Source organism: Microcoleus sp. A006_D1, from assembly GCF_036702805.1.
In the GTDB taxonomy this organism is placed as follows: domain Bacteria; phylum Cyanobacteriota; class Cyanobacteriia; order Cyanobacteriales; family Microcoleaceae; genus Microcoleus.
On record NZ_JAUBVZ010000003.1, the window covers coordinates 523961 to 581631 of the forward strand.

A 57671-nucleotide genomic window follows, 5' to 3' on the forward strand; every position below is an offset into this window, starting at 1 on the left:
GTGCCGCCAACGGTTGCGGGAACTATCATACCTGTGCCGCCGATGCAGCGGGTTGTACCGGCACGCGCGCCTACTTGGAGGTGCGTTCATACTCTGGTAGGGCATTCCCAGGCTGTCACGTCGGTAGCTTTCAGTCCTGATGGCGCGACTTTAGCTAGCGGGAGTGAGGATAAGACGATTGAGATGTGGAAGTTGGACGCGGGTAAGCGGTGGTACACTCTCACGGGTCATTCTGACTGGGTGACTTGTGTGGCGTTTAGTCCTGATGGCGCGACTTTGGCTAGCGGTGGCCGGGATAAAACGATTCAAATTTGGGATTTGAATAAGGGTAAGTGGTGGTATGCTTTGCGCGGTCATGAGGATCGGGTTTATGCTGTGGCTTTTAGCCCCGATGGTCAGGTTTTGGCGACGGGGAGTCGGGACAAGACTGTGCAGTTGTGGAATTTGAATAAGGGTAGGCCGATGTCGGCTTTGACTGGTCACGCTGGCGGGGTGGAGGCGGTGGCTTTTAGTCCTGGTGGGGAGTTTTTGGCGACGGGGAGTCGGGATAAGACTGTGCAGTTGTGGGATTGGCGCAATGGTCGATCGATTTGTACTTTAGCAGAGCATGGGGATTGGGTGCGGGCGATCGTGTTTGCTGGAACCCCCCCCAGCCCCCCCTTGCTAAGGGGGGGAGATGGAGAAGGATCGGTTTTGGCGACGGGGAGTCGGGATGGTACGGCGAAGTTGTGGCAGGTGGATGCACAGGGGCGAGGTACGCTACTGCGGAGTATGAGGGACAATTCTGGGGATGTTTTGTGTCTGGCGTTCAGCCCGGATGGTGGGGTTTTGGCGACGGGGAGTCGGGATGGTTCGATTTATTTGTGGGATGCTGCTACGGGGGGTTTGCTGGAACTTCTGACGGGGCACGGGGGGGAGGTTTTGTCGGTGGCGTTTGGTGCTGATGGGTGTTTGGCTAGTGGTTCGGGCGATCGAACTGTGAAGATTTGGCGCGCGATTCGGGATTAGGGGAAATTTAATATTTATGCTTGACAGGCGATCGAATGTTGTGCTATGTTATTAACTCGTGAGGACACATAGCTCAGTTGGTTAGAGCACTACGTTGACATCGTAGGGGTCACTGGTTCGAGTCCAGTTGCGTCCATCTTATAAAGCCCGCTCTGTGTAGCGGGTTTTGTTGTTTTTGGTGTTGGATTGTGTGGTAAGGGCGATCGACGTTTAGCAAGAGGGTTTGCCTATTGTACCTGTGTTGTTAGATGTGATTCACCAGCGGTTAAAGGGCTGGGGAAAATTGTCTGAAGTCTTCAGCAAACTGAATTAATTTGACTTGTTCACTCATTGCTACCCCTGATTAAAGAAATTACATCTAATTCAGGCATTGAAAAGTGTCGGCACTCGGCAACGCTGATGGTGTAGCGAACATCGCCAACGCCATTTCGGATATCCGCTTCAATAATTCTGGGAAAATCTCCCTCGACTTTGAAATAGTTAACTTCTCGTGGGGTATAACCAATTTGTTCATAGTGGGAAGTATGTATATCCAGATACCCAACTTCAAAAAGGAGTATTTCTAATTGTTCCTTGGCTATAGGGTCGTTTTCGACAAGTGACCTAAGACTGGCGACAATATCCGGTAGAGATTCACCCCGGTTTTGTCTAGCATCAAGAGATAAGTGCAGTAAAATTAGTGTGTCAGTGCCAGTATCATCTAGTTGCCGTTCACTGGCGATCGCTAGTTTCTGATGCTGTTTAGCTGTAGTAGTTTTGACTTCAACAGCACAGTGTTGAAACTGGAAATCTTGTTGAGTTCCTTTTGCACCCGTCCAGCATTTGACTCCTTGGGGAGAGCCAATTTGAGGAATAACAACCTGTCGCAAAAACCAGAGTTCACCATATAATCCTTGCTGTTCCGCTTGGCTAAGTCCTTCAGGGTTATGTTTTTCTAAGAATGCTTGCCATCGCCGCAGACGGGTAAAGAATGCCCCTACAGCGTTTTGCTCATCCGCAATCGGGGCAATTGCATCAACAATATCCTGTACTAATGTTGTAAAGATATCGCTGTAACGCGAGTTAATAAGTACCAGTTGTAGGGTGACATGGGTATCATCATCACCAGGCATAGCTACACGCCTAACCTCAAAGCAGTTGGAATTAGGAAAAACAGCGGATTTGCCGATAGATTTGTGCTTCAATCGCAGCATCAGCAAACGTGCATTAGAAGGTCTTTCAATAGCGAGATAAACATCGTATGCAACCTCTGGCAATAGGCGGCGGATGATATAGCCAGAAAGTACACTTGTAGTATCATCCTCCAATCGTTTCCAAGTATTTTGCACCGTCATGGCTGATCAAATTCCTCTTTCCAGTACACATTGTTAACCTTATATTCGACCATCTGGGCTGTCTTGCTATCGGGGAAACTCATCACAAAACCGATGACAGGAATTTCAGAATTGATTACTTCCGGCTCTAGTGGATAGAGCAAGAGTAAGCCGTTTTTTGGTGAACGCTTGGAACGCAAAATTTTTCCGTTAGGTGTATTGCCAGCCCCCGGTGGTTTACCAGCCTCTTCTCGCTGAATCCTAGTGAGATCGAGAATCTCTTGACGAGTTGCCTCTGACAGATCGAGCCATTCATCGGTTGGACTCAGGAGGCGAGACTTGCTCAGGCGATATTCCTGAGAAGATTCAGGGGAGGCATCCTTACGCAAAGTTGTACCCACTTCATGTCCAGCAATACACCTTTTTTTGCCTCGACTATTTGATATCAGAACAATAGTCCATAATACGAGTTCATTTTGGGGAAGCTGAGCCTTAATGTAATCTACGAGGTGTGTGGTGTTCGCAGTTTTAACTTTAGGATGTGATTGATAGCCTGAAATAAAATTGGTGATTTTTTTAGCGGGGACATCCTGCCAAATATAGTTGTTGCTTATTTTGTTGGAGTATTCGCCAAGTGTTTTCAGCATTTCTTCAGTAACTTCAAGGTTTTGTTGGTTTTTATTTTCGTCCTTATAGAAGATGGTAGTTTCACTAAGGCTTCTGGTGTATGAGAGTTGCATGACGGTGCCTGTCTTCATCTTATTAGCCCCGGTGATGACTAGCCCCTGTGGGTGCGTGCGAACTTTTAGGCCGAATTCATCAGGTGTCGCTCCCGCATCAGCCATATAGTCAAACTCCTGCCGGAGTTCCTCACAGGCAACAGTGATGTGTTCATACCATTCAACCAGGTCATTAGTTGTGTACAATCGGCAAAGGTCTAAATATCCAGGTCTGTACCCAAACCATCGCCCCATCTGCATCAGAGTATCGTACATCTTTGATGCTCGGAGATAATAGCTGACGCTTAGACCTTCCAAGGTTAGACCACGAGACAATTTATCGCCGCCGATCGCAATAACACTCAGCCCATTCTTGTGTTCCCAGTAGTCTAGTACATCTTTGGCTGTGCCGTTGATTTTCTTAACCTGAATCTTAGAGACCGCCCGGTGCAATAAATATTTGACTTCTTCCCAAGAAACTGACTTTAGTTTTGGATCGGGTATGGATGAGAGTATTGATGAAGTAGTGGGCACAAAATCATCTTTCCATAGCTGCTCAAATTCTTCCTCTAGCTTGCCTGTTACTTTGCCATCGCCGGATCGCAGTCGTTGTTTTAGGGAAGTCAACTCGTCTTTGACTTGCTTTGTTACCTCAGATTGGACAGCCGTAAAACGGGCAACATGAACTAGCATTGAGTTGTGTTCGTTCTCCTGTCCTCGCACAATTCTGACAGCGCAACAAAGAACAAACGCCCTAATTGCCTCCTTGAGAGACCCTGGAAGTTCACCCGGAACGTGACCTTTTTTGTATTTGTCCGGCATCCATTCTTTTTGGTCTTCCACTGGTCGGATGATAGGCAAAGCTTCTGATGCTTCAAGACCAATGGCTGGGTCGGTGTCGAGTCCAAATACTTGGACTGGGCCGATGTAGTTTGATGGTGTAGGTAGGTTGATAATAAAACTACGTGGAAAGAGATCGTCTCCAAATTCTGGATTTTTTTTATCTGGGTCTGGATAAATGAAGATGTTAGCAAATGGTGTAGCTGTATAACCTACATAAGCACTTTTTTCAAAACTGTGAAGCAGTTTTCTGATTAATCCATTGATTGCTGAAACATCATACTCTTCCTGAATTTTACCATTTTCATCAAATAACGGGGGATTTGTGTTGATAGAGGCGTTATCTGCCTCGTCATCAATGACGAGTAATGGAACTCCTCTGACAATTCTTTTCCCTGATTTTTCATCTTTGTCTCCATGACGCAAAGCCCAATGTAGGAGATTTTTGAGTACAGTTGTATTCTTTTTGACAACAAACAATAATGGATTTCCAGCCCCTGCTGATACCCCAAACTGACCGGCTATTTTTTTACTAAAATCACCATTATTAGCACTGTTTGTAGCTGAATCAGCAATCAGCCTCTTTCCAACAGGAATTAGCCCCGCTCCAATGGAGGAATTCTCTTGAGTCGAAGCTCTGTGTACTTGTGAGTCATATCCGAGAAAACCTTCGTCTAGACGCAGTTGTGTCTGGCTCCGCAAGCTGTTCTGCATACCAGCAAACACAATAATCAGTTTGTATCCTGCATCAACCGCCTTGCAGATCAGACCAGTATAATTCGCTGTTTTTCCAGACTGGACCTGTCCAACAACCATTCCTCTCCGATCCCAAGTTCCTGAACGTAAAGGGTTCTCTAGGAGTTGAAGAATAGATTCTGTCAATTGGTCTAAACCATTCATCGTCGCTGGTGCCCAGCCCTTTTCTTCCTCCAAATAACGTACATAACGGTTCCAAAAATCCCAATTGATTTCACTGTTGCGGTCAGCCAACCAAGGGATGTGACCCTGTTTATTTTCTAGTACATGACCTAAACCCATCCAGATGTTGAAAAGACTTTCAAGTTCCCGGACGAGCTTTTCCTCATCTACCTCAACGGCACAGCCTTGTTGGCTAGTTCTGGTAGAATCAACGGCGATTTTGACTTTTTCCTGAATGATTTGTCGTGTGGGTGTCTGTTCACCCTTCAAAAGAGCTTGAGCTACCAGACGAGCCCTATCGTAGTCGTTCATTCTAGATATTCTCCATGTATCTGATCGATCAGGCTGGCTACCAGTTCTTCAAAGTGCTGGAAAAATTACATAGCAAGTAAGTGTTTATGAGGTTTACTCTATTGCTCGGAGTGTTCTGAGGACTCTGGCAATAACTTTCCCATGTCAGTAGATGTATGCAACTTTGACTCATCTTAGTTGTACAATGCACTACAGGTCAACCTGAAGTTAAGTTAACCCCTTTCGGACTGAACCTCGTAGTAGGCTTGTACTTGTTTTACAATTGGTCTGGCGATCGCTTCAGCCAAAAGAGGTGGTACTGAATTACCAACTAATTCAAACATCCTAGTCATAGGTGCGTCAAATACAAAATGATCTGGGAAACTTTGAAGCCTAGCAGCCTCTCTTACAGAGATACTTCTGGTTTGTGTTGGATGGATATAGGCTAAACAATCTTTTTGCATATGTGCCGTTAGTGTCCATGAGGGTTTATCCCAATGTAAGCGTTTATACTTATCCTCAAAACTCTGATCGCTGTAACGTTTTAACTCATTAGGTATATTTTTATACTTGCCGCCTTGAGGCATGATGCTAAAAATGTGCAAGTCTTTATCATTATGCGATCGACACATATGATTCATTACCATATCGTCAGATTTAATTCTCATTAGCTCTTGATACTCGGATTTAGGCGAAAAATTGTAAGCTTTAGGAAAGTCAATTTGCTTTGGTGCAGTGCTTTTCCTCTTCAAAGGTATACTTACAGGCTCTAATTCTGGTAAATCTCCAATTGCTTCCCCTACAGAGACAGGAGAACTTGTATTCGCATCTGGAAACTCGAAAGTTAGATTCGTATCTTTACGCCTACCAACAATAAATAAGCGTTTTCGGATTTGAGGAACACCGTAATCAGAAGCGGTTAGAATTTGATAACTAAGATCGTAGCCTGGATAATCATGCTTTTTTCTAGTTAATCCATTTTCTAAATCTTTTACCAAAGTAGGAAATATCCAGTGATTGAGGAGATAATTGACATTTTCGATTACAAAAAATAGAGGTTTATAATATTTGACAACCCTAATAAATTCTTTATATAAGAAATTTCTAAGATCGCTTTCGATATGTTTTCCTAAAGACTTCATTTTACCCTTGCCTACTACTGAAAATACCTGGCAGGGTGGGCCGCCAATTAAAATATCAATTTCTCCCGGCTCCAACTCCAGTTTACTCAAATCAGTAATAGATTCGATAGACTGAGCATCACGCATCAGTTTACAGTTAGGAAAATTTCTATGATGAGTTCTTATAGCATGAGGATTTTTATCAATTCCTCCTAATATTTCACAGCCAGCATTCTGAAAGCCTAAGCTCATCCCACCTGCACCGCAAAAAATATCTAGTACAGTCGGTGATTTTATATTTTTTATTACTGGTCTATCTTCTAGCATGATCGATCTATAAAAAAAAGCCGCTGTTTTTAATAATTATATCTTCATTGGTAGTCAATTAATAATAAGTGTTAAAAAATATATTTTGGATTGAATTACGATCTAAATTCGGAAATCTCAAGATTTTACGGTAATCCAGCCTACCACTCATAACCGTGTTCTTTTCCCCATTGTATCCACACTTGAGTCATAAGCTTCATTCGACCGCGCTGTTCAGGTTTTACCGGATTATCACCGGTAATTGCCCTCAAGGCCCAGAACCAATGATCGGGTTTTTGTTCAAGATCGCGCAGAATCAACGGGACAACAGCCGGGCCCATACCAATAATTCTCTGGTAAGCTGCGTGCATTGACTTCTGTGTAACGAATGATAGCATCCTCGTTTCTGCACGCCATTCTGCGGCGAGGCTATTAAACTCCGCTTCTAGTTCGAGCTTACTTTTAGTGGGGTATTTATAAGCAGTAATAACGAATTCTCTCCCTAAAACGTGGGAACTTTAAATCTCGCCCCACAGTTGGGGCATTCCGATCGCAATCCTAACTAATCTCGATACCAATCCCGATCGCCCCCACCATCCCCAAACCATACCAAATCCCATCACCCAGTAGGGACACGACACAGCGCCGTGTCCTTAAGCGTAACCTATCGGCGACAGCCTTCGGCGATCGCCATTAATACCGCTTTCCGCACTTCAGGATGCGATTTTTCCAGCCCGTTAGCCCGAAAAATCCAGTGTCCGCTGCCCGCGTGCTCGATCGCAATCTTCTGTCCATCAGGCAAAACTATTTGCCACCAATTCAACACAGTGGCTTTAATCAGTTGGCACTGAATCTCGCTCAATTGAGCCTCCATCAGTTTCAGTTGACGCATGATTGGATTTTGGGCTGATGACTTCATGATTTTTTTCCTTAAATAAATGGGACAGTTTCTCTGTTGGGATTTCAGTTTGCTTAGTTTTCAACTTAATTTCACTTTCTGAGCCTTTAGCCTTAACTTTACCTTCCGAACTTTTAGCCCTCACCTCCCTTGTACCACCTTTAGGCTCAATTTTTACTCCAAAACCTTTAGATTTAACTTTGTCTTGAAGGGAAATTGAAGTCTGTTCCGCTGCCGGCTTCTTAAACTCCGCGTCTAATTGGTCTAAAATCTCCTCTTGTTCGGGAGTGTGTTCCGCTGGCTGCTCTAAATTTCTGGGGTTGTATTCGTCAACCAGCCGCCCTAAAAATTCCGAAATTGACATTCCTGCTGCGGCTGCTTTTTTGGTTAACAGGGCGTAGGTGTCGGTTTTGATGCGAATTTGTTTGAGCCGAAGGTTGGGGTTATTGTCAACAGTTTCGGCAATAGTGACTGCGGTAATCCTTTCTTTTGGTATGACATCAACAACTTCTTGCCATTTTTCCTGTAAAGCACAGTCGCCGTATTGGTCGGTTACTGCGTGTTTAAACAAAGGGACAACTTGAGCCACGCAGCTAGGCAAAATCTCAAATCCGGCTTTAATTAAGCGCAGGCAAATGCCAGCAGATTTGATGATTTGCGTGCAGTAAAAATACTGCCTGCCTAATGCTTGTTCGCAGTAACTTTTAAAGGTTTTGAACTTGCCTTTGTACAATCTCAGTTTTCGGATCGCGTCCAGCATGATTCCTTGCCGCACGTAGTCTAGGAATCCCCTTTTAATTTCGCCTGTGAGGTAGTCTAAATCGTGAAAGGGAGATTGGTTCTGGATTTCTTCTTCAAAGTCTAGCAGCGGGCCTGCAAAGTGAAAGTTGGAGGCGACATCGCCCAGGTATAAGTTGTCGGTAGATGTGGTCATGATCGGGAAGGGGTCGAGAAAGGGAACGATAGCACGGAAGTTGTGCGATCGCAAAGTTGAAGTTTTGGTCAGGATCTTTGATACAATTTTGAGTTGGGCTGTGCTGTAGGGTCGATCAACCTTTTACATCGCCTCACCTCCGGGCGTGGTTATTCAAACCTGCACGTTTTGGCTGTTCGGCCTAACCGACAGGCTTGTGTTATGTCGCTTTGTCTCATTATGAGATGTCGATTTAATTTTGTCAAGTATGACATCTCAGTTTGAGATTTTATGTTACAATGTCATCAAGAAAAGAACGAAGACAGGAGGGCAATTCACCATTGGAAGCCCTAAGAATCCACAAAACAGACTTATCACAAGATGAGTTCGCTTTTAGATGCGGGATTCCCCGGGCCACGTATCATAGATGGATATCTGGAGTAACAGAACCAAAATTTTCTCTCTTTCAGTTGAAAGCTATTTGCCGAGAACTAAAAATAGAAAAAATAGATGAACTTCCAGAGAGCTTTGGCCCGAATTAGCAATTAAATTAAACCAACAGATACAATTTTGAGTTGGGTTGTGCTGTAAGGCTTGCCCGGGCGCTTGCTATATTATCTATTCGTAGTTTAGTCAGGTTTCCTGTATTTGTCAAGGGTAAACTACAAAATATTCTGCACAATGAATCAAGAAGTACGGGATTTATACGAAATGAGCCTTGCGGAAATTAGAGAATACAGGGGCTTTAGTCGCCGTGAGCTTAGCCTGCAACTGACGGGGAAAGTCTCTGAAGATACTTTGTATTCTATAGAAAAAAGAAAACAAAAACCCAGAGTTGATACTGCAATAGCCATCTGTACAGCCCTAAATATTAGCTTGAAACAGTTCTGTCACTCGATCGGGCTAGATGTTTCAGGACTTGTTGATGATTACGTGCCGCCGAGGGACAGCTAACAAACAGAGCGAATTTTTGGTCGGGATATTTGATACAATCTTGAGTTGGGCTGTGCTTTAAGGTCGATCGACCTTTTAAATAACACCACCTCCTCGGCGTTGAGGGAAAGGAGCTTGAGGTATGCACTCAAGCCCCAAAAATACTAAGGGTATGCAGGTGCACAATTGATAGACACTACAAATAAGGCGGTTATTCAAACCTGCATTTTGACTGTTTGGCTTGCCCAGCCGGCTTTGTTTTGTGTGTCTACTAGCATTTTAGTGCCAGATGCCAACTTTGTCAAGCACTAAAATGCTAGCAATTAAATGCTATAATTAATGGAAGCTGAAGATCGAGAAACGATAACCTTGAAAAACCTGAGAGAAAGTGCAAATTTGACCCAACCCGAACTTAGTCGTCGAATGGGGGTAGGAATTCGCATTATTGGCGATTGGGAACGAGGAGAAGCCATTCCTCGCTTCGATCGCGTCATTGCTCTGGCGCGCGAGCTAGGCGTACCTCTAAAAACACTTGCTAGATGTATGGGATTAGACGTAGCCAAAATTCCCGATGACCTACAAGCATTAAGTGTACTTCATCTTTCGACAGAGGTCAAGAAGATAGATATCGAGAAACAAGCTTCATGTATTGGGAAAGAAAATTCGCAAGAAAAGGAGAAGTCTCCATTAAGGCTTCTCAGAGAACAAGCTGGGCTAACCCGCCCTCAAGTCAAACAACATATCGGCGTTTCTGAGCGGATGCAAGCTGACTGGGAATCAGGAAAGTCCATGCCAACTGTTGAAAACGTGGCTGCACTGGCTAACCTGTACCAAGTTTCTCTAAAAACTATGTTTGAGCTTTTAGGATTAGACGTAACTAAAATTCCCGATGACTTACCAAGTCGATAGCCCTCGATCCAGGAGAAGTAACAGCTACATATAGGTTGTCTGCGATAGGGGATGCGAGGGAGATCGCTCAATCCGTGATTTTTCCTCTCAGAGCTTTAATCTGCCCTCGCTTAGTTTTGCTGTCAAGACGCTTGCGCTGGGAACTACGAGTGGCTTTGCTGGGTTTGCGCCTTTTGGGTATGACGATCGCACTTTTAATCAATTCTTGCAGCCGTCTCAAAGCCTCCTCCCGGTTTTGTTCCTGGCTGCGGTGTTCCTGAGACTTAATCACAATCACCCCTTCGGAGGTGATTCGTTGGTCACTGATTTGCAATAAACGCTGCTTGTAGCGATCGGGCAATGAGGAAGCTGGGATATCAAAGCGCAAGTGAATAGCGGTTGCTACCTTATTGACATTTTGTCCGCCCGCGCCTTGAGAGCGAATGGCACTAATCTCGATTTCGCGATCGGTAATGAACACTGTATTAGAAATTTGTAGCATGATTTATTTACAATTCTTAGCTGTGAGTATAAATTTGATTAGTATTTTTCGATCCCATAACTCTACGTCGTTAGATTCAGCAAGGTTGTAAGCGTTTTCTGTAAATCTGTTGTTGGTGATTACTCTGGCTTTATTTCCGTTGTAATGTCTGACGGCTCCTACTACTTCTTGAACAGCTTTAATCCCAACGGGGTTTTTGCTTTTTTTGGCTTGAACCACGGTTCTCAATCCATCTTTATCCAAAATTAAATCAGCCCCATAATCTTGACTATCTTGACTTAAAACAACACTATAACCAAGTTTTCTAAAATGGATATCTAGAAATCTTTCAAACTCTTTGCCAGTCATGGCATCCACTTCCAGAATACCACTATCTAATAAACTACTTTCACGTTCTAACCATTCCGCCAACTTACTTATATCTAACATTAAATTACATTGATTTTAAAGAATTAGTTATGATTGTACCAGATTTGCTCAGTATAGTTATAGCAATCCTCGCATCATTTGTGAATTTCTTACTCCCTCAGAGCGGGTTCGGGGAGGGTTGGGGTGGGGTAAAAAATTTATGACTCCTGCAAGGATTGCTATAAGTTATTTACAATTCTTAGCTGTCAGTATAAATTCGATTAGTTTTTTTCGATCCCATAACTCTACGTCGTTAGATTCAGCAAGGTTGTAAGCGTTATCTGTAAATCTGTTATTAGTGATTACTCTGGCTTTATTTCCTTTGTAATGTCTGACGGCTCCTGCTACTTCTTGAACTGCTTTAATCCCAACGGGATTTTTGCTTCTTTTGGCTTGAACCACCGTTTTGGAGCCATCTTTATCCAAAATTAAATCAGCCCCATAATCTTGACTATCTTGAGTTAAAATAACACTATAACCCAATTTTCTAAAATGGACATCTAGAAATCTTTCAAACTCTTTGCCAGTCATAGCGTCCACTTCCACAATACCGCTCTCTGATAAACGTTTTCTTGACTCTTCTTCTTTAAGTGTATCAAATACCAAGGCTGCAATATCACCTACAAGGGCAGCGGCTCTCACTATAAAAGGCTTCATAAAATTACACTTATTTTAAAGAGATGTCTATAGTTTATACTACAAAGTGGCGAGATTGTTCGTGTAGACGAGGTTGAATACTATGACGAAACCGCATGATATCATTCGAGAACAAGACCGCAGATTAGGAGAATTAATGGCGATCCTCTTCGAGGGCTTCGCTAACGCACGTCAGCGATTCCTCGATGCAGGTGGCGATCCTCGACACCCGCCATCAGGTTTAAAAGGCGATGACTACATGACAGATGCAGAAAGACAAGAAGCACTCACGATCGCCCGATCGCTCTTTAACGACGAATATATTAAAACCTATCTCAAAAACAAACGTCAAAACAATTTGCAACCGCAGATCAATTCGTAAGGTGCGCCGAAACGCACCCTACAAAAATTAATTAATCAGAAGTACCCGTTTGCAGCGACTCTTTCGCAGCCTGAGTCCACTCAGAGTGGAAGAATTCACCGCGCGGTTTGTCGGTGCGCTCGTAGGTGTGAGCCCCGAAATAATCGCGCTGAGCTTGCGTCAGGTTTTGCGGCAGTCGATCGCGCCGATAGCTGTCGAAGTAGTCCAGCGACGCGCTGAAGGCCGGTACAGCAATCCCCAGTTGGCTAGCCGTAGACAACACCTCGCGCCAAGCTGTTTGGCGATCGAGAATGCTCTGTTTAAACTCCGGCGCTAACAGCAAATTTGGCAGCTCGGGATCGTCCTTGAAAGCTGTTTTAATCTTGTCCAAAAATCCAGCCCGAATAATACAGCCGCCCTTCCAAATTCGAGAAATTTCGCTCAAACTCAAGTCATAACCGTAAGACTTCGAGGCCGCGCTCAACAGCGCCATACCTTGGGCGTAGGAGCAAATCTTCGAGCAGTAAAGCGCATCCCGAACTTTGTTCACAAACTCTTTAGGATCGCCTTCAAACTTGGCGGTAGGCCCCGTCAGTTCTTGGGAAGCTTTGACGCGCTCGTCTTTGTAAGAAGACATGATTCTGGCATTCACAGCAGCGATAATTGTCGGAATGCTCACGCCCAATTCCAAAGCACTCATTACAGTCCAGCGGCCAGTACCTTTCTGACCGGCAGCGTCCATAATCACCTCAACTAAGGGTTGCTTAGTTTCCGGGTCAATGTACTTGAAAATATTAGCCGTAATTTCAATCAAAAACGAGTTGAGTTCGTCGGTGGTATTCCATTCGGCAAACACTTCCTGCAACTCTTGGCCGCTGAGTCCAGCCACGTTTTTCAGCAAATCGTAGGCTTCAGCAATTAATTGCATATCACCGTACTCAATGCCGTTGTGCACCATCTTCACGTAGTGACCAGCGCCACCTGGGCCGATGAATGTGACGCAGGCGCCGTCATCTACTTGAGCCGCAATTTTGATGAGAATTGGCTCTAGTATGCCGTAAGCACCGCGCGTGCCACCGGGCATGAGGCTAGCACCGTTGAGGGCGCCTTCTTCGCCGCCGCTGATGCCCATACCGACAAATCCCAGTCCCGCTGCTTCTAAGTCTTTGGTGCGGCGTTCGGTGTCGTCGTAGAGGGAGTTACCGCCGTCAATAATCATGTCGCCCGGTGACAGCATGGGTTTGAGCTGGTCGATGACTGCATCTACTGGTTTGCCAGCTTGCACCATGACTAAGATGCGGCGCGGGGTTTCTAGGGCATCGACGAATTCTGTGAGAGTCTTGGCGGCGACAATGTTTTTGCCGGGGGCGCGTTTTGCCATGAAGTCGTCGGTTTTAGCTGCTGTGCGGTTGTACACAGCCACGGAGAAGCCTCTGCTTTCGACGTTGAGGGCTAGGTTCTCGCCCATCACTGCTAGACCGATTAAACCAAAATTTTGCTTTGTCATGCTAATAACCCGCTAGTTCCGCTTGAGGATTGATTTGGGAGAGAGGAAAGCGAGGCGGGGTGTACCGCTTTCCGGTGGACTAAAAGTATTGGACAATAAACCTAGGAGGTTTGAGTTTATTTTTATATTGTAAGAATTGCTGTTTGCTAAATCAGTAGGGTTTTTTTAAGATTTAAGAGATATTAATGACAAGGACAGGTGATGATAAGGCAGGTATTATGTCGATCGCAGTAACGATAGATACAAACAAGCGGACATTTTGAGGAAAATTTAGGAGACTGTTGTAATTATGGAAGATTTGCAGTATCTCGCGGCCTGGGTGAAGGAGCAACACGCTCGCGAGTATATTTTGACTTGGCTGCTGAGTCAACAGGGGCTGTGGTGGTCTGATGGGGACATTTATCAGGCGGTTTTGCAAAAGTCGGGAAAGCTTTTGAAGGCTTATGTTCAAAAAAGGCAAGCTGGAGAGTTATTTGAGGGGATTTCTGAGAAGTTGGTGGGAGATGATAATTGGGATGATTTGGTGGTGAGTTTGGGGCGAATTGTTGCTGTGTATCAAGAAGAATTGCTGAAGTTGCAAGAGCGCGATCGGCGGGGAGACGGGTTAAAAAAAAAATTGATTAGCTCACCGTTGGTTGGAGATTCTTTGTCGCTTTTGGAGGTGCAGCAAGCTTTGCCAGATCCTTATGCGGATACGCTGACGGGGAGATAATTGCCGATCGATTTTCCTGACGCACCCTAATCTCAGAAACCGGGTTTCTGACTAGATTTTTCGTACTCAACCTAAATTATTCGTAGAAACCCGGTTTCTTGCCGCGCAGCGATTGAAATACGCGCGGCGTAGCTATCCCGATCGGGCGATCGCACATTTCGCCAATTTGTGCGATCGCGCGATCGCAAATTCCGCAGGGGCGGGTTCAGCAACAATCTTTCATTCACATTCCGAATATCTATAAACCCGCCCTCACTCACCGGGGGACAGAATTCAATCGACTTGCAACTGGTTATAAACTAGCTGGTTCCGGGGATAGTTCTGATTCCGCAAAATCCGTTGATTCCGACTCAGCGCGCAACTCAATCTCTGCGACAGTAACTTCTAGTCTAAATCCTAACGCTTCGAGCAATTCTACCAAACTGTAAATTTCCGAACCGCCGCTTTCTGTCAGCATCTTGTCAACTTTTTCGTGATGCTCTTTTGCTGACTCCGAAAGAGCATTCATCCTGATTCGAGCCTCAATCACCTTTCTGATGGCATTTCTCAGCAGTGCGGGTTCAGGATCTTTTTCTTCCAAAATAGCCCCGATATAGCCACCAGCGTGTTCGGCATCTTTGAGAGATTCAATTAGCGACTCGTAATAGCTATCGCTGGTAGGCATTTTCATTTCTTTCATAGTCGGTTGAATACTCCTTCGCTTTGAGAATATCTTGTTCTTGGGTGCTTTTATCCCCACTACAGAGCAGAAGTACAATTGTCTCTCCTACTTGTCTAAAATAAATCCGGTAGCCCGGGCCGTAGTTAATCCTGAGTTCAAAAACTCCTTGTCCTACTGACTTATAATCGCCCAAATTGCCGAGAATAACTCGCTCAAGCCTTGCATCAATCTTAACTTGGGCTTTGCCATCTCGTAGGGAATAGTACCACTCTAAGAACGGAATCCTGCCATCGGGTCGGATGTAACGTCGAATCTCCCTGGGTTGTACTTCCATAATTTTATCGCAGTCGAGCGCCAATTTCTATAATAAGCACGCGCGGCGTAGCTATCCCGTAGGGAATCGCCCTCGCATTCAAAAAACAAATCATACTTCAGATCGACCTGCAACTTGTTATAAATTAGCAGGTTCCGGGCATAATTCTGATTCCACAAAATCCGTTGATTCCGACTCAGCGCGCAACTCAATCTCTGCGACAGTAACTTCTAGTCTAAATCCTAATGCTTCGAGCAATTCTACCAAACTGTAAATTTCCGCACCGCCACTTGCAGTCAGCATTTTATCAAGTTTTTCGTGATGTTCTTTTGCTGACTCCGAAAAAGCATTCATCCTGATTCGAGCCTCAATCACCTTTCTGATGGCATTTCTCAGGAGTGCGGGTTCAGGATCTTTTTCTTCCAAAATAGCCCCGATGTAACCAGCAGCTTCTTCCGGCTCTTTGAGAGATTCAATTAGGTACTCGCGGTAGCTATCACTTCTCGGTGCTTTCACATCTTTCATAATCTTTCCAGTATCCTATAGCTTGTCGAATGTCTTGTTCTTGAGTGCTTTTATCTCCGGCTACTAGGATGACGACAATTGTCAACCCAACTTGTCCGAAGTAGATGCGGTAGCCCGGGCCATAATTAATTCTGAGTTCAAAAACTCCTTGTCCCACTGACTTGATATCTCCGAGATTACCTTCTTCAACTCGGTCAAGCCTAGATTTGATTCTAACTCTAACATTCCGATCGCGGGCGGAATCAAGCCACTCCCCGAATGGAACTTTGCCGTCTGGTGTCTTGTAACGTCGAATTTCCCTGGGTTGTACTTCCACAATTTTATCCTAATTATTTGCCAATTTCTATAATAAGGCTGTGAAGCGTAGCTATCCCGTAGGGAATCGCCCCCGCATTCAAAAAGTAAATAATACTTCAGGTAGAGGCATTCGATCGCCTTTCAGGTAAACTTTGTACAGGAAACTTTGATGAAAACAGGGAATTGTGAATGAATTTAAAATCGATCGCAAAAACCAATCTACTACTCAGCAGCCTCATAATTAGCCTCGGATTGCAAACACTTCCAGCCGCCGCGGCAGTCACCGACGCGCAAGTTTCCGCCCTCGTAGAAGCGCTGCGACAAGCCGCGCCGCCACAAACCGCAAATGACGGAATGTACAGTCAGTGGCAAGTTTTACCGGGCAATATTTCCCGCTGGGCAAAATTCTGTACCAAACAAGATTTAACACCCCAACAATTTGAAGCCGACGCGACAAAAGCCAAATCAATTGTTACCTGTATCGTGGGCGATTTGCTGCGCGACGAATACAAAGCTAGCGGTAACAATGAAACAGCCGCTGTACGCCGCGCTGCTTGCTGGTGGATGACAGGAGAATCCGCAGCTTGCAAAAGTGGCGCAACTGCTACTTTTGCGGATAAGGTTGTCAGCGTTTACCAGCAGCAGCGGGCTAAAAAGTAAGGTTTGTGCTGCGGGATGAGTGATTTTTTTGACCGCTGATTAAGGCAGATAATTTTGTGCTGATAGACAGATAAGAGCGATTTGATATCAAATTCAATTAGCCTATAAGCGCCAAAGATTCTTGAGAACATTAATCAGCTCTTTCTGTCGTCGAGCGATTACTTCTGGCGTCCATTCCTGTTCCCGCAGCACTTGAGTAGTAAGTACAAAGGGTGAAACACCTGTGTTAGTGGTGAAATACTTCTGCTTTTTCACATCAAAATCATAATTGTGTGCCTGACTGTTTTTCGCACGAGATAGCAAAACTAAGTTACCAAGACGATGCACATATTGATCGCGCTCTTGCTGACTAGGAAACGATTTCATCCACTCACTATTAGCGCCGGGATTTTGCGGAAGTACGTGCTCGACAGTAATATTGGAGAAGTTGTAAGATGCTTCACCTTCTGAGAGAGCAGCATCTAAGCGCACCAGGACATAAAGACGAATTCTTTTAATTAGGTAAAGGTCACTATCGAGGACTTTAACGATGTTGTTGGACTCTTCAGGAGTAAACTGAAGCGGTGAATTGGAATTGAATAAATCTTCCTCTTGTTCAATAGCATTTAGCAATCGGCTGTAACGTTCAATGCGCTTATTGATATTAGATCCAACAATCATTAAACCTACTGCTAGGCGGTCTAAATCAGTAAAAAAACGCGCTAAATTATCGGGGTTATTACGATTGCGCGATAGGTAAAAAATGGCCGGCGGTACCCAGTCGAAATTATCAATATTGCCTAAAAATTTAAACAGTTGATTTATTTCTTCTGCACGCCAAACACTTTCATACCTTAAGCTCACAATTTCTGAAAAAGCATTAGCATAAGGAGCTAAAATCTCATCAATAAATTGCTGAGGCGCCGCCGCAGGATTGATGTTTTCCTGAAAATCTTTAAGGACGCTCTTGTTGAGTTTTTTCTTGTCCTTAATCATGCGAATATGAGAAAACAGGCCTTTGAATAGCTCGCGTCCCAGATCCTCCTCGGTATCTTCCCACTTTTTAGTATATTTTTGTTTTTGCTGTTGGGGTATTTTTCCAATAATGTCAGCTTTCAAGATATCAGTTAGGGAGAGATCTAATCCCCTATTGTTCAACACAGAAAATATACGATATGCAGAGTCAAAGTCAGGCGTAGAAACCACTACCAAGAAGCACTGAGTAATGATGAACTGGGCAAGGCGTATACAGCACTGTTCGCCGATCGCATGGAAACGTTGCAAGAATAAATCTGCATTTTCTTTAATCAGCTTCTGACTCTCCATCAGCTCAGCACTGTTCAATTCTTTGAGCTTGTTAATACCACCTTCATTTTGAATATATGCCTTAAAAAAATCTGCATCTCGCTCGCGCAAAGTCAGACGGTAACGATTAGGAGTACCCGCAATTAAACTGCCTTTTTGGTATAGAAAAGTGGTCAAGTCATTGGCGTGTTCTGTTGGCAATGATGCCCTGAGAGCAGCTAGTAGTATGGTGAGCGTGGTTAGACGTTGCTGACCATCTACAATTTCAGCGGCTGGTTGCTCCGATTTGATCAAAACAATGCTGCCTAGAAAGTAGGGGTTGAGTTCATCAATCGTCTCGTTACCATCTCCCAAAAATGTTAGCAGGTCTTCCAGCAGTTCCCCAGCTTCCTCCTTTGTCCAAGCATAGGGACGCTGGTAGAGGGGAATGATAAACACAAAGTCATCGCTAAAAATTTTCCTAATGGGATGTTCCTCACCCTTGATCCTGACACGATTCATGCTGGGTTCCTGTGTTAGATGTGGTTTGTAATTGCTTGTTTAAATTCAATTTTCCCTGTTACTAGGATACCATACTCAAGCTTGGAAACGCTAACTCTCAATTTAGCCTGTGCAGCCTAGTTTAATCCGTCCCGCCGCAAGTTTCAATAATCTGTGGCTAAATTACCCATTTTCCGCCTGACTTCTGATCAACTTCTGCACACTCCCCAACGCCCGATTTAATTCGTAACTCTTTCTTTCCGAATTGTGCAAAAAAGCCTGCTGTTCTTCTTCAATCATTAACACATCCTGCCGCACCAAACCATCTAATAACTTTTGAGCAGCACCGAAACAACTATCTTTGATAAACTTGCGAAACCAAACAGGCAATTTGTGGAGCCGCCAAAACGCATTTAATGAGGTAAAATGAATTAAATAAGCACGAGTTGCTGTCTCGCTTACCGGACAAACCAAACAGTAAATCTTAAAGTCGCTTCCCAAAGTTGAAACCCAGTGTGGATAAACATAACTTACCTCTAGGGGTTCCGGGTGCAGCTTGCGGAGAGATTTAAAAAATAACTGGGAAATTGACCAAATCCGATCTATTTTGTAATAACTTTGTGCCTGATAGCGGGCAGTTACTTGATGCTCGTCTTCTACTAAAGTATCTAATACCGGATTTGCCCAAGCTTGCAAGTCTTCGTGCAAGTGTCCGTGGTACATATCCATCAAGTTTTCAATTAAAAATGAATAGTGTGCCTGACAGTCGATGACTGAAACAGTGGCGATATAATTGAGATGTTCCCATTCTTGCAAATCCAATAAATTAGTTTTTTCGGCTTGGGTTGCGTCGCCGGGAAATAGCCAGATAAAACCGTTTTTTTCCTTGACTGGATAGGAGCGAATTTGACAGTTAGGTAGTTTTTGATTTTCTGCTAAATAATCGACTTCGGCACATTCTCCGCTGGCATTTAACCGCCATCCGTGGTACGCGCATTCGATTAAATCGCCTTTAATTTTGCCGTGGCTGAGTTTAACTTGTCGGTGCGGACATCTGTCTTCTAAAGCGTTGATTTTGCCTGCACTGTCGCGGAAAAGCACGATCGCCCGATGCCACAATATCACAGCTCGCGGCTGACTCTCTACCTCAATGCTGCGGGCGACTGCGTACCACCGATCGAGATTAATGCCCAACTCGCGGATGTGAGTTTTTTCTCCCTTTGCAGATACCGATTTTATCACGTTGTTTTGCATTACAAATGTTCCCAAATTACGCCCATAAAACAACCCAATTTTACAAAATAACAGCCCGGAAAGCAACGACCGTAAATTTTTCTAAATTGCCGTTCTGACAAATACCTGTCGCTAGCTAAATGTTTCAACCAGCTTGGCGACACTCTAAATCTTAATAATCTTGAAGCATTGCGAAATCCGTATTGGGAACAGTCGGGAATAAAATCTCTCGCTGCACCTACTATGTAGCCTATTGTAGCAGGTGTTTCGACTTCCGAAATATTATCTAAAAAGACGATTTTTCCGTGGGGATTTAACATTTTTTTAATTGCATCGAGGGCGGCGGGGAGGTTGGGCAGGTGGTGAAAAGTAGCAGCACTAACTATTAAATCAAATTGGCGATCGAGCGCTAATTGACTGGCATCCATTTGGATGTATTCGATATTGGGGGCTGAGCGTTTTTGACGGGCGAGATCCAGCATTTTTGCTGACAAATCGACCGCGATTACACGCTCGTAATACTTGGCTAATTCAAAAGCAAGAATTCCCGTACCGCATCCAATATCTAATGCTATACCTTTCCTAGAAGACAGGTTTTTAGTAAAGAAATCGTTCTGGCTTTGCAAGGTGGCGGCGAAATCATATTCTGTTGCAAAAGCATCAAACGTTACAGATTTATTGCGAATTTTCCAGTTACTCTTCAGCATTTATTCTTGCTTTATACTCATTCAACATTTTAACCGCAGATGCACCAAAATCGACGCCCCTAATTTTTTTCGTTCCCAAGCTCTGCCTTTTCTCCTCAGCGAAACCACAAACCGTAACTCATCTGAATTGTTACTAATATTACCAAGAAACTCAGCAGAGCGATCGCTCCTAATCCTCCGATAAGAATCTTTGATCCTTGGGAATGCAAGTCCGCATAAAATCTGAGGACTTGCATTCCCAAGGATCGAACCAGTTTGATTGTCGCTGCAAAGCTTAGATTTTCAGTACGCCTTCGGGATTAACCGTCAAGAGCGATCGCCTTTGCAAACCCTCCTGGTATAAAATAGCATTAGCAGCCAACAAACCGCTGCTCACCGCCCTTTCCATTAAACCGCAAGGAAACGGCATTTTTACCCAATCTCCCGCAAACAAAAGATTCGGCACAGCGCAGCTAGTATCTGGCCGTTCCGCATAACTACCGGGCGGATAACCGGAGAAATTCTTTTGATTTACCAGTTCCCGGTGCAGCAGAGTTGCTGCTTTTAATTCCGGTACAATTTCGTACAATTCTGACTCGAAAGTTGCCAGCAAAACTTCCTGGTTCGGAAATTCCTTTTCCTTGTAACAATAAGCGTGCAGTTCCACTACGCTGCCGCCAGTTTTCTGATTCCACTCAATGAACTGATCTTGAATTTTGTGGTAAAGTGTGATGCTATCAGTCAGTTTGTAGCCGGAAAGCGAACTGAAATTGCTGTGTTCCCAGGGAAATTCGCGATCGAACCAAAAACGGCCCACCGCAAACGGATCGGCTACTTTCAAGCCCTCAATTCGGCTCTTTACCTGCGGATTCACCTCACCGCTGCCCAAACTAAACAAATGCTGCATCCCCGGAACATCGGCAGCAAAAACATAGTAATCAGCCTTAAATGTTTCCCCCACATTCTGCTGTTGCGAGTTATTCGCTGCGGCGGCTAACTGTACCTCATCTACTTTTTTATCAACTACCTTAAATCTGGGCAAATCCCGCTGAGCAGGCCCACTCACAACTCGCCCTTCGGCATCAAAAACTGCCCCGTGACAAGGACAGTGAAATTGACCGTCATTTTGTTTCTGCACCGTGCAGCCTTGGTGAGTGCAGCTCAGAGAAATCGCTTCTTTTCCTCCGGGTGCGGCGGCAAATACGCTGTCCCCAGCGCCGAAATATTCCGTAGAGTTACTGTCAGTTAACAGCGAGTTTCGCTTCACCCAAAAAGGTACTTTGCTTTGCACATCTCCCGACTGGTAGCTCAGAGAATCAATCTCGCCGTTTTCCCAGTGAATATTACTAACTGCGACATCTGTCAATACTTGTCCACCTTTGCTTTCAATGGCTCTGGCAATCGGCTGCACCAAACTCGTACCCATATCTTGCCGCGTGCCGTTGAAGGCTAAACCTTCGGGATTTCCGAAAAAGTAAAAGTGGAAAAATTGCATTAATTCTCCCACACTCAATTCGTCAGGAGCGTTGAGACTAGATTTTGCAAAAGGCAGAAAATACAAGTCGTAAAGTCCGCGCGGGAATTCACCTTTTACCCAGTCAGCAACTGATATGTTGTCGAGGCGAGCGAAACTTTTTTGAGTTTGAAAGCCGCCGATTTCTCTAAAGACTTGCCAGTGAGCTGGTTTTGTCAGATTGATTCCCCACTTGAGCCGATTGGGCGAAGATATTCCCAAGTCAACTATATTCCAGGGGAAAGCTGAGTGGTTGGGACGGAAAACTTCTGGTTGATATTTCCCGTCTCGAAAGACAACGGCGTAGGATTCTAAAGATACAAAATTATCGGTAATTTCTAGTTCTTCAACTACACTTTTTAGGTTGTAATATTGCGGGAAAAAACCGTGGAAACCGTGTTCCATCATGAAGCTTTCGTTCCCGACTTGTATCGGCCAACTAGCAATTTTGCCGCCGAGTTGGGGCGATTTGTCCAGCAGCGTCACGGCGAAACCGCGCTGGCTTAGTTCGTAAGCACAGGCGAGCCCGGCTAAGCCGGCGCCGACAACTGCGACGGTTTTGGGTGTATTCAGCATTCGCGGCAAGTCAAGAGAGTCTTGCTGAAAAACGGCGGGCTCGGGCTTGGAAAATCGAGAGTAGCCCAGCAGCCCGCCCGCTGCACCGACTCCCAGGAATTTGAGGGCGGTGCGTCGAGAAACTGGTTGCGATAGCGGGGAGTTGGTTGATTCACTCATAAGGGTGGTTCACACAAATAGGTCATCCGATTTGAGATTTCAGATTTCAGATTTTAGAGGCGATTCGCGGATGCTTCCGGGAACTTGTACCTCAAAACATCTCAAATCGCCTTTTGTCTCTAAAATTATTCCGAGATGGGGTATATGCCATAAGCCATATATCATAAGACCTTAGACATGATACTGGCAGAAATAGTCAGACATATTACCAAGGTGCAGCGAGACGATCGCACGATCGCAAATAATCTATCTGAGGTATGATATTTCTAGGGTCAATGTAAAGTAATGTTAAGCCCGCTGCACCGAGACCCAAGTGTAAAACCGATTACCTAAAATCCCTAGATTTATTACCCGTGACAGTTAAACTATCGTGGAAATTGCGCCGCCGAGAGTTTCTTAAAGCTTTCTCATTGGGGTTAGCCGCCCCTTTTTTCTATAACACCGCAGCACATTCTCAAGACTATTCAAATCTCGCAAAAAGTGCGTTAGCCACCAATCCTACAGCCCGAGAAAACCAAAAACCCGGCACCGCAGACTGGGAGTTGGAAAATCCGGCTACCAAGCGAGAAATCGAAGGTTATGCGTCTCTGGCTAGCGTCAATCTCGGCGGAGAAATTAAATTATTTGTCAACACTAAAGAACCGAATTATACCATAGAAATATTCCGCACCGGATGGTATGATGGACTCGGCGGCCGCCGGATGAACGACCCAATTGTGCGGAAGGGAATCAGACAGTCTCCGCCGAGAGAAGATGAAGCATCGGGACTGATAGAATGCGATTGGAAAGACCCGTATATTTTGCGAATTAGCGATCGCCCTGATGAGTGGACGAGCGGCATTTATTTAGCAAAACTAACCGCCAGCCGAACGTCCAAACAAAGTTACATCATCTTTGCAGTCCGGGATGACGATCGCAAATCCGACATTTTATTTCAATCTAGCGTTACCACATTTCAGGCCTACAACAATTGGGGATACAAATCGCTTTACCGCTGGAACAGTCAGGCCAAACAAGCCTACAAAGTTTCCTTTAATCGGCCCTACGCCATGAGTCCCAACCGCAAGGCTGCTTACGGTATAGGTGCGGGGGAATTTCTGACAAACTTTCAGCCAAAAAGGAGAACTTCGAGCGCTGGTTGGGAATACAATATGGTGAGGTGGCTGGAAAAAGAAGGCTACGATGTTACCTATGCCACCAACATCGACACGCATTTTAACTCCCGGTTGCTGTTGTCTCACAAAGCATTTTTGTCCGTAGGTCACGACGAATATTGGTCGCGAGATATGCGGGAAAATATAGAAGCAGCTAGAGATGAAGGTGTCAGCATCGGCTTTTTTGGTGCTAATATTTGCTACTGGCAGATCCGCCTGGAACCCAGCCGGATTACTGGCGAAGTAAACCGAACTATAGTTGCTTATAAAGAAATGGCAGATTTAGACCCTCTGGGTGGATTGCAAGAACAATTTAGCACCGTTAATTCACCAGTAGAAATAGCGGCGGCTGGGGACTTGAACTATGGCATCGGCAAACCAGATCGCAATCAAATATCAACAAGTTATAATAAATCCCCAGCACTTTATTCCTTAGTAACAACTCGCTGGCGAGACAGCACTGTCGGCAGTCCAGAAGATGCTTTAATCGGGGTGATGTACGAGACATTTCAGGTTAATTCGGATATTGTCATTGATGAAAGCGCCCCCGATTGGCTGCTAGAAAAAACTCAGTTAAAACAGGGCGACAAGTTGCCGGGACTGTTGGGTTATGAAGTCGATCGAATGTTTGGCAATGCCCCAAAAAATATAGTTCGCATCGCCCATTCTCCATACCCTTACGGCGGCGGCACTCGCTATGCTGATATGACGGTTTATACAGCAGATTCGGGGGCGAAAGTATTCGCGACTGGTTCGATGCAGTGGGCGTGGGGATTGGACGATTACAATGCGCCACAATTGCGGCCACCAGTATTAAATGCTGGAGCTCAGCAGATAACGCGAAACGTTTTGGCAAAGCTGTTAAATTCAGCTAAGGATCGCGAATTAAATAACTTACAATTTTAATTGTTATTGTGGGATGGGCGTCCCGCCCGTCCAAAAAGGGCGGGCGGGACGCCCACCCCACAAACTTGTGTAAGTTATTTAATTCTCATTCCTAAGTAGAAGCAAGAAGGCTATAAAGGCTTCGCTAGTTTCATCGGTGCGCGCATAAACTCCGAGATTTCAACCGCGGAGACTAGACTTGAATTGCAAAAATAATTCGGACGATGCTCTGAGCAACGTCCCACAATTTTTTTTCTTGTGGGATGGGCTTCTAGCCCGTCCCGAAAATTTGACTAAAAGGACTTTTGCAAGAGGTCTACTGATTAAGATCGATCGTACATCAACAAGATACAACCCGCGGACACTAAGGCCAAAACTGAAGGAACCAAAGGCATCCAGCCCCCGAAAGCCAGAATTACCATAGAGCTTTGGTATACCACAAAAATCATAGCACCGCCAGCGATCGCCAATACTAAGAGCGATCGCCCGCGCCCAGCCAGCAACCCGCCAATCAAAGCCACCAACCACACAAAAACAGCATCTCCCCACTGTATCCCCTGCCATTGTGGCAAAACCCACAATAGGGGTCTTTTATCGATCGCAGCGCTGAGAATTTGACTCACCATGTGAGCGTGAATCCAAACTCCCGGCATTTTACCATAAACAGTATCAGAATTCTCTCTCGAAACTTCGGAAGTGTGGCCGATCAAGACAATTTTACCCTTAACTAAATCAGAGTTTATTTTTCCTGACAATACTTCTTGAAGCGTAACTTTTAAAGCTGGTTTGGGGTTGGCGCGGTAGTTAAGCAATACTTGACTGACTCGCAGATCTAAATTTTGATAACCTCCTGTACGAGCCGTCAATCTTGGGAAAGTAACATTGCCAATTAGCCACTCTTGATTCTGAGTTGTTGCTGATTTAATGCCTTGGCTTTCCAAAAACCGCAAAGCCAAAAGTAAGCTCAAGCTGTTGGAAATTTTACAATTATTAGTGAAACTAGAAAGATGAGGCTGATAGGATAGAGGTTGCAGGCGAATGCTGCTACCTTTTTGGTTGGGCGCTTCATCCTTCTGTAAATTGCTAAAACCAACTTGACTTGTTAGTTTTTCTTGTGAAAACTCCGGCGGTGGATCGTAGTTTTTATCATAACCGTAGCTGCATATAGTAATAAGATTGGGATGGCTGTCGAAGTGACTAACTAATTTTTTTCGCCCCGGCTCTCTTGCTAAATTGCGGTGCATATTCAAACCAATTGCTAAAGGTTTAAACTGCTGCAATTTGTCGATCGCCCCGGCGATTGTAGAATCATTTTGAGGATAGCGGTACTTCTCAACATCCTTGTCTGTCACTTCCACAACCAACAACCGATTATCAATGGGTTCAGCTTGTCGCTGGTTCATCAGGCGATCGAGCATTGACAATTCCCAAGGCTCCATCACCCCCAGAGAGCGCGCGCCCATCACAGCCAAGGTACAGCCAGCACTCGCCAAAATCACCGACTTCAAACGCGAAAAACCCTGAATAGGCGGTCTTTTCGGAGCAGTAGCCACCCAAGTCAAATCCGGCGCCGCAGGCGAATCCGGCGGCAGCAAAAAATCGTTCCAAACCGCCGGCACCGCTGCCGGATGCTGCCAAATTACAGGCAACCAACTAGCACAAGGAAAATTCTTTTCCCTACTCTCCAACCTGCGCCGCGCTTCCCCCGCTGCTGCATACAAAGACTTGCCATTTACAAACTCTTTCAGAAAACACTTTAAAAATTCCTGAGCCACCAAATCCGGCACAAACTCCCGCATTAAAATCATTTGCGGAATCATCTGAAAATCATGTAAATTCCTTGCCAACCCCAACCCATCGCAGCAATTAAAAATTGCCAGTTGCAAACCCTTATCCACAGCTTTTCTCAAGCCGCACCACAACTCATTAATTGTTAAAAAATCACTTTTGTTGATATAAATTTTTCCAATATCGTCTTTAGTGTCCCCGTGGCCTGCAAAAAATATAATATCCCAAGATTGATTCCAAAGTTCCTCGTTAATTTCGTCCGGTTTCGGTTCAACTAAAAACTTCACCTCAGCACGGGGAGACAAATTCTCCAAAATTTTCCGATCCGTCGTGACATCAATCCCAGCGCTGTTTCCCAGAATCGCTAAAATCCTCACCTGAGACTTGCGGACTGGTTTTTGCGGAGTTTCCCTGGTGATATAGTTAAATTTACTCAGCGAATGTTCTGCCTTCGGAAATCTTTTAAACAAATCCCACAGATTCCAAGGCAGTTTTTGCAAGTGCTTGTCATCGGTACAAATTAGCACCCTCGCCTCTTCATCGGGATTTAAATTATCGCCAATCAACATCTCCACCTCCGCAAACTCAGGAGCATCCAGCCAATTATTCAGCATCTGCGCGAGTTGTTTGCCAGATTCTTTGCAATCTTGCACAGGAGTTCTGGTGTTAATTCGGACAGGTTTGATCCGAAAATACAATTTTTTAACATCAGATTTGACAGCAGTTTTGGGTGAAGTTTCGTGCAAAAACGGGTAAATTAAATTAACTGATTTTTGCGGGCGGTGGCGGGAATCCGCGCCCAAAATGCGATATTCCCGCCAATGTTCTTCTTCAAAAGCCGCTATTTGCGGGTTGGGAGGCAATTTTTGGCTGGCGGTAAAATCAACAGACGGAAATTGATTGTTTTTCCAAATTTTCAGAGTACAGCGAAAACCTTCTTCGCAATTTCCGTCTAATTTGAGCACAATTAACTTATCCACAACTCACACCCCCTATTCATAGCTGACGATTAAATCGAAAATTTTTCAGTGACGCTGAAATCGTCTAAAGCCAACTTGACGCTAAATTTTTCTCCCGGTTCTGCCTTCAACTCAAATAGCAACTTTTCGGTTTTATTTGCTTTAGCTTGCATCACGGTTTCTCCTCCATCATCCAGCACCATCAACTGCAAATCGTTGGGCAGATTGGTTTGACCGTTTGTGGGATAAACCTCTATCGAAATATCGATATCCGGTTCGTCTGTTGTCATCAATCCCACAAATAAAGCTACTTGCTCTTTTCCACGCTCTAAGTTGAGCAATTTGCCTCGCCTGACAGGCAGAGTTCTACTTGTAGAAGCATTGCTTTCTAAAAGTTGAGGACTGCGGAAAGCGAACTGCAATTCTGGTTTTGACTCGAACAGCGTTTGCGCTGTCTGCCAACCGGTATCAAAAACATTTTGCAACCAGTGACTGAGATTTACGGGCTGGAGTTCGTCTAAATATTCTAGCAGTTGGTCGATCGAGTTTAACTCGCTGACTGCAATTTTTTCTCGATCGACATTTTTCACAAATCCCAGCAGCTTTGCCTCCTGGAGCGATTGGGCTATCTCTACGGCAATGTAACCGATTCTGTCCGATCGCACTTCTGCCGGAATCGAGACAAACTCTTCACCCTCGCGCACCCAGCGGCACTCCAATTTGCCAATATATTTGACATCCAAATCTGCAACATCCATGAATTTCTGAACTACAGGATTCCAAATATCGCTGGCGGCTAAATCAGTGTCTATCTCCATACACTGAAAGTAAAAATCGACGGCGTGGACTGCCAAAGCATTCAGATAAACCTGTTGGGCTTTTTTGGGGTCACTTTGTTGCTGGGAGAGCGTTTGAGCGCTGCGGCGCGCTGCTGGGGCGATCGGAATTGTCAAAACAAAATCAACTTCTGTGTTATTCATGATCCATCTCTATTTTCGGGTATTGAATGTCCTATAAGTATTCTCTGAATCTGGGTGTGAATTTATCGAAACACCTCCGGTAAAAACTGCTTAAAGTTGAAATACCTACCCCCAACTCTGCGGATATCTGCTCCCAACTTACATCTTCTATCTCTCTCTTCACAAGCAACAACTGAAAATTGACTTGCGGGTGCTTTCTACTGACTTCGCTTTTGAAAACATCGCCGGGATCTTCTTCAATCATCTCGATCAGAGCTTTGGCGAGTCGGTCGGATTCATCTTCCTCTTGATTGGTTTGTCCATCAAAAAATAAATCCATATCTTTATAGTATGAACGTTTGAAGTCGCTGCGACCTATAACTCTAGGTGTAGCTTCTTGAAAACATTTAATCATCAAGAAATTTACCCACTGGCTCACCTCTTTTTCCGGTCGGTAGTTCTTAATTTCCCGGCAGATGCGGAACATTAAGTCTTGGTAGGCTTCTGCACAAATTTCCTGATAAATTTCCCAGGTAAAATTGAGATTTCTGGGAAAATTAACAATTTTATATTTTTGAATGTCCATTACTAATGTACTTACAGCTTTCTGTCGTTCAACAGTTTTAGGCGGGTGATTTTTAGCAGCTATAGCTAGCTGTTTGAGCCGATCGTCAATTTCATCCTTAGTAGGCATCTCTTGTTCCAAGGGTACTCAGAAAAATTGTTTCCAACCAGCGATGCAGGCCGCCGGAGTTCAGCTAATTCTCTCACCAACAGCCCCTGTGTGGCTACCGGCGCGCGATCGCCTCCTGCTGCAATGCCTTCTATTCGTCTATCTGTCGGCATCTGCGATTTTTACGCAAAATCTCGGCAGAATTTACAAAACTTTACATAAAGCGCGAATTTCGGGGCGCGTCCCCGGGCACCCTACAGGAGATATTTGGGGTTGGTGTGGAATGCTATAATTAGGCGATCGCCAGCACAGTCAAAGATTCGCAAGTGGGTCAGAAACCCGGTTACTTCCTAGATACTTCGCTATAAAACCAAGATTTCTCGCATAAACCGGGTTTCTTAGGCATAAGTTGTGACAGTCAAATATTCGCGGCCACATCCAAAGTTTTAACTGCTGGCACTAACTGCGCCGTCAACGGCCCCAAAATCATGCACCACCAATCCCAGCAGCACCGCCAAAAACACGCCACTTTCAAAAAAATTAAAACAGCGATTTTTTACTGTTTGACAGCAATATTTTTCTGCGGGATCACCGCAAACCTGGCTACAATTGCCCAAAACGCAGACAAGGGTGGACTTAACGGGCAAGAAATGAGAGATATTCTCGATCGCGGAAACCTCACCGAAGCAGTCACCCGCATCGAAAAAGACTGGGAAGAAGACTATCAAAAATACTTGCAACAAGACTTTGCAGCCCGCGAGAAAACCGCTCAAGAAATATCAAAAACTCTCTCTCGCCTAGCAGCTCAAACCAAGAAAAAACCAGCTTTAATTTACGCAATCCCGCGCACAGACCAACTAGAACTAATCTTAATATTGCCCGATCGCCCGCCAGTTCACCGCAGCGTCCCCTCCGCCAAACAACAGACACTGCTGTCATCCGTCAAAGAATTCAGCACCGAAATCACCAACCCTGTAAAAATTAACACCACCAGCTATCTCCAACCAGCCCAACAACTCTATCAATGGATAATTTCACCCCTAGAAACAGATTTGAAAACAGCAAAAATTGACACCTTGCTGTTCTGCGTAGGGGAAGGTTTGCGAACCGTACCCCTAGCGGCAATGCACGACGGCAAGCAATTTCTAATCCAAAAATACAGTATCGCCCGCATTCCGGCATTCAAGCTCACAGACAGCAATTACGCTGACCTCAGAAACTCCCAAGTCTTAGCAATGGGAGCAGCAATTTTCTCAGAAACGGCGAAGAAAGAACCGCTGCCGGCAGTGCCGTTAGAATTAAGCGCGATCGCCCGACAGTGGCCCGGTCAATCCTTGATCAACGAAGATTTTACCATCGTCAACTTGCAATCCCAGCGCTTGCAACAAAGATACGGCATCATCCACCTCGCGACTCACGCGGAATTCCGCCCCGGAGCCCCAAATAATTCCTACATTCAATTTTGGGACACCCAACTCAGACTCGATCAAATGAGAGATTTGAAATGGAACAATCCGCCGCTGGAACTGTTAGTATTGAGCGCTTGCAGAACAGCCTTGGGAGACAAAGAAGCAGAACTCGGATTTGCCGGTTTAGCGCTGCAATCGGGAGCAAAATCTGCCCTCGCCAGCCTGTGGTATGTCAGCGATGCGGGGACTCTGGCGCTGATGACTGAGTTTTACCAGCAGTTAAAAGTCAGCAAACCTCAATCTCCTCCAATCATTAAAGCTGAAGCTCTCAGACAAGCACAAATTGCTGCGATCCAGGGTAAAGTCACCATAGAAAACGGTCAACTGCGGAGTTCCAGGGGCGAAACTCCGTTGCCGCCGTCTATCCCGAAACTCGACAGCAAAGATTTATCGCATCCTTATTATTGGGCCGCTTTTAGTATGATCGGCAGTCCTTGGTAATTGCATGATAAAACAGGCTTTTCGGCCTGTTCTATCATGCAAGCATCTGTAGGGAAACGGCAATGCCGTGTCCGGCGCCCGACTCTGGCGAATTGCTGTAGAGAAACGGCAATGCCGTATCCGGTGCTGCTTGGTGAATACGGGCTCTACCGATCGCGCTCAGAGAGCCTCTTGACCGACGAGACAAATGATACGCTATAAAACATAAAGTAATTGAATATCTGTAGCTGTCGCTCAACCAACCACCACCAACCTGTGACCAATCAAGCGGGAGCCTTCAAGGGGAAACAAACATGAAAAAATTAGAATTTTTACTACAAAAAGAAGGCGATCGCGCCTGGTTGCCCCTAGAAACCCCCGACGTGGAAATTCTAGAAGGCAAATATCGCGTCGTTGCTCGCATCCAGCACCCCAACACCGACATCGAAATTCGCATCACCCATACATCATTCGAGGGAGTCTCCCCGCAGCGGAAAGTCCAAAGCCGATCGGCCCGCACCAACCCCGAAGGATTAGTCGTGATCATTCCCTACACCAGACTCAAGCCCGGAATGTGGGAACTTTCCTGCTTGCCAGATCCGCAATCAACACCAGCAAAACCTTGGCAGTACGGCGTGCAATTAGAAGTATTGCCCGCAGAATCAGAATCCTCGGAACCCCTACCGCCGATCGACTCCTCCGAACCCCCAACCTCGCCCTCAGACGCAGAAATCGCAGCAGCAGTCGTGAATCCTAGCTATCCCGTAGGGAATCGCCCGACGCCACAAATCCCTGCACCAGTCCAGCCCGCACCACCCCAAATCCCAGCACCCCAGCCGACCAAAATCTACCAATTCCCCCTTCCCCAAACCCAACAGCCGCCGAAATCCCCAGTCAAACTCGAACTCGAACTCGTGCTCGATCGAGAAACCTTCGTCACCCAACTCGGCCGCCCCTTAATCATTTCCGGCAAAATCGACATTCCCCAACCGCCCCAAACAACCAGAAAAACAGCAACTCTCATCCCCGAATCCCAAACCGAAGAACTCCAAAAACTCATCGGTTCAGCACAACTGCAAATTTACCTGCGCGATCCCCAAACCTCAAAAATACTCGCGCAAATCCAGCAGCCGATGCCAGAACAAGCTCCCCCCTGCATCTTTGCTTGCGTCACCTACATCCCAACCGAGTGCAAAAGCCGCCTCATTTTAGGAGAAGCAATTCTCAGCAGCGGCGGCATTCCCCTAGCCACCAAACTATTCACAATTACAGCTCGTTTAGAGCATCTTCTAGAGGCAATTAAAGAAAATTTTATCGAAGAAAAGCATCAAGCCGAACTCTCCCCCACAGCCTCAAAACCGCCTCGGAGCGCCACAAATCTATCCTTTCTCAAGCTAGTAGAAAAATCCTTAGAGCCTCCATCCCCCGCCGAAACCCCAACAAACGAGTCCTTACCCCCTCAACTAATTCCCCGCCAGACTCCAAGTGCCGGCGGTTTAGAATTGCCGGCATTCGGTAACAAACTGCCCGACAGCAGCCGATCGCAATTGCTCTCAGAAATCTCCAATTCCCCTCAAACTACCGCCGGGGCGATCGACCCACAAACCAAACTTTTAGACCTCCCAAATCCCACTCAAACAGCAGAAATCAGGGCGATCGACCAAAAACCAGAAAACACCCCCGAACCAGAAACAACAGCCCCAGAAACTCCGCCAGCACCCTCAAAACAGGCATTTCAAACCCTAAAAGTCGAAAATAGATTTTGGTCGAGGCTGAGTTCCCTAGCCAGCAACGGCGAATCCCCCGAATGGCTCAAAGCAACCACCCTGTCGCCAACTCCCAAAGCCGCCGCCCACAGCAGCGAGGCGATCGCCGTCGTGGAAGAAAGCAGCCCCACCCAACAGCAACCAGCAACCAGCGAAACCATTGCCGAACCCAAATATACAGGCCCGGAAGCCCGAGAATTTGTGGTTTTTGACGATCCCCCGCAGCCGAAACAAGTTGCTCAAAAAACCGCAAAAGTCGAAGCAGAAGTAGCTCCCCCAACTCCCTACGTTTTGCCAGAAGACGAGTTAGTACCGATGCCCATCCTGGAATTGCCGCGGGCCGACATCTTGGCTGGCCAGGCTGTAACGGTGAAAGTGCAACTGCCGGAATTAATGCCCCGGATTTATGTAAAAGTTTGGGTATTCGATCGGCAAACCTACCTAATTCTCGACGGGCCGCGCTGGATTACCGAATTTAAAGCTAATGGCTTGGGAAATATGCGATCGAGTATCGAGTTAGAGATTCCCTACGGCTGCATGGAAGTCGAATTTGAGGCGATCGCCGTCGAAATGCAAACTCAGCGGGAAAGCCACAAAGTCAGCGTCCACCGCCAAGTTTTACCGCCAGCCGGCCCCATTTTGCCTTTGGATGAGTGAATTGGCGATCGATAATATTCAGATCAACAACCATAATAAGATTGGTTCGTAGTGAGGACTTTAGTCCTTCTTGCCCTAGAACTAAAATCCTCACTACAAACTAATTTTATTGTAGGTAATCTACCGAACATAATATAAGGACTAAAGTCCTTACTACAAACTTAATTGTGGTATTTTTTTAGGTCGATCGCACCAACTGGCGAAACTTCTTCTTAAACTTATTCTTGTACACGTAGATCGATCGCTGCAAATCCTCAACTTGCAGCGACATCTGGGCCGCCAAACCCGTGCGCCCCCAAGCATCCTCCTGACACTTGCGGCGGCAAAAATTCATCGGTTCCGAGTAAACTTTAGATGTCGATAAAGTCGGTTTCGGCCCGCACCAGTGAATCACAGTCGCCGAGGCGCGATCGCCCGCAGGCCCGCTTTCTGCCATCGGAAACCGCTTTTTCACCAAATCCTGGTCAAAATCCGGCACCAACAACTGCATATCCACACTCTGCACCCGCAGCCGGTTTTCTTGCGCCGCCCGGAAAATCATAAAGTTTAAAAAACCCATTTCTCCGTACTTAAATATCTGCGGATGAGCCGCCGTAAAATCTAAAATTTCTACGTATTCTGCCAAGCTAAAAATGCCGCGCTTCGCAAAGAAAGTACCAGTACAAAAATAGTTAGCTTTAAATTTCTGCCAGTTAAAACTGGGAAAATACTTTTCAACGCCCGGAATATCAAAGAAAAACTTGGAAACATCTGCATCCGAATTTTCCTGACAAGGTTGGTCTACAATAAAATCAAATTCTTTAAAATTAGCGAATTTGAGAACATCGCCCCAGACGATCGTATCGGCATCCAAAACCAGAAAATTTGACCAAGGACTTTCCCAGAAAGCAATCATTTTAGTTTTACCCCAACCAAAACTTCTTTTTCTGAGAACCTCTTCAGAAACGGTTGTGCGATCGATAACTCGCACCCCGTAGGACTTTTCCAAAGCACTCACAGAAAACGTACCGTCAATCAACAGACAAATCGGCACGTCTCCCAGAAAATATCGGATGCTAGCACAACAACCCTTAGCAAACAGATAATCCTGATCGCAGCAAGCAATAATAATACCAAAATCTTCCATAAACCCTCACTCTTTTACTAACTTTCCCACCCACAGCGTTTGGGTGTTTTGTTCTGATAGCAGCTCTATTTTTGAGTTCTGCTTTTTCGCCAGCTTATCACTAAACTTCTGCGATCGCCCGTAGACAAAAATATCGCTAAAACCGCTGGGAATCTTGGGTATAGTTGGCGTGTCAAGCAACTGAGCTTGACTGCGCGCTGGCTCGTCGAGCAACACCAATTGCAGCATAACTTTCGGCGCTAACAAATGACTCATCGACAGTATATTTCCCAGACTGACTTCCGAGATTTCACTGACAACCAGCGGCTTTGTCGCGCGATCGATTTGGCGAGCAATTGCGGGATTTTCCCGGCCCCATTCCTTAGTCCACCAACTCTCGGCTTGACAGCTAACAGCATCCGACAGCACAGAGCCCGTTAACAGTACAACTGTCAGAACTTTCCAGACTTGCCGTTTCCCCCCAGCCACCCCCAGCGCGCTAATTTTAGTCGCTAACAGGTAAGCAACAGCTATTTGCATCCCCAAATAAGTCGGAAATAGATAGCGAGGTTTAGTCGATCGGATTCCTCCCAATATAACATCCGGCAGCATCACCGCCAACGCTGTCACCGCCATCAGCACCAACACCAACACCCAAACCTGTTTGCTCGTCTGGGAACACAGAAAATAAATTGCATACCCTACGATTGCCACTAAAATTAAAGTAGCTACCGCCAATGCAATCAAATATATTGAGCTAGCACTAGAAGTTAGCCCGAAATCCCAAAAAACGCGACCGACATTTCCCGCCCAATTATTAACTAAAGACAGCCTACTAATTTCTAGAGCAGCCCAAATTGTCGCCCCAGATGCTGCCTTTTTATTCACCAGTAAAATTCCCACCCAAGGCAAAAATGCGAGCAAAGACACGGCACTTGCTATCATGTAACTAACGAGATTTTTATTCCACCTAAAACCTTGAATTCCCAATACATAAATTCCGTGTCCAAACGCAACTAACAGGCTAAACAAGTGAGTGTAAAATCCCAGAATAGTTGCTATTGCGTAAATGCCCCAACTCAGCTTAGTTTGCAGCCGCATTGCTCGCAGCAGAGACGCACAAGCCAGTAAAATCAGCGCCGACCACAAACTGTAAGGACGCGCTTCTTGAGCGTACAGCACGTGCAACGGAGAAACTGCTAACAATGCCACGGCTATCCACGCCACTTCCGGCGGTGCAAACAATTCTCGGCACAGCCAGTACATACCGGGAAACGCTAACAAACTCATCCAAACTGAGAAAATTCTCGTCGAGAAAGGAGAATCACCGAATAGTTTTGCCCAATACTTGACGGCCAAAAAATACAGTGGTGGCAGTTGAGGTTCTTCAATTGCTAAACTTTTAACAGTATCGCCAAAATTTTTGGTAGGATTGGGGCGCTGATATTTCATCAAATCTTTTGCCGCTACTAATTGACCGCTACTTATTTCATGCAGCACTTCAGTTTGCGTGTATCCCGAAATCCGCAGGGAAGTAAATACTTCATCGTACCAATAAAATTTTTTGTCGATGTTGGAGAAGCGAAAGAACAATCCTAATATCAATAATATCCCTACAAAAAAACGCAGTTTCCTGTTCGTCAAACTCATAGATTGTGTCAATAAATATAGATGTTGCACCATGTAACATACCAGATAAAGGTCGAGTGGATTGCTAAATCTACCAATTGTGCGATCGCCGGCAGCATCCCTGGAGCCATTTAGTTGTGCTGTTAGCAAATTAGGACACTCCTGGATGCACTCCTTACTCTCGCATACCGGGTTTTTGAACTTGGAGCCAGGGCTTCATTCAGTTGACAGTTGACAGTTGACAGTTGACTGCTTGAGTGCGACTTCTACCTAGAAGTCCGAGGATTGGAGTAATGAATAGTCTGATTTTAATTTCTCGCCTTTAGGGCTTGGGGCTTTAAACCAATTCTTTGGAGTAAATGCGTCCGGGAATGCCGGAGTATCAACCGATACTTGTTCAGTAGCATAAATCACATACAAAAGGTGATTTGAGAAACATCGGCTGTGCCGAAAAAATAACAGGCGGTGAAACGCTTTCGCAGCCAGGCCGCTAAACTCTAATTTCACCTCACAGAGATTCAGCCCGGTGCCGCTGCCAGACTACAAAAAATTGTGTTAAGGTAGTGGCAAATTAAACTAGCCGACGGGCAGTCTCAAGAAGGGCGATCGCCCTGACAACTTCCGACAGCAAAGTGCATCAGAAAACCAAAATTGCTCAAGCCGGAAATTTCGCCCAGACGCTGTACATCTACCAGCCTTTAGCCCTCCGTTCCCCACTCCGGGCCCAAAAATCGCCCCGTGAAGACCCCGAGGTTTAAAGTTAGGTTAAAAGACTTGACATAATGGGAGAGAAAGCTGTATAAGGGATGCGGCAAGCAGCCCAAATCTTACCTATAACTGCCTGTTAAGTCTGGCGCCATCGAGGACTCTGGGCAGTGGGGTGTTTGAGGCAGATTGTGGTGGAACCCGTACAACCAGTTGTCGATCGCCCTGAAGGAGAAAGCAACTCCAGCAAGTCGGGCGATCGAGAGATGAAATTAGCAAGTGATGGTATAATCAACCGTAAGGTAATGTGGGCTTGACCTAAACTGATGCCTGCACCGTACAAGGGCCCAACCCATACGTTCAAGCAGGAACTAGACACGCCTACTGTCAATCAACAGTTATGGATAGGTTCTATTCTGGGAGTTATTGTCAACAGGCAAGCAACCACAAAAATCAGAAGTTGGGAATTATTGCCGATCGAGTTGAATAGAGTGTGAAGGTGTGAGGAAAATGAACAGAACTTTTTGGAATTTACTTTTAGTATCCCCGGCAATTCTGGGGCTATCATCAGTCGTCAGTGCCAGTGCGATCGCCGCAGAAGCGACCGCAACCGCTGAAGCCAACCAGCTAGCCACAGCGAAGCCATCCGAGTCAAAAATTGCAGCATCAGTTGCAGAACCAGTTGCCGCGGCTCCTGCTGCCCCAGAAAATCTGGCTTTAAACAGCAGCGCAGACACTGAAACACTGGCAGCAATCGCACCAGAAACCAGCGCCACAGCACTGCAAACAGCAGCGATCGACATCAATGCAGCAGCCCCCATCGCCCCCGCCACCACAGCGGCCGCGATCGAGCCCCTAGCTGCTGCCAACACAGCCGAACCATCGCCCCAAGCATCAGACTTGGCAGTCGAAAGCACCCAGACAGCAACGGCTGCAAAAACTGAAGTGCCAGCAATTGTTAGCACCCCAGCCGCTAAGGTAGAAATTGCTCAAACAGCACCCGCCGGCATGGGTGGCCCGATCGTCCCAGCAGCTCCCCAAGCGCTGCCGGCCGAACAATCTGGAGCCATGTCCCAAGTGACATCGGTCTCTCAACTCTCCGACGTGCGGCCGACAGATTGGGCATTCCAAGCCCTGCAATCCCTAGTAGAACGCTACGGTTGTATCGCAGGCTATCCCGACGGCACCTACCGCGGCAACCGCGCCCTGACTCGCTACGAATTTGCAGCCGGCATGAACGCCTGCTTAGACCAAGTAACCAAGCTAATTAGCTCATCAACAGGTACCTTCGTCACCAAAGACGACTTAGCCATCCTGCAACGCCTGCAAGAAGAATTTGCAGCCGAACTCGCTACCCTGCGCGGACGAGTAGACGGCCTAGAAGCTCGCACCGCAGAACTCGAAGCCAATCAGTTCTCCACCACAACCAAACTGGCAGGAGAAGCTATTTTTGCCGTCAGCGACACCTTCGGAGATGGTATCGGCCTGCACGACGACAAAACTGTCACCAACCTCGGCTACCGGGTGCGCTTGAACTTCAACACCAGCTTCACCGGTCGAGACTTGCTCAGAACCCGCTTGCAAGCCCTCAACGTCCCCAACTACTCAGCAGCAACCGCTACGGGCACTAACATGGCTCGCCTAGCTTTTGATGGAAATGATAACAGCAACTTCGTACTAGACGAAGTGTACTATCGTTTCCCGATCGGTGGTGCTACAGTCTTTGTCGGCCCTAAAGGACTTGACCTGGATGAAATTGCAGACACCGTAACTCCCTTCAACTCTACGAGCACTGGTTCAATTTCCAGATTTGGAGTTCGCAACCCGGCCGTATTCCGCGGTCCCCAGGGAGCTGGCGCAAGTCTGACTTACAACTTCGGCAACATCCGAGCTACCGCAGGCTATCTAGCCGGCGACAGCGATGCTCCCAACCCCGCAAACGGCAGGGGCGTTGCCGACGGTTCTTTCAGCGCTCTGGGTCAGATCGGCTTTTTTAGCAAGCCGTTTGATTTGGGCTTGACTTACGTTCGGAAATACAATCGGGCCGGCGATGTTGGCATCATGGGCGGCACAGGTAGTGCCTTGGCTAACCGACCTTTCGGTCAATCAGCCACCGGAGCAGATAACTTTGGCGTGCAAGTTAACTTCAAACCCAGCAGCCGCTTTCAGATTGGCGGTTGGTACGGTTACACCAAGGCCGAACAACTGCGGAGATCCAACAACGAGGCTACCATCCAAAATGGTGCTATCACTTTGGCATTATCAGATTTTGGACGGCAAGGCAACCTCCTCGGTTTTGTCTTCGGTGTACCGCCAAAAGTTACTGAGAGTGATGTCGCCAGAAACCGCAACACCTCTTATCACTTAGAAGGTTTCTATCGCTTCCAAGTCAATGACTTTATCTCAGTGACACCGGGCGTTTATGTGATTATGAATCCCGAACACAACAACAGAAACGACGATATCTGGGTCGGACTCCTCCGTACTACCTTTAGTTTCTAAGGTTTCCAGACATAGTTAAAGCTAAAAGCGGCAGTCTCCTGCCGCTTTTAGTTTTTGGTTTTTGGTCAATACACTTGGGATCAGAAGACCGGGCGGTTGAAACCGCGTCTATAAAAACAAAACCTGCCTCCGCAGGTTGAAGAGTGAGCGGTTAACATCACATTTATGGAGACAAAATCCACTCCAAGCGGGTGGGAATTCTTGATTTTCTTTAGTCCCTCCCTTGCTCGGACTTCGTTTGTATAGAAGCGGTTTCAACCGTACGTCTGATCTACAAGCCAATTCGATCGGTCATTTGTCAACAGTCAACTGTTCACAAATTAGGAATTTTGGCGGCAAATCCCGAATACGGATGTGTAGCCGTGCAGAAATGTACTGCCGCCCACGGGGCCGATTTCGCCATTGCAGAAAAAGCCGCTCAGCGGGATGTTTTTGATGTATCTGCCGAACAGTCGCGAGTCAAAGTTCGACTCACCATAAAGCCCTTCGCCGCGCCCCAGACAAGAGAACATCAAGGCGCCGGCGCTGGATGTACCGCTGTACTCGGCCGATCGCTGATGGCGATCGAGCAGCATTTCTAGGTCTTCTGCGGAGGTGCGGGCGTCCCGCAGGTGAAATTGGATGCGCTGTCCGGGACGGACTCGATCGCCGATCGCAATTGCCCCGACTTTCGGATCTACTCCCAACAGATTGCGGATTAAAAAATCTCCCGGCTCTAATGTCATCTTGAATTCATCGCTGACTAAGCCGACAAATAACGAGTGCTGCGCTAATTCTCGGTCTGCTTCGCTCAAAGTTTGAACTAACTCTCGCAGGGCCTCTAAGGGCGATCGCTCGATGCCCCTGCTGCCGATATCATCGGTTTGTTCTTCGAGTTTCAGCAAAATATTGCGCTCTCCTTCCGTCACCCGATAAGGATGCCCGATCGGTCTACAGCCTTGCGCGACGATCGTTTCCAAAACTATATTCCCGCTCAAAGCCACTCCCACCGTCCCTTCTCGGTAAAGCTGATAGTCGCAAAACAGCGCCGCACCCCTGCCCGCACCGTCCCCGCCAGCCAGTCCCCCTACCTTCGGCGCACCCGGATAGGCATAATCTAGCCCTTGCAGCAAATCGTTGATTTTTGCGGAAAAGGGGTCTGCCAAGATGATAAACTGCGGTTCTTCGTGGGCTGGCACATCTAACAAATCCACCCAAGTATCCGGGGGACTGTCTAAGTCCGGTAGTTCGTCTGCACCGATGTGAAATGTTCTGACATTTACTCCCGGTAAGCGAGCCAAACTCAGGCTGACTGCCGGAGAGCCCTCTACTTCTTCGGTGAGGCCACCCCGGTTGGTGCCGATGACTCCTCCCCCGCCGCAGCCCAGAATCGCGGGCACTGGCAGCAGTTCTCGCAGTAAAGGCATCAGCCGAGAATACTCGCTGGCAAAGGCAGATGAGATAAATATCAAGGCTAAATCTGCCGGGCCTTGTAAATCGCGATCGGCTTGTTCTACAACTTCTTTGAGCGCTGATTCCAATGACGGACGGGTTGATAAAGCGCTGACCCATTGCATTTGGTTTTCGTACATAAGGCGAACTTCTCTATAAAAACTATTTCTATACTTAAGGCTAACCGGAACTGGCCGCTGGCGGGACGGTATTGTTGGTCGATCGACTCTCCCTCGATCGCCGTTCCTGTGTTAACATAAGTTAACATGGGTGTCGAATAAATCTGTTAAGCGTTAAATGTCGTGTTCAGCTAAATCTTAAAAGATAAAGCTCAATACAGTTTGACACACCAACTTCGTGTAATGTTTTCAACAAAAGTAAGGTCAGCTCGACCTGCATTGATGCCTGTGGACTACAATCCGCCGACGGGCTCTCAGTAAAGCAGGAAGTAGATACGGCTTTTACGATCGCAGTTATGGATGGGTTGTATCTGGGCTGCAACAGCAGCGCATCTCAAGCTAGTATTAGCTGGGGTCGCCAGACTGAAACTGCAAATCAAACACAAACTAACCTTCAAAAAGAAAACCTTTCTTACTTAATAAGGTGACTATGACAACAACACCCGCGGGCAACATCGAAGAAAAAATTGAAGAAGAATTAGAAAGCGCTCGTACCGTCTGTGACTTGAAGGGCGCAACTTCCGGGGAATGTGCTGCGGCGTGGGATGCAGTTGAAGAGCTGCAAGCTGAAGCTTCTCACCAAAAGCAAGTCAAACCTAAGAATTCTTTTGAAAAGTATTGCGACGACAATCCTGACGCTGCTGAGTGCCGCATCTACGACGAATAAGCTAGGAATTTAGCTCCTTGTCTTCCCTCCCGCGCCGAAATCTAGCTTTTGGCGCGGGATTCTTTCATCGGTTTATTAATTACTTTGGCAAGAAGACCGGGCGGTTGAAACCGCGTCTACACAGATAAAACCCACTCGCCTGCGGGTTGAAGAAGACCGGGCGGTTGAAACCGCGTCTACACAGACTCTCACCCGACGGAAGCGGGTTGAAGAAGACCGGGCGGTTGAAACCGCGTCTACACACACAAAACCCGCATTGCCAAGGGTTGAAGAACCGACGCTTAAAATTAAGTTGTTTTCTTTACACCCTCTGAGCTCGGACTACCCTTCCCGAAGGCTAACACGTTTACATAGGCGCGGTTTCAACCGTACGTCCTATCTGATCCCTGATTATTGAGCATTTTTGTAGTAAAATCTGTCACAAAGAAGTGAGTATATTTTCCCAAAGATGTTGAGTCTTTTATTGGCAGCCACCGGGCCTTGGTTTCAACCGCTTGTCTGGATGGATTACCGGTTGTCTGTGTTATTAACAATTTCGATCCCGCTGGTAGTTCTGATTTGGGCTGTTTTTGCCAAGGCTGACGCGATCGCCCGTTTATTGATGATTTATTGGCGGGTGGCGAGTTTGCTGGCAATTACACTTTACCTGATGATGGCTGCGTTGCCTGTGAGCTTTGTGTCGTCGGTGATGGGGAGGGCATTGATTCCTGCTTGTCTGTGGTTTTGGCAGGATTTAAACGACGAAATTGCCGATCGCCCTCAATCATCTTTGAAGCTGGCTTTTACAGCTTGGCGCTGGGCGATTACTGTTTACAGCGGTTTGGGCGCTCTCGCTCAAATTCCCTTCTTAATCTGTGCGTTTAAATCCCAAAGTCAGGTAATTGACGAACCTTTTTGCCGCATTTGGTTAGATCCGCCTTGGCTTTACAGACAGATGTTTCACGCTACAGCCAACCCTCAATTTTTGGGATTGTTGGCTCTGACAGGTTTGGCAATTTATGTAATTTACTTGTCATACTTTGTGGTAATTAGATTGGGGAAACAGGGGAGGTCAGCTACCGGAAACTAAGTTAATTTAAAGTAGATATTTGCCTCGTCAATCCCCGCACAAGTCTTCAAGAAAAAGCCAAAAGTTCAAAAAAAAACGGGGCGGGTCTACGAAAAAATCAAATTAACAAGAGGATGGCTGACGTGACAGTAATGTTATTGGAAAAGACTGTGATGGATAGCAAAGAGGCATACTTACAGTGCTTAGAAAGGCTGAGTTGGGCGATCGATCGCCTGAAAGCAAAAGTCGAACCAAGTGAACTCGCTCGGATTGCTGAACTGATTGTGCAGCCGATGATTGGGCCCTGGCGGTTTTTTCACACTCCTCAACATATTTTTGATGTCGGGGGAAATGAAGATGCGATCGAGGTAATGGCCGCTTTATTTCACGATATCGTCTACGTGCAAGTCGATCGCAGCATTAACTTTAACGTCAGCTACTACATCACTCCTGTTACCAAAGAGGTTAACAAACAGCTACAGATTCGGGATCAATCTGAACTGCCTGCGGATGCTACCTTCGAGATGGTAATGCTGGTATTCGATTTTGTAGCGGGGGAAGTGCTCAATCCCTTCTCAGGACAAAACGAATTTCTCAGCGCTTTAGTGGCCGCAAAAGCTCTAGAACCATTTCTCAAACCCGAGCAATTGCTGCAAATTGCCGCCTGCATTGAAGCCACAATTCCGTTTCGCGCCGCCGAGCGGGGAGTAACGGTAAGCCAGAGCCTTTACAACCGCTTGCAAGCAATAAATAGCCTGTTTACCCTCAGTTTGACTGACGAGCAAATGCGGGAAACCGTGAACAAAGCTGTGCGAATTTCTAACCGGGATGTGATTAGTTTTGCTTACGATAGTTCAGCCCATTTTTTAGCAAATACCTGGAATTTACTGCCGGAAACCAATCACAATCTTACCTGCTGCGGTTTTTACACGGTTCGCGACTACCGAGTTGCTTTGCTGAAGATGGAGGGTTTTCTGAGTTATCTCAAGCCCGAGGTGATTTTCCGGCAGTTTGAGGGATATCCAGACGATCGCACCTATCAGCGCTGGGAAACTACTGCTAAGTACAATCTGGAAATTGCGAAGCTTTATTTGGGGTGCAAACTGGCTACTATCGCCCTGCTAGAAGCTTTTTCTTCGGGTTTGGGACTCGATGTTTCTCTGGCGATGATGATGGGAGAACTCCCGGATAGAGTTGCTAAAGGCGTGCGCCTGGAAAGCTTTTTTCCAGAAATAGAGAAACCTTACAAACCTCAAAGTGGTTTAGAAGCGGAAGTCTTTAATTTATTAGAAAATGGGCGGGCTAAAAGCAGTTCTAATACCGATTTGGAAAACTCCCCCCTAGCAACGTTTGTGGTGAAAATTGTGGGCTTTGACGAAATGCGCTATCAGTGCGATCGAGCTAAGGAATTTTTTCGGCAAAATCTGGAAGCTGATGACTTTATTTGCGACTTTAACCCGATAGTTACAGAAATTGTCGTTGACTCAATTCTCAAGTTGTTTGACAGCCGCAAATCTACTATCTATCGATACTACGAGATCACTTCTGAGTTAAAGTCCAAACCCCAGACCAATTCTCCGGGACGCCCTTTTCTATCAAATGGTTGAGTCGCTCTAAATACAGTGCAGCCGTTTTGTCGTCGAGATTAACGGCTAAAACTTGATAAAAACAAGTTTTAGCTGCCTTAAATTCGTGACGGCGATAATGTTCTAAACCCCGTTCAAAATCCTGCTGAGTTTGTAACTTCATTTCCCTGACTAACTCTGTTTCTGCGTCGAGGACTTCATAGATGGAAATTGGCTGCTGTTTGCCTTTGACAATTACTCTGTCTAAAAAACGGATTTGATACTGTTCGGGATGAGTCAAATTATCCAAAACTTTCTCGGAAATTATTAACGATACTCCATATAACTTAGTGAGACTTTCCAAACGAGACGCTAAGTTGACATGATCCGAAAAAGCATCTCCCTGCATTCTCTCCGCTTCCCCGACTATCCCCACCATCATGTGACCGAAATCCACTCCTACGCCGACTTGAATCGGTTGATATCCGCTGTTTTTGCGATCGGCATTATATGCGTGAACTTGTTGCAGTTTAGCGATGCCACCTTTGAGTGCATCGTCAGCACCGTTCGGAAAAACTGCCATCATCCCATCTCCTAAATACTTGACAATAAAGCCGTGATGTTCTCTAATCTTCGGACTTACTTCTCGCAGATAAGCATTAACAAAATCAAAGTTTTGCTGGGGAGTCATGGTTTCGGAAAGGGCAGTAAACGAGCGAATATCGCTAAACATAACTGCCATTTTTTTGCTGACGTGATTGCCTAATTGGATATCCACAATGCTTTCTTTTTTGAGAAATTCTAAGAAAGCATCTGGGAAAAATCTCCCGTAGGCGCTGTTAGTCTTAGATAAGTTGATGTGAGACTTAATTCTAGTTAAAAGTTCGTCTTTCGAGAAGGGTTTGGATAGATAATCGTTGGCGCCAAATTGAAATCCTACTATTAAGTCTGAAACTTGATTTTTCGCCGTCAACATGACTACTGGCAACTCGTGGGAGGGATATTTTTTCCTGAGTTTGGCGCAGACTTCATAACCAGACATTCTGGGCATCATGATGTCGAGAACGATCAAGTCAAAATGCTGTCCGCTTTCGAGGAGTGATAAGGCTTGTTCGCCGTTTAGTGCCTGAATGACTCTGTAATTTTGGAGAGAAAGGTGATTGTTTAAAACTTGGAGGTTGATCGGATCGTCGTCAACTATGAGGATTTTAAATTTTTTGATTTCTAATAGCGCAGTGGCTTGAGCTACGGGATTCGGAGCGGGTTTATAAAAATTTAAGTTGCACGATAAATAACTTTTACTTCTGTTATTTTCCGATTCTGAACCCAGAGTTTGTGTTGAGGGCAGCGAATTTATTACTGCTTCGCTAGGATGAATTTGTTCGGGAGAAAAAGGCAGGGTAAAGGTGAAGCGGGAACCGATGCCGACTTGGGATGCTGCGTATATTTTACCGCCGTGGAGTTCGACAAATTGTTTGGATAGTGTTAAACCTAAACCTGTTCCTCCGTATTGCCTGACTGTGGAACCGTCGCCTTGTTCAAATGGCTCAAAAATGCGATCGAGATTCGCGGCGGGAATTCCGATTCCGGTATCGGAAACCGTGACAGCTATTTGAAAATCCTGGCTTGACGGCAGGCGATTTGACGCGGGCACTGGGAGGGCTGTTTCGCCGTCGGCGGCTACAATTTCTGCTGATATTTCTACAGTGCCAGAATCGGTGAATTTAATCGCATTGCCAATTAAGTTGTAGAGAATTTGTTGCAGGCGGTTTTCGTCAGCCAATACCAAGGGCAAATCGGCGGGAATACTGTTAATTAACTGCAAGTTTTTTGTGCCGGTTAAAGATTGGCTGACTGTGACTACAACTTCGACAATCGACTTGATTCCTACGCTGCGAAGCTGCAATTCTAGTTTGTGATTTTTGAGTTGAGCAAAGTCGAGAATATTGTTAACAAGTTCGTTGAGACGCCTGCCGCTGCTGGCTATCATTGAGAGGTTTTGCTGCTGAATTTCCGATAAAGTTCCGGTGGCTCCGTCAATCATTGATTCGGCAATGCCAATCATCCCGTTGAGGGGAGTTCGGAATTCGTGGGAGGTGTTGGCTAAGAATTCGTCTTTGAGTTTGTCGAGTTGCTGCAATTCTTGATTGTTATTTTCGAGGGCGGCGAAGGATGTTTGCAGTTGAGATACCATGCTGGTGAAGGATTTGGCGAGCTGGCCTACTTCGTCGGCGCGATCGAACTCTAGTGTCTGATCCCATTCTCCTCGGGCGATATTTTTGGCTGCTGCGTTTAACCGCAGAATTGGCCGCGCGATCGAGCGAGCCGTAAAAATCCCAATAATTGTTGCTAGAATTAGCGCGGCGATGCAGAGTAAGAGAGTGCTAGCAGTGTTGGCATGAATTTCTGCCATAAAATCGTTTTCTGGAATCACTATCACTACTAACCAATCGATTCCGCTCGGGTCTTTGTAGGGCAATATCTGCACAAAATGCCGCTGATTTTTGAGTTGAAATTGCAGTTGCTGGGGCGGTTCGACAAAGCTTAAATTGAAATTACTAATGATGTGTTTAGCTGCGGCGTTAGTTAAAGGATTTTTGCTGTCAATTGCCAGCAATCGTCGAGCTTTGCCGTCTGGGCCCAGGGTGTAGGGTTTTTCGTCTGTGGAACAGCCCACTAAAGCGCCCGATCGCTCCATAATGAAAGTTTGACCCGATCGGCTAATTTTCATTTTTCCCAGAAAGTCCCCAATCTGGCTCAGAATAATATCGACTGCCATTACTCCAACAAAGTCGCCTCGATCGTCATAGAAAGGCTGAGCCGCTGTGATTCCCAAATCGCCCTGAAAAAATGTATAAATTTCAGTCCAAACTAATTTTTTTTCGGCTGTTGCACTGATGTACCAGGGGCGAACTCGCGGGTCGTAATTCGGTTCAAAACTTAATAAATTATGGGGATTGCCTTGGTCATCTAAAGCATAGTAAGAACGCTGAGGAAAATTTTCGGTGATTCTCGCAACAAACTGCCCTGATTCTTCTCGTCTAACTCCGATAAATACACCTTCCTTACTGCCTAAATAAATGTCTCGCACCGAGGAAAATATTTGCATCTGCTGCCAAAAGTAGCGCTGTGTTGCTGGCACATCTGCTGGATGCAGCTTGCCGAGTTGAGCTGCACCTGCATTGAGTCGGGCGATGGTGTGAGGTTTTTCCAAGTAATCTGTGAGGTGCTCTTGGATGCGATCGCTAATTTCATCCTGCAAGCTATTGACGAGTTGTTGAACAGCTTTTTGTCCGTTGAGGAAAGACAAATATCCTACTAGACTGACTGCGGCGACAGTTTGCAGGACAAATGGCACTGTTAGCGCTAAACGGAGGGGCACGCTGCTGTACAATTTTGCGATCGAGCTGCTGATATTTTTCAATAACATAGTAAATCGCCTCATTTCTCAGAGCTGCCGCACAAATGGGTCGATTCTTGCATTTGAGCGTAATTAGTAATTAGTGACAGCTAATTGTCGCTAATTGGGTCGAAATTAGCCGGTTCGGATGCGTGATGCGATCGCGCTTCACCGAGCCAAAAGCGGCAAGTTCCCCGATAGAAAGCATTGTAGCTCATGCTAAGAATCTGTGCTGCACAATTATGTCCTGGCACTTTACATAACAAGCTTCTGCCTCCAAAAATGTTTAATTAAGTCTACCGTCTACCCTCTACCCTCTACCCTAAACATTCATCCGTTACATCGATGACATCCGTTAAATAATCCGTTGCCGAACTTCCCTCTTCCTTCAAAAAACGCCCTATTTCTCCGTCCAAGCTTCCACCCCAGACCACCCATCCGGCGTCCCGTACATTCGATACTTGCGAGAGCGTTTGAAATACAGCATTGCGACACGATCGTCAGGATTGATTTGTAAAATATTCTCAAATACTTTTTGGGCGGCCACAAATTGTTTATGGTAGTATAAATTGAGAGCTTCTTCAAAAACCTCCTGAGTTTCTTGCTTGAGTATAATGCTCTTCTCTGTTTCTGTATCGTAAATTTCAAACACCGACACAGCAGTTGTCTTTCCTTTCACCATTACTCGATCGACAAATCTGTACTTATATGTTTCTGGCTCGTCCAGGCGATCGATAATTGCACCGCTAACCAGAATTCCCGCGCCGTAAACCTTAGTCAATCCTTCCAAACGAGACGCCAGATTCACCGCATCAGCAATCACCGTACTTTCCATGCGTTCTCGCTCGCCAATTGTACCTAACATCAAATTTCCCGCGTGCAAACCAATGCCGATCGCGATCGGAAACAAGCCGTTTTGTTCTCGCTGCTCGTTGTATATATTCACTTCTTTTTGCATATCAATTGCGGCTCGCACACCATCTGATGGAGATGTAGGAAACAAAGCCATGACTGCATCCCCAATGTATTTGTCAATAAACCCGTTATTTTTCCTAATTGCAGGGCTAACCCTTCCCAAGTAAGTATTAATAAATGCAAAAGTTTCTGGCGGTGTCATCTGTTCTGAAAGCGACGTAAACGAGCGAATATCAGCAAACAGCACCGTCATCTCTCTTTCCTGATTGTCGCCTAATTTTACTTCAATAATACTCGGTTTTTCCAGCAAGTTTAAAAAATCGTGCGGCACAAACCTGCCGTAGGCTGCATTCAGTTTAGCCAGTCGAATTTGCGTGTTAATTCTCGCCACCAATTCCTTTTTGATAAAAGGTTTAGTTAGATAATCATTTGCTTCTAAGTTAAAAGCTTCTACCAAGTCAGTAGTCTGATTTTTAGCCGTCAGCATCAAAATCGGCATTTCTAAAGGCGAGTATTTTTTCCGCACTTCTCGACACACTTCATAACCAGTCATTTGCGGCATCATTACATCGAGTAAAATTAAGTCTGGCTTAAATCCTGATTCAATCAGATTTAAAGCTTCTATGCCGTTGCTCGCTTGAGTTATCGCGTAGTTTCCCAGACAAAGATTGTTGGCGATTACCTGAATATTAATCGGTTCATCATCTACCACCAAGATCTTGATTTTTTCACTTTCGATCAAGTCGCTTTGGGCTACTGCCTGAGAATTGATTATAGATGATTGGTAGGCAAATTCAGGAGTGGTTAAAATGCGAGATTCCTCGGTTAAACGCGGCTCTCTGCTGCTAAATTCCGGCTGACTCTCAGATACGGGCAAAGTAAAGACGAATTGGGAACCGACGCCTACAGTTGAAGATACTGAAATTTTACCTCTGTGCAATTCCACTAATTGCTTGGCAACAGCTAACCCTAAACCGGTGCCGCCATATTCTCTAGCAGTCGAACCGTCAGCTTGTTCAAAGGATTCAAAAATTCGATCTAATTTATCTTCGGGGATGCCAATCCCAGTGTCGGATACAGTAATGGCTAACTGGGAATTAGGCGATGATTGTTCGTTGCCCGTTATTAATGCTGCTGAAATTTCAACGGTGCCGCTTTCGGTAAATTTAATCGCATTGCCGATTAAGTTGTAAAGTATTTGCTGCAAGCGATTCTCGTCGGCTGCTACTGCTGGCAATTCGGGAGCGACTGAGTTAATCAATTGCAATTTTTTTTTGCCTACTAATGGCTGAGATAACGTGAGAATTACAGAAACTATTTCTCGGAGAGCGACGGACTTAATTTGCAGCTCTAAAGTTTTGTGTTTGAGCTGAGAAAAGTCGAGAATATCGTTAATTAAAGCAGACAATCTTTTTCCAGACGATGAAATCAAAGCTAAGTTAAAATTTGTGGTTTCTGGCAGTTGTCCGGTAGCACCGTCTATTAAAGATTCTGCAATCCCAATAATACCGTTGAGGGGTGTGCGGAGTTCGTGGGAAGTATTGGCTAAGAATTCGTCTTTCAGTTTGTCCAGTCGCTGTAATTCGGTATTTTTAGTTTCTAAGGCACTAAAAGATGCTTGCAGTTGTGCTGCCATGCTATTAAAAGCAGTGGCCAGCACGCCCAACTCGTCGGAGCGATCGAGCTTGACAGTTTTGTCAAATTGTCCTTCTGACAAAGCTATTGCTGCATCTTTTAGTTTTAAAATCGGTTTGATAATCCACCGAGAAGTAACAATTCCCAGCACAGTTGCCATGGCCAAAGCTGCCAGACATAGCAACACTGTAGTTCGGTTCCCAGCATGGATTTGTTCCATAAAGTCGGCTTCGGGAACGACGACGACAATCAGCCAATCCAAACTTTTACCGTCTTGGAATGGTAGGACTTTTAAATATTGCTTTTTGCCCTTTATTTCAAAATTGAGTTGCTGCGATCGGGAAATATTCTGCAAGTTTTGAAAGTGATTTGCTAAATATTTAGCTGTAGTCTGCGTTACGGGATCGCTGCTTTCTGTAACTTTAAACAGTTCTTTTTTACCGTTTTGGGTGCGGAAAGGTTTTTCGGGTGTGGAAGTTGCCAGTAGGGTGCCGTTTCTTTCGATGATAAAAGTTTGACCGGATTTGCCTATTTTGAGGCCGTCTAAAAAATCACCGATACTGTCGAGACGCAAAGCAGCAATTAATACTCCTTCTAGCTGGTTCTGTCTGTTGTAAACTGGTTGCAGCGCGCTGAGGAGCAGTGTGGGTTCTAGGAAGGATACGTAAACTGAACTCCAAGTTGGTTTGGATTGTAGAGCTGCATAGCTGTAGGAAGGGTGCTGTCTGATGTCGAAGTTTTTGACGGTGGCTGCTACTGTCGTGCGATCGCCCGTATTATTAGTATTGTAAGAATAAAAATTAAATTTGGTAGACGGGCCCGAGGCGTTAATCAATAAAGTCCCATCCGACATCTTTTCGCCGGTGCGGTATTCTCCATCTCGATTGGCGATCGACGTAAAATTGATATAAGGATATAATTGCACTTGCCGCCACAGATACTTTTCCCAAGCTGACAAGTTTTTCATGTTCACAAAACCGAGTTTCACCGCATCCAGCTTGCTTTTATTGATTTGATGCGGAGTTTGCAGATAAGTTTTCAAATTTTGTTCGATGCGATTGCTCACCTCCCCCATCAACTGACCGGCCAGGTCATTCACTGCTGTTTGAGAGTTCCTAAATGATAAATATCCGACAATTCCCACCGCTGCAAATACTTGCAAGACAAACGGCACTATGAGTACAGTTTGCAGCGTCGCTTTTCTGGAAAGTTTGGCAACTAAGCGCTTGAGATAAAAAGTTGACATAACATTAATTTAGCTTGAAAGACACAGTTGATAATCGGATCGAAGCTGTACCGTTGTTAAGTATTGTAAATCTTTTTGTACTTGAACAAAACTTACGCAAGTAAAGCCAGATTCTCGGTTGCTTCCTGAATCGCTGTCAAACCTGAGATTTTGCAGAGAAACCGGGTTTCTTTTTCTAGCTTTCCGCATTATATTCGAGTTTGAAGTCAAAAGCAACCAACTCTACAGCGTATATTTCAGGAAAACTGGCAATTTTGGGCTTTCACGCTTCTGCCTGAATAGATGATGACTCAGACCTCTTACAAAAAATCGGATAAACACGCCAAAGTTTCTACCTTCAGCTAGATGTTACTTTTACTACTTTTCATCGAAAGCTTCTATCCCCAACCATCCTTCAGGCACTCCATACATTCGATTTTTCAGAGAGCGCTGACAGTAGATTGCTGCTAACTTATCTTGAGGATTTGTTTCGGAAATCTTCTTGAAAAGTTTTTGCGATTTAGTAAAATTTTGCTCAAAATAAAGCTCCAGACCTTTTTGAAATGCAGCAGCAGTTTCCTGTTTGAGTTCAATGCTTTGTTCTGTTTCTGCATCATAAATTTCAAACACCGACACCACAGATTTTTTACCTTTGACTGTGACTCGATCGACAAATCGGTACAGATATTTTTCTCGATCGCCCAAACGCTCTAAAACTGATTCAGTAACGAGAATTCCCGAGCCGTAAACCTTAGTCAATCCTTCCAAACGAGAAGCGAGATTCACCGCATCAGCAATCACTGTACTTTCCATGCGTTCTTCCTCGCCAATCGTACCCAACATTAAAGTTCCCGCGTGCAAACCGATGCCGATCGCAATTGGTGCGTAATTGCTTAATTGTCGGTGCTGGTTGTAAATAATCACTTGTTTTTGCATTTCCACCGCTGCGCGAACAGCATCATCTGGCGACTCAGGAAATAGCGCCATAATCGCATCGCCAATATATTTATCGATGAAACCTTGGTGAGCGCGAATTACCGGACTTACACGGCTGAGGTAGCTGTTGATAAAATTAAAGTTTTCTTGAGGAGTCATCGCTTCGGAGATTGTCGTAAACGAGCGAATGTCAGAAAATAAAATTGTCATTTCTTTCTGAATTTGATCGCCTAGTTGAACATCAAGAATACTTTCGTGTCCCAAAAATCGCAGAAAGTCGTGCGGCACAAATCTCCCATAAGCTGCATTGATTTTTGTCAGGCGGATGTGAGTTTTGATTCTGGCGAGCAATTCATTTTTAAGAAACGGTTTAGTTAAAAAGTCATTTGCTCCTGCATTGAAACCTTGCACTAAGTCAGATACTTGATTTTTGGCGGTTAGCATCACAATTGGCATTTCGCTCGCCGTGAATTTCTCCCGGATTTTCTCGCAAACTTCGTAACCAGTCATCCGCGGCATCATGATATCTAGCAATATTAAATCTGGCTGGTAGCCCGTGTCTAGAAGAGCTAAAGCTTCTCTACCGTTGCTCGCTTCGGCGATCGCATAGTTTTCGAGAAGTAAATTGTTAGTTAATACCTGAATATTTACAGGTTCGTCATCTACAACCAAGATTTTCACCTGATTGTTTTCTTGAGGCTCTTTATCACTGGCAGAATTGTGATAGTTAAAACTTGGTGTGGCATTTTCAGGAGTTATTAAATTGCGCTCTTCGGTTATTGAAACTAAAGACTGTCGAACCGTTGCTGGCAACTGATTGCGATCGACATACTGATTTCGAGAGATTGGCAAACTAAAGGTGAAGTGCGAACCAACACCGAGTTCTGAAGATACCTGAATTTCGCCGCCGTGCAGCTCGACTAACTGCTTGGTAACTGTCAAACCTAAACCGCTTCCTCCGTATTCTCTAGCAGTGGAACCGTCTGCTTGTTCAAAAGATTCAAAAATCTTTTTTAATTGATCTTCAGCAATGCCAATCCCGGTATCGGATACCGTGATTTGCAGTTTTGACCTGACAATTAAAGATTGAAGCTGACTGGTTACTGAACTTTCTTGGTCAAGCAACTGCGGCGAATTCAAGCTTACAGCATTTGCGGAAATTTCTACAGTACCGTTTTCGGTAAATTTAATTGCATTTCCGATTAAGTTATAAAGAATTTGTTGCACCCTATTTTCATCGGCATCCACCAGGGGGATTTCGGAAGTGACCGAATTAATCAACTGCAAGTTTTTGGTGCCAATTAGAGGTTGAGAAAGAGTTACCACGATATCCACAATTTCTCTGATGCCTACGGGCTTGATTTGGAGCTCGATGTTTTTGTGTCTCAGTTTCGAGAAATCGAGAATGTCGTTGATGAGATTGGACAGTCTTCTGCCGCTAGATGCAATAATTTGCAGGTTGTAAATAGTCGCTTCTGGCAATTGTCCTGTAGCACCGTCGATCAAAGATTCTGTTAAACCGATAATGCCGTTAAGTGGGGTGCGGAGTTCGTGAGAAGTGTTGGCTAAAAATTCGTCCTTGAGTTTGTCAAGTCGCTGCAAATTGGCATTTTGATGCTCTATTTTTGTGAAAGATACTTGCAGTTGACCGGCCATGCTGTTGAAAGTATTGGCTAATTTTCCTAGTTCGTTAGATGCTGCAATATTTACCCGAGTTTCCAACATTCCGCTACTCATTTTAGTAGCTGCGGATGTGAGGGATTTTAAAGGATCTGTAATCGATCGAGCAAAAGCCACTCCCAAGCCCACCGCGGCGAGGGCGCTGGCGAGGGTAACTGCACCTATGACGTATACTAGCGATCGCACGGGAGCGTAGGCTTCGGCTGTCGGTAGCTCTACAACCACCATCCACTGCACCCTGCGGACGATCGCACCCGTACCCATGACTTCTTCCCCGCGCCAGCCTCGATAAACGATCGGAGATTGAATCCCCGAAGCCAAAGCTAATTTGGATAACTCTCGCACAAAGGATCGCCCTCTCAAATCTTGCAGTAAATACGGATTAATCTTCTTTCCTGTTTCCGAAATCAGCACCGAGCGGTGATCTAGAACGTAGCTGTATCCTGTTTTTCCAACTTGCGATCGAGCCACAATTTGAATTAAAAAGTTTAGACTAACTCTGGCAAATAATACTCCGGCAATTTTATTCTTACTGTCGCGAATAGGTACTGCTAAATTAACGACATTAACCGCTGTTTTCAGATCGACATCTACCGAACTAACATAATTTTTAGCTCCCCCAAAAGTTTCCCAAAATATAGGTGCATCTGCCGAGATACCTGCCAAACTCAAGCTAGAGATAGAGAAGGGTTCATAAGGCGAAATCACCTGTACGACTTTACCTTTACTGTTGAAAATTCCCACTACTTCATAGGCGCTGTTGCTGTTGATTAATCCTTCAAGAATGCTGCGCTGAGTTTCAGCATTAAATTCTGTTAAGCCGCGCAATTCGGACAAGTAATTGAGTTGGCGCTGCAAGTTATCCAGATAAGCGCTAATTTGGGCGGCCGCAGCTTGCGATCGCTCATACTGAAGCTGTTTTGTCTGTTCTATTTGTCCCCGAAAGCTGAGGTAAGCTAACGTACTGCCTGCCATCAATACGCTTGCCACAACAATCGAGACAAAACCGTAACGCAGTTGATTGGCAATTGATGACATTTTATTCTGCCAGTTAACAGTTTGAACTCACTCTCTAGGATACACCCAATTGCATTTTTCAGGCTGGCGCCAGCGCCACCGTTGATTTATTGTTACCTTTGCCGAAATTCTGATATTATATCGCAATCGCCAAAACGGTTAGGAGATTCTTAATGGCTCAAACATCAGTGGTCGATTGTAACTTCTACCTCTCATAGATAACTAAAGCCTTCTTCCTGACATCCGTTAAATCCGTTAAATCCGTTAAATCCGTTGTCGAACTTCCTTCTTCTATAAATCTAATTTTTGTTTCCAGATAACATCTTCAATCCAAATGCGCTCGGGAAGCATTCCCAACCGAAAGAAAATTTCAGCAATGCGCTGCTGTTCTTCAACTGCCCTGTCTTGAATTGGCAGCAAATCGTAGCTGCGGCTTTTCGTTAAAATGCTAGCTGTTGTTTTTTTCATTCCCGTTCGAGCGGTGATAAATTCTACTGCTCGCTCCGGATTCTTAGTTATCCAATTAGCCATCAGTCGCGTTTCTCCCATCACTGTTTTAACAATATCGGGAAAGTCGCTAGCAAAAGAGCGACTTGCCAAATAGAAGTTTCTGTCATTAATTAGCCCCTCGCTGTCAGTCAAGAAATCAGCAGGCATAGTTTCCTGTAACTTAGCTAAAAACGGCTGCCAAATCGCCCAAGCATCAACCTCGCCTCTGATAAATGCTTCCTGAGCTTTTGGCGGAGGCAAATCGACTAATTCGGCATCTTTTAACTGCAAGCCACCTTGAGTTAACGCCAGAATTAACAAATAGTGACCAGCCGTTTTCTGAGTTGCTGCTATTTTCTTACCTTTGAGATCCGCCAGAGTCCGAATAGGAGAATCTTGACGAACTATGATACCAATGCTGCCAGATAAAGCTGAATCACTAGCAATATAAACAAAAGGTACGCCCTCTGATTGGGCAAAAATTGGCGGCGCAACTCCTGAATAACCCAGGTCGATTTTTCCTTGCCCTATTGCTTCTAAAATTGGCGGCCCTGCGACAAATTCCGTCCATTCTACAGACCACCCCATTTTTGCTAAACGGGTTTCCAAAGAGCCTTTAGCTTTGAGATAAAACAGCGCTCCGAAAGGCTGATGACCGATTCTTACAACTTTTGTTAAGTTTGAGGGTGCATTTTTGGTTTTTGCTGTAGAGTTATTTATGAGCTCTGAGTTGCAACTTGCTACCGCTAAACTCAAGCAAAAAATTAGCATAAATAGCAGAAAATATCCCCAAGCAAAACCCGGTCTAATAGTTTTAATTGAAAACGATGATTTAAACCTAGTATTTCTGTAATCCATCAAATATCGTATAAGTAGGTTTTGCAGGAGTAATATCTTCCAGATGTTTTTGACAGGACTTATATTATGTCTGCTTACTTCCGGCTGTTAAAAAAGGTCGAATTAAGTATAAAATTTCGGCTGGCTGTCCCTGAAATTAGTCGCAAAATTAAGTTATATTATAGCAGATTTCACTAAAGTAAGATGTGCTATGGCTGACTCTATTGCTCGCCGGTTGGAACAATACACGATCGCCCGATCGCACGAAGTGTTAATCGTCAAGGCTCAAATTGACGGCGAATTCGACGAGATTGCTATTTTTAAAGGCTTTTCTAGCTCCCTGGTGCGATCGACCGCCAGCGATCCAGAAATTCCAGTTTTGCCGGAGGGAGCAAAGATTGTGAGTGTCGATCGGCTCCACAGCCCCTACAATCCAAATAACCCCCGCTATCTTCAGCAGGGGTTATCTTGGGAAACAATGCAATCGCTATTATCCGAGGCCGGAGTTTAGCAAAAAAGTAGGGACACAACATTGTTCATAGGTGTCAACTAAAACCTTTTGTATCTGTCGTTTACCGCCGAGACCAGATCCCCCTAAATCCCCCTTAAAAAGGGGGACTTTGAATGCTCTTGTCCCCCCCTTCTTAAGGGGGGTTAGGGGGGATCGAGACTTTGACAAAAACCAGAGATACAAAAGCACCCTGTCCCTACCCTTAGCGCTAAAGCGTGCCGCCGGCAGCTTGAAAACGAGCTCTCGCGCGTTTGATGGCTTGCTTAGCTTGAATCTGCTCTTGCAAAGTGCCGCTAGCAGACTTGTCCAAACGAGCTTCTGCTGCGGTGTAAGCAGTACGAGCAGCTTCTTTATCAATCGTTTCGCCTTTTTCAGCGCCGTTGACAAGAATAGTAACCTTGTTTTCTTGGATTTCTGCAAAGCCGCCCATCAGAGCAATAGACACCCATTCCTTACCGGGACGGACGCGCATCACTCCGGTATCCAGAGCCGTCAACATCGGAGCGTGACCGCTCAAGATACCCAATTGGCCTGTGGTGCTCGGCAGAATTACTTCTTCAGCATTAGAATCCCAAACAGTTTTGTCTGGGGCAACTACGCGCACAGTTAATGTCATAAATAGCGAATTGGTAATTGGGCATTGGGCATTGGGCATTGGGCATTGGGCATTGGGCATTGGGTAATTGGTAATTGGGAATTAGTTATTTGTTAGTTCCAATAACTCATTACCCATTACCAATTACCCATTACCAATTACCCATTACCAATTACCTACTTTCTACTTAGCGTCAGCCTTCATTTTTT

At 45.5% G+C, this 57671-nt stretch carries 50 protein-coding genes and 1 tRNA gene (2 of these 51 running past the window's edge); 18 read left to right on the forward strand and 33 right to left on the reverse strand.

Annotation, left to right across the window (positions count from 1 at the left end):
• Nucleotides 1-1008 carry the 3' portion of a serine/threonine-protein kinase gene (locus QUB68_RS07990; protein ID WP_332991038.1) on the forward strand. 987 nt of this gene lie to the left of the window's left edge, so only the last 1008 of its 1995 coding nucleotides appear in the window; its start codon lies beyond the left edge, outside the window; its stop codon occupies nucleotides 1006-1008.
• 62 nt (nucleotides 1009-1070) lie between these two features.
• A tRNA-Val gene (locus QUB68_RS07995) sits at nucleotides 1071-1144 on the forward strand.
• Between the two features lie 187 nt (nucleotides 1145-1331).
• Here QUB68_RS07995 and QUB68_RS08000 read toward each other — a convergent pair.
• The 7 genes from QUB68_RS08000 to QUB68_RS08030 all read right to left on the reverse strand — a co-directional run bounded on the left by QUB68_RS08000 (nucleotide 1332) and on the right by QUB68_RS08030 (nucleotide 8348).
• Nucleotides 1332-2342, reverse strand: a complete 1011-nt coding sequence (locus tag QUB68_RS08000; RefSeq protein ID WP_332991040.1) for a PD-(D/E)XK motif protein — start codon at nucleotides 2340-2342, stop codon at nucleotides 1332-1334.
• Complete coding sequence (locus QUB68_RS08005) at nucleotides 2339-5110, reverse strand: Z1 domain-containing protein (protein WP_332991042.1); 2772 nt, start codon at nucleotides 5108-5110, stop codon at nucleotides 2339-2341. The genes QUB68_RS08000 and QUB68_RS08005 overlap by 4 nt, the downstream gene beginning before the upstream one ends.
• Before the next feature lie 212 nt (nucleotides 5111-5322).
• The gene (locus QUB68_RS08010) at nucleotides 5323-6537 is read right to left on the reverse strand and encodes a DNA cytosine methyltransferase (protein WP_332991044.1); all 1215 of its coding nucleotides are present in this window, start codon (nucleotides 6535-6537) and stop codon (nucleotides 5323-5325) included.
• A 140-nt stretch (nucleotides 6538-6677) separates the two neighbouring features.
• A complete protein-coding gene (locus QUB68_RS08015; RefSeq protein ID WP_332991045.1) occupies nucleotides 6678-6887 on the reverse strand; it encodes a hypothetical protein in 210 nt (69 codons plus the stop codon).
• A 147-nt stretch (nucleotides 6888-7034) separates the two neighbouring features.
• Nucleotides 7035-7157: a hypothetical protein gene (locus tag QUB68_RS08020; RefSeq protein ID WP_332991047.1), complete on the reverse strand. Its 123-nt coding sequence runs from the start codon at nucleotides 7155-7157 to the stop codon at nucleotides 7035-7037.
• Nucleotides 7158-7180: 23 nt separating this feature from the next.
• A complete protein-coding gene (locus QUB68_RS08025) occupies nucleotides 7181-7408 on the reverse strand; it encodes a hypothetical protein (protein WP_332983745.1) in 228 nt (75 codons plus the stop codon).
• Nucleotides 7350-8348, reverse strand: a complete 999-nt coding sequence (locus tag QUB68_RS08030) for a hypothetical protein (protein WP_332991049.1) — start codon at nucleotides 8346-8348, stop codon at nucleotides 7350-7352. Before QUB68_RS08030 ends, QUB68_RS08025 begins: the two co-directional genes overlap by 59 nt.
• A gap of 278 nt (nucleotides 8349-8626) precedes the next feature.
• On the opposite strand from QUB68_RS08030, the gene QUB68_RS08035 reads away from it, so the two are divergent.
• The 3 genes from QUB68_RS08035 to QUB68_RS08045 all read left to right on the forward strand — a co-directional run bounded on the left by QUB68_RS08035 (nucleotide 8627) and on the right by QUB68_RS08045 (nucleotide 10169).
• Nucleotides 8627-8869 (forward strand): helix-turn-helix domain-containing protein, encoded by a 243-nt coding sequence (locus QUB68_RS08035; RefSeq protein WP_332991051.1) that lies wholly within the window; start codon nucleotides 8627-8629, stop codon nucleotides 8867-8869.
• A 139-nt stretch (nucleotides 8870-9008) separates the two neighbouring features.
• Nucleotides 9009-9281: a helix-turn-helix domain-containing protein gene (locus QUB68_RS08040; RefSeq protein ID WP_293176870.1), complete on the forward strand. Its 273-nt coding sequence runs from the start codon at nucleotides 9009-9011 to the stop codon at nucleotides 9279-9281.
• A 318-nt stretch (nucleotides 9282-9599) separates the two neighbouring features.
• A complete protein-coding gene (locus tag QUB68_RS08045) occupies nucleotides 9600-10169 on the forward strand; it encodes a helix-turn-helix transcriptional regulator (protein ID WP_332991053.1) in 570 nt (189 codons plus the stop codon).
• A gap of 67 nt (nucleotides 10170-10236) precedes the next feature.
• On the opposite strand, the gene arfB is transcribed toward QUB68_RS08045, so the two are convergent.
• From arfB to QUB68_RS08060, 3 genes are all read right to left on the reverse strand, one after another.
• Nucleotides 10237-10650, reverse strand: a complete 414-nt coding sequence (gene arfB / locus QUB68_RS08050) for an alternative ribosome rescue aminoacyl-tRNA hydrolase ArfB (protein ID WP_332991055.1) — start codon at nucleotides 10648-10650, stop codon at nucleotides 10237-10239.
• Between the two features lie 3 nt (nucleotides 10651-10653).
• On the reverse strand, nucleotides 10654-11079 hold the full coding sequence (locus QUB68_RS08055; RefSeq protein WP_332991058.1) for a restriction endonuclease: 426 nt from the start codon (nucleotides 11077-11079) through the stop codon (nucleotides 10654-10656).
• A gap of 165 nt (nucleotides 11080-11244) precedes the next feature.
• Nucleotides 11245-11715, reverse strand: coding sequence for a restriction endonuclease (locus QUB68_RS08060; RefSeq protein ID WP_332991060.1), 471 nt, complete (start codon nucleotides 11713-11715; stop codon nucleotides 11245-11247).
• A gap of 82 nt (nucleotides 11716-11797) precedes the next feature.
• Here QUB68_RS08060 and QUB68_RS08065 point away from each other — a divergent pair, with 82 nt between their 5' ends.
• Complete coding sequence (locus QUB68_RS08065) at nucleotides 11798-12076, forward strand: hypothetical protein (protein ID WP_332991062.1); 279 nt, start codon at nucleotides 11798-11800, stop codon at nucleotides 12074-12076.
• A gap of 31 nt (nucleotides 12077-12107) precedes the next feature.
• Here the strand turns inward: QUB68_RS08065 and gnd are convergent, their stop codons facing one another.
• Nucleotides 12108-13562: a decarboxylating NADP(+)-dependent phosphogluconate dehydrogenase gene (gnd, locus tag QUB68_RS08070; protein WP_332991063.1), complete on the reverse strand. Its 1455-nt coding sequence runs from the start codon at nucleotides 13560-13562 to the stop codon at nucleotides 12108-12110.
• Nucleotides 13563-13851: 289 nt separating this feature from the next.
• On the opposite strand from gnd, the gene QUB68_RS08075 reads away from it, so the two are divergent.
• Nucleotides 13852-14274: a hypothetical protein gene (locus tag QUB68_RS08075; protein ID WP_332991064.1), complete on the forward strand. Its 423-nt coding sequence runs from the start codon at nucleotides 13852-13854 to the stop codon at nucleotides 14272-14274.
• A 71-nt stretch (nucleotides 14275-14345) separates the two neighbouring features.
• Here the strand turns inward: QUB68_RS08075 and QUB68_RS08080 are convergent, their stop codons facing one another.
• The 5 genes from QUB68_RS08080 to QUB68_RS08100 all read right to left on the reverse strand — a co-directional run bounded on the left by QUB68_RS08080 (nucleotide 14346) and on the right by QUB68_RS08100 (nucleotide 16089).
• Entirely contained in the window at nucleotides 14346-14501 is a 156-nt protein-coding gene (locus QUB68_RS08080) for a hypothetical protein (protein ID WP_332991065.1), read from the reverse strand.
• Between the two features lie 65 nt (nucleotides 14502-14566).
• Nucleotides 14567-14953, reverse strand: a complete 387-nt coding sequence (locus QUB68_RS08085) for a helix-turn-helix domain-containing transcriptional regulator (RefSeq protein WP_332991067.1) — start codon at nucleotides 14951-14953, stop codon at nucleotides 14567-14569.
• Nucleotides 14922-15269 carry a type II toxin-antitoxin system RelE/ParE family toxin gene (locus QUB68_RS08090; RefSeq protein ID WP_332991069.1) on the reverse strand — a complete coding sequence of 116 codons (348 nt, stop codon included), beginning with the start codon at nucleotides 15267-15269 and terminating at the stop codon, nucleotides 14922-14924. Before QUB68_RS08090 ends, QUB68_RS08085 begins: the two co-directional genes overlap by 32 nt.
• Nucleotides 15270-15386: 117 nt before the next feature.
• Nucleotides 15387-15773, reverse strand: a complete 387-nt coding sequence (locus QUB68_RS08095; RefSeq protein ID WP_332991071.1) for a helix-turn-helix domain-containing transcriptional regulator — start codon at nucleotides 15771-15773, stop codon at nucleotides 15387-15389.
• Complete coding sequence (locus QUB68_RS08100; protein WP_332991072.1) at nucleotides 15745-16089, reverse strand: type II toxin-antitoxin system RelE/ParE family toxin; 345 nt, start codon at nucleotides 16087-16089, stop codon at nucleotides 15745-15747. The genes QUB68_RS08095 and QUB68_RS08100 overlap by 29 nt, the downstream gene beginning before the upstream one ends.
• Before the next feature lie 170 nt (nucleotides 16090-16259).
• Between QUB68_RS08100 and QUB68_RS08105 the strand changes: the two genes are divergently transcribed.
• On the forward strand, nucleotides 16260-16730 hold the full coding sequence (locus QUB68_RS08105) for a hypothetical protein (protein ID WP_332991074.1): 471 nt from the start codon (nucleotides 16260-16262) through the stop codon (nucleotides 16728-16730).
• A gap of 102 nt (nucleotides 16731-16832) precedes the next feature.
• On the opposite strand, the gene QUB68_RS08110 is transcribed toward QUB68_RS08105, so the two are convergent.
• The 4 genes from QUB68_RS08110 to QUB68_RS08125 form a co-directional block, all read right to left on the reverse strand.
• Nucleotides 16833-18515: a DUF262 domain-containing protein gene (locus QUB68_RS08110; protein ID WP_332991077.1), complete on the reverse strand. Its 1683-nt coding sequence runs from the start codon at nucleotides 18513-18515 to the stop codon at nucleotides 16833-16835.
• A gap of 162 nt (nucleotides 18516-18677) precedes the next feature.
• Nucleotides 18678-19748: an aromatic ring-hydroxylating dioxygenase subunit alpha gene (locus tag QUB68_RS08115; RefSeq protein WP_332991078.1), complete on the reverse strand. Its 1071-nt coding sequence runs from the start codon at nucleotides 19746-19748 to the stop codon at nucleotides 18678-18680.
• A complete protein-coding gene (locus QUB68_RS08120; RefSeq protein ID WP_332991080.1) occupies nucleotides 19748-20434 on the reverse strand; it encodes a class I SAM-dependent methyltransferase in 687 nt (228 codons plus the stop codon). Before QUB68_RS08120 ends, QUB68_RS08115 begins: the two co-directional genes overlap by 1 nt.
• A 274-nt stretch (nucleotides 20435-20708) precedes the next feature.
• Nucleotides 20709-22661: an FAD-dependent oxidoreductase gene (locus tag QUB68_RS08125; RefSeq protein ID WP_332991082.1), complete on the reverse strand. Its 1953-nt coding sequence runs from the start codon at nucleotides 22659-22661 to the stop codon at nucleotides 20709-20711.
• A gap of 353 nt (nucleotides 22662-23014) precedes the next feature.
• Between QUB68_RS08125 and QUB68_RS08130 the strand changes: the two genes are divergently transcribed.
• Nucleotides 23015-24721, forward strand: coding sequence for a N,N-dimethylformamidase beta subunit family domain-containing protein (locus QUB68_RS08130; RefSeq protein WP_332991085.1), 1707 nt, complete (start codon nucleotides 23015-23017; stop codon nucleotides 24719-24721).
• Between the two features lie 302 nt (nucleotides 24722-25023).
• Here the strand turns inward: QUB68_RS08130 and QUB68_RS08135 are convergent, their stop codons facing one another.
• From QUB68_RS08135 to QUB68_RS08145, 3 genes are read right to left on the reverse strand one after another with little or no spacing between them, the layout of a single operon-like run.
• The gene (locus tag QUB68_RS08135; protein WP_332991087.1) at nucleotides 25024-27468 is read right to left on the reverse strand and encodes a CHASE2 domain-containing protein; all 2445 of its coding nucleotides are present in this window, start codon (nucleotides 27466-27468) and stop codon (nucleotides 25024-25026) included.
• Nucleotides 27469-27497: 29 nt separating this feature from the next.
• A complete protein-coding gene (locus QUB68_RS08140; RefSeq protein ID WP_332991089.1) occupies nucleotides 27498-28427 on the reverse strand; it encodes a DUF1822 family protein in 930 nt (309 codons plus the stop codon).
• A gap of 31 nt (nucleotides 28428-28458) precedes the next feature.
• The gene (locus QUB68_RS08145; RefSeq protein ID WP_332991091.1) at nucleotides 28459-29100 is read right to left on the reverse strand and encodes a hypothetical protein; all 642 of its coding nucleotides are present in this window, start codon (nucleotides 29098-29100) and stop codon (nucleotides 28459-28461) included.
• A 27-nt stretch (nucleotides 29101-29127) separates the two neighbouring features.
• Between QUB68_RS08145 and QUB68_RS08150 the strand changes: the two genes are divergently transcribed.
• Together QUB68_RS08150 and QUB68_RS08155 are read left to right on the forward strand one after the other, a co-directional pair.
• On the forward strand, nucleotides 29128-29301 hold the full coding sequence (locus QUB68_RS08150) for a hypothetical protein (protein WP_332991093.1): 174 nt from the start codon (nucleotides 29128-29130) through the stop codon (nucleotides 29299-29301).
• A gap of 266 nt (nucleotides 29302-29567) precedes the next feature.
• Entirely contained in the window at nucleotides 29568-30989 is a 1422-nt protein-coding gene (locus QUB68_RS08155; protein WP_332991095.1) for a CHAT domain-containing protein, read from the forward strand.
• A gap of 34 nt (nucleotides 30990-31023) precedes the next feature.
• Here the strand turns inward: QUB68_RS08155 and QUB68_RS08160 are convergent, their stop codons facing one another.
• A complete protein-coding gene (locus QUB68_RS08160) occupies nucleotides 31024-31176 on the reverse strand; it encodes a hypothetical protein (protein WP_332991097.1) in 153 nt (50 codons plus the stop codon).
• 106 nt (nucleotides 31177-31282) lie between these two features.
• On the opposite strand from QUB68_RS08160, the gene QUB68_RS08165 reads away from it, so the two are divergent.
• Entirely contained in the window at nucleotides 31283-33391 is a 2109-nt protein-coding gene (locus QUB68_RS08165; RefSeq protein WP_332991099.1) for a hypothetical protein, read from the forward strand.
• A gap of 178 nt (nucleotides 33392-33569) precedes the next feature.
• Here the strand turns inward: QUB68_RS08165 and QUB68_RS08170 are convergent, their stop codons facing one another.
• On the reverse strand, nucleotides 33570-34517 hold the full coding sequence (locus QUB68_RS08170) for a hypothetical protein (protein ID WP_332991102.1): 948 nt from the start codon (nucleotides 34515-34517) through the stop codon (nucleotides 33570-33572).
• 6 nt (nucleotides 34518-34523) lie between these two features.
• Nucleotides 34524-36275: a glycosyltransferase family 39 protein gene (locus QUB68_RS08175; protein ID WP_332991104.1), complete on the reverse strand. Its 1752-nt coding sequence runs from the start codon at nucleotides 36273-36275 to the stop codon at nucleotides 34524-34526.
• A gap of 725 nt (nucleotides 36276-37000) precedes the next feature.
• Between QUB68_RS08175 and QUB68_RS08180 the strand changes: the two genes are divergently transcribed.
• The gene (locus QUB68_RS08180) at nucleotides 37001-37147 is read left to right on the forward strand and encodes a hypothetical protein (RefSeq protein WP_332991106.1); all 147 of its coding nucleotides are present in this window, start codon (nucleotides 37001-37003) and stop codon (nucleotides 37145-37147) included.
• Between the two features lie 193 nt (nucleotides 37148-37340).
• A complete protein-coding gene (locus QUB68_RS08185; RefSeq protein WP_332991108.1) occupies nucleotides 37341-39332 on the forward strand; it encodes an iron uptake porin in 1992 nt (663 codons plus the stop codon).
• Nucleotides 39333-39652: 320 nt separating this feature from the next.
• On the opposite strand, the gene QUB68_RS08190 is transcribed toward QUB68_RS08185, so the two are convergent.
• Nucleotides 39653-40888 carry an FIST signal transduction protein gene (locus QUB68_RS08190; protein ID WP_442923052.1) on the reverse strand — a complete coding sequence of 412 codons (1236 nt, stop codon included), beginning with the start codon at nucleotides 40886-40888 and terminating at the stop codon, nucleotides 39653-39655.
• Nucleotides 40889-41372: 484 nt separating this feature from the next.
• Here QUB68_RS08190 and QUB68_RS08195 point away from each other — a divergent pair, with 484 nt between their 5' ends.
• The 3 genes from QUB68_RS08195 (at nucleotide 41373) to QUB68_RS08205 (ending at nucleotide 44264) form a co-directional block, all read left to right on the forward strand.
• The gene (locus QUB68_RS08195) at nucleotides 41373-41609 is read left to right on the forward strand and encodes a Calvin cycle protein CP12 (RefSeq protein ID WP_293151347.1); all 237 of its coding nucleotides are present in this window, start codon (nucleotides 41373-41375) and stop codon (nucleotides 41607-41609) included.
• Between the two features lie 448 nt (nucleotides 41610-42057).
• Nucleotides 42058-42678, forward strand: coding sequence for a DUF3177 family protein (locus QUB68_RS08200; RefSeq protein WP_332991115.1), 621 nt, complete (start codon nucleotides 42058-42060; stop codon nucleotides 42676-42678).
• Between the two features lie 131 nt (nucleotides 42679-42809).
• Entirely contained in the window at nucleotides 42810-44264 is a 1455-nt protein-coding gene (locus QUB68_RS08205) for a hypothetical protein (protein WP_332991172.1), read from the forward strand.
• On the opposite strand, the gene QUB68_RS08210 is transcribed toward QUB68_RS08205, so the two are convergent.
• From QUB68_RS08210 to QUB68_RS08225, 4 genes are all read right to left on the reverse strand, one after another.
• The gene (locus QUB68_RS08210; RefSeq protein ID WP_332991117.1) at nucleotides 44197-47652 is read right to left on the reverse strand and encodes a response regulator; all 3456 of its coding nucleotides are present in this window, start codon (nucleotides 47650-47652) and stop codon (nucleotides 44197-44199) included. The two genes, QUB68_RS08205 and QUB68_RS08210, sit on opposite strands and share 68 nt — an antisense overlap.
• 370 nt (nucleotides 47653-48022) lie before the next feature.
• Nucleotides 48023-51418: an ATP-binding protein gene (locus QUB68_RS08215; protein WP_332991119.1), complete on the reverse strand. Its 3396-nt coding sequence runs from the start codon at nucleotides 51416-51418 to the stop codon at nucleotides 48023-48025.
• A gap of 357 nt (nucleotides 51419-51775) precedes the next feature.
• On the reverse strand, nucleotides 51776-55051 hold the full coding sequence (locus tag QUB68_RS08220; RefSeq protein WP_332991121.1) for a response regulator: 3276 nt from the start codon (nucleotides 55049-55051) through the stop codon (nucleotides 51776-51778).
• Nucleotides 55052-55321: 270 nt separating this feature from the next.
• Nucleotides 55322-56290, reverse strand: coding sequence for an aliphatic sulfonate ABC transporter substrate-binding protein (locus QUB68_RS08225; protein WP_332991123.1), 969 nt, complete (start codon nucleotides 56288-56290; stop codon nucleotides 55322-55324).
• A 277-nt stretch (nucleotides 56291-56567) separates the two neighbouring features.
• On the opposite strand from QUB68_RS08225, the gene QUB68_RS08230 reads away from it, so the two are divergent.
• A complete protein-coding gene (locus QUB68_RS08230) occupies nucleotides 56568-56867 on the forward strand; it encodes a DUF7734 family protein (protein WP_332991125.1) in 300 nt (99 codons plus the stop codon).
• A gap of 208 nt (nucleotides 56868-57075) precedes the next feature.
• Here the strand turns inward: QUB68_RS08230 and atpC are convergent, their stop codons facing one another.
• Together atpC and atpD are read right to left on the reverse strand one after the other, a co-directional pair.
• Entirely contained in the window at nucleotides 57076-57483 is a 408-nt protein-coding gene (atpC, locus tag QUB68_RS08235; RefSeq protein WP_332991128.1) for an ATP synthase F1 subunit epsilon, read from the reverse strand.
• 162 nt (nucleotides 57484-57645) lie between these two features.
• Nucleotides 57646-57671 carry the final stretch of a F0F1 ATP synthase subunit beta gene (gene atpD, locus QUB68_RS08240; protein ID WP_332991130.1) on the reverse strand. 1432 nt of this gene lie beyond the right edge of the window, so the window shows 26 of its 1458 coding nt (coding positions 1433-1458); its start codon lies off the right edge, out of view; the stop codon is at nucleotides 57646-57648.

Excerpts from the sequence above, each read along its gene's own strand:
- QUB68_RS08000 (WP_332991040.1), bottom strand. The coding sequence starts at position 2,342 with ATGACGGTGCAAAATACTTGGAAACGATTGGAGGATGATACTACAAGT.
- QUB68_RS08005 (WP_332991042.1), bottom strand. The coding sequence starts at position 5,110 with ATGAACGACTACGATAGGGCTCGTCTGGTAGCTCAAGCTCTTTTGAAG.
- QUB68_RS08010 (WP_332991044.1), bottom strand. The coding sequence starts at position 6,537 with ATGCTAGAAGATAGACCAGTAATAAAAAATATAAAATCACCGACTGTA.
- QUB68_RS08015 (WP_332991045.1), bottom strand. The coding sequence starts at position 6,887 with ATGCACGCAGCTTACCAGAGAATTATTGGTATGGGCCCGGCTGTTGTC.
- QUB68_RS08025 (WP_332983745.1), bottom strand. The coding sequence starts at position 7,408 with ATGCGTCAACTGAAACTGATGGAGGCTCAATTGAGCGAGATTCAGTGC.
- QUB68_RS08030 (WP_332991049.1), bottom strand. The coding sequence starts at position 8,348 with ATGACCACATCTACCGACAACTTATACCTGGGCGATGTCGCCTCCAAC.
- QUB68_RS08035 (WP_332991051.1), top strand. The coding sequence starts at position 8,627 with ATGTCATCAAGAAAAGAACGAAGACAGGAGGGCAATTCACCATTGGAA.
- QUB68_RS08040 (WP_293176870.1), top strand. The coding sequence starts at position 9,009 with ATGAATCAAGAAGTACGGGATTTATACGAAATGAGCCTTGCGGAAATT.
- QUB68_RS08045 (WP_332991053.1), top strand. The coding sequence starts at position 9,600 with ATGGAAGCTGAAGATCGAGAAACGATAACCTTGAAAAACCTGAGAGAA.
- arfB (WP_332991055.1), bottom strand. The coding sequence starts at position 10,650 with ATGCTACAAATTTCTAATACAGTGTTCATTACCGATCGCGAAATCGAG.
- QUB68_RS08055 (WP_332991058.1), bottom strand. The coding sequence starts at position 11,079 with ATGTTAGATATAAGTAAGTTGGCGGAATGGTTAGAACGTGAAAGTAGT.
- QUB68_RS08060 (WP_332991060.1), bottom strand. The coding sequence starts at position 11,715 with ATGAAGCCTTTTATAGTGAGAGCCGCTGCCCTTGTAGGTGATATTGCA.
- QUB68_RS08065 (WP_332991062.1), top strand. The coding sequence starts at position 11,798 with ATGACGAAACCGCATGATATCATTCGAGAACAAGACCGCAGATTAGGA.
- gnd (WP_332991063.1), bottom strand. The coding sequence starts at position 13,562 with ATGACAAAGCAAAATTTTGGTTTAATCGGTCTAGCAGTGATGGGCGAG.
- QUB68_RS08075 (WP_332991064.1), top strand. The coding sequence starts at position 13,852 with ATGGAAGATTTGCAGTATCTCGCGGCCTGGGTGAAGGAGCAACACGCT.
- QUB68_RS08085 (WP_332991067.1), bottom strand. The coding sequence starts at position 14,953 with ATGAAAGAAATGAAAATGCCTACCAGCGATAGCTATTACGAGTCGCTA.
- QUB68_RS08090 (WP_332991069.1), bottom strand. The coding sequence starts at position 15,269 with ATGGAAGTACAACCCAGGGAGATTCGACGTTACATCCGACCCGATGGC.
- QUB68_RS08095 (WP_332991071.1), bottom strand. The coding sequence starts at position 15,773 with ATGAAAGATGTGAAAGCACCGAGAAGTGATAGCTACCGCGAGTACCTA.
- QUB68_RS08105 (WP_332991074.1), top strand. The coding sequence starts at position 16,260 with ATGAATTTAAAATCGATCGCAAAAACCAATCTACTACTCAGCAGCCTC.
- QUB68_RS08110 (WP_332991077.1), bottom strand. The coding sequence starts at position 18,515 with ATGAATCGTGTCAGGATCAAGGGTGAGGAACATCCCATTAGGAAAATT.
- QUB68_RS08115 (WP_332991078.1), bottom strand. The coding sequence starts at position 19,748 with ATGCAAAACAACGTGATAAAATCGGTATCTGCAAAGGGAGAAAAAACT.
- QUB68_RS08120 (WP_332991080.1), bottom strand. The coding sequence starts at position 20,434 with ATGCTGAAGAGTAACTGGAAAATTCGCAATAAATCTGTAACGTTTGAT.
- QUB68_RS08125 (WP_332991082.1), bottom strand. The coding sequence starts at position 22,661 with ATGAGTGAATCAACCAACTCCCCGCTATCGCAACCAGTTTCTCGACGC.
- QUB68_RS08140 (WP_332991089.1), bottom strand. The coding sequence starts at position 28,427 with ATGAATAACACAGAAGTTGATTTTGTTTTGACAATTCCGATCGCCCCA.
- QUB68_RS08145 (WP_332991091.1), bottom strand. The coding sequence starts at position 29,100 with ATGCCTACTAAGGATGAAATTGACGATCGGCTCAAACAGCTAGCTATA.
- QUB68_RS08155 (WP_332991095.1), top strand. The coding sequence starts at position 29,568 with ATGCACCACCAATCCCAGCAGCACCGCCAAAAACACGCCACTTTCAAA.
- QUB68_RS08165 (WP_332991099.1), top strand. The coding sequence starts at position 31,283 with ATGAAAAAATTAGAATTTTTACTACAAAAAGAAGGCGATCGCGCCTGG.
- QUB68_RS08170 (WP_332991102.1), bottom strand. The coding sequence starts at position 34,517 with ATGGAAGATTTTGGTATTATTATTGCTTGCTGCGATCAGGATTATCTG.
- QUB68_RS08185 (WP_332991108.1), top strand. The coding sequence starts at position 37,341 with ATGAACAGAACTTTTTGGAATTTACTTTTAGTATCCCCGGCAATTCTG.
- QUB68_RS08190 (WP_442923052.1), bottom strand. The coding sequence starts at position 40,888 with ATGCAATGGGTCAGCGCTTTATCAACCCGTCCGTCATTGGAATCAGCG.
- QUB68_RS08195 (WP_293151347.1), top strand. The coding sequence starts at position 41,373 with ATGACAACAACACCCGCGGGCAACATCGAAGAAAAAATTGAAGAAGAA.
- QUB68_RS08200 (WP_332991115.1), top strand. The coding sequence starts at position 42,058 with ATGTTGAGTCTTTTATTGGCAGCCACCGGGCCTTGGTTTCAACCGCTT.
- QUB68_RS08205 (WP_332991172.1), top strand. The coding sequence starts at position 42,810 with ATGTTATTGGAAAAGACTGTGATGGATAGCAAAGAGGCATACTTACAG.
- QUB68_RS08210 (WP_332991117.1), bottom strand. The coding sequence starts at position 47,652 with ATGTTATTGAAAAATATCAGCAGCTCGATCGCAAAATTGTACAGCAGC.
- QUB68_RS08215 (WP_332991119.1), bottom strand. The coding sequence starts at position 51,418 with ATGTCAACTTTTTATCTCAAGCGCTTAGTTGCCAAACTTTCCAGAAAA.
- QUB68_RS08220 (WP_332991121.1), bottom strand. The coding sequence starts at position 55,051 with ATGTCATCAATTGCCAATCAACTGCGTTACGGTTTTGTCTCGATTGTT.
- QUB68_RS08225 (WP_332991123.1), bottom strand. The coding sequence starts at position 56,290 with ATGCTAATTTTTTGCTTGAGTTTAGCGGTAGCAAGTTGCAACTCAGAG.
- QUB68_RS08230 (WP_332991125.1), top strand. The coding sequence starts at position 56,568 with ATGGCTGACTCTATTGCTCGCCGGTTGGAACAATACACGATCGCCCGA.
- atpC (WP_332991128.1), bottom strand. The coding sequence starts at position 57,483 with ATGACATTAACTGTGCGCGTAGTTGCCCCAGACAAAACTGTTTGGGAT.